Annotated in this window: 52 protein-coding genes (2 of these 52 only partly in view); 29 read left to right on the top strand and 23 right to left on the bottom strand. The window is 69.9% G+C overall.

What is annotated here, in order from left to right:
- The 3 genes in view from ACPYN5_RS07770 to ACPYN5_RS07760 are tightly spaced (at most 28 nt apart) and all read right to left on the bottom strand, a layout consistent with a single transcriptional unit that may run on beyond the window.
- Nucleotides 1-792 carry the 5' portion of a sugar ABC transporter substrate-binding protein gene (locus ACPYN5_RS07770; protein ID WP_424448406.1) on the bottom strand. Its footprint begins 498 nt before the window's first position, so 792 of the gene's 1,290 nt are visible here — the first part of the coding sequence; its start codon is at nt 790-792; the stop codon falls past the left edge of the window.
- Between the two features lie 28 nt (nt 793-820).
- Nucleotides 821-1,729, bottom strand: a complete 909-nt coding sequence (locus ACPYN5_RS07765) for a carbohydrate ABC transporter permease (protein WP_424448405.1) — start codon at nt 1,727-1,729, stop codon at nt 821-823.
- Nucleotides 1,726-2,661, bottom strand: a complete 936-nt coding sequence (locus ACPYN5_RS07760; RefSeq protein ID WP_424448404.1) for a carbohydrate ABC transporter permease — start codon at nt 2,659-2,661, stop codon at nt 1,726-1,728. Before ACPYN5_RS07760 ends, ACPYN5_RS07765 begins: the two co-directional genes overlap by 4 nt.
- 160 nt (nt 2,662-2,821) lie before the next feature.
- Between ACPYN5_RS07760 and ACPYN5_RS07755 the strand changes: the two genes are divergently transcribed.
- Nucleotides 2,822-3,595: an IclR family transcriptional regulator gene (locus ACPYN5_RS07755; protein WP_424448403.1), complete on the top strand. Its 774-nt coding sequence runs from the start codon at nt 2,822-2,824 to the stop codon at nt 3,593-3,595.
- A 23-nt stretch (nt 3,596-3,618) separates the two neighbouring features.
- Here ACPYN5_RS07755 and ACPYN5_RS07750 read toward each other — a convergent pair whose 3' ends face one another.
- On the bottom strand, nt 3,619-4,992 hold the full coding sequence (locus ACPYN5_RS07750) for an APC family permease (protein WP_424448402.1): 1,374 nt from the start codon (nt 4,990-4,992) through the stop codon (nt 3,619-3,621).
- Between the two features lie 111 nt (nt 4,993-5,103).
- Here ACPYN5_RS07750 and ACPYN5_RS07745 point away from each other — a divergent pair, with 111 nt between their 5' ends.
- Nucleotides 5,104-5,850: an EI24 domain-containing protein gene (locus tag ACPYN5_RS07745; protein ID WP_424448401.1), complete on the top strand. Its 747-nt coding sequence runs from the start codon at nt 5,104-5,106 to the stop codon at nt 5,848-5,850.
- 4 nt (nt 5,851-5,854) lie between these two features.
- Here the strand turns inward: ACPYN5_RS07745 and ACPYN5_RS07740 are convergent, their stop codons facing one another.
- The 3 genes from ACPYN5_RS07740 to ACPYN5_RS07730 are packed head-to-tail and all read right to left on the bottom strand — an operon-like array spanning nt 5,855 to nt 8,497.
- On the bottom strand, nt 5,855-6,802 hold the full coding sequence (locus ACPYN5_RS07740; protein WP_424448400.1) for a cation diffusion facilitator family transporter: 948 nt from the start codon (nt 6,800-6,802) through the stop codon (nt 5,855-5,857).
- The gene (locus ACPYN5_RS07735) at nt 6,802-7,200 is read right to left on the bottom strand and encodes an ArsR/SmtB family transcription factor (RefSeq protein WP_424448399.1); all 399 of its coding nucleotides are present in this window, start codon (nt 7,198-7,200) and stop codon (nt 6,802-6,804) included. Before ACPYN5_RS07735 ends, ACPYN5_RS07740 begins: the two co-directional genes overlap by 1 nt.
- Before the next feature lie 49 nt (nt 7,201-7,249).
- The gene (locus tag ACPYN5_RS07730; protein WP_424448398.1) at nt 7,250-8,497 is read right to left on the bottom strand and encodes a dicarboxylate/amino acid:cation symporter; all 1,248 of its coding nucleotides are present in this window, start codon (nt 8,495-8,497) and stop codon (nt 7,250-7,252) included.
- 218 nt (nt 8,498-8,715) lie between these two features.
- Here ACPYN5_RS07730 and ACPYN5_RS07725 point away from each other — a divergent pair, with 218 nt between their 5' ends.
- The 3 genes from ACPYN5_RS07725 to ACPYN5_RS07715 all read left to right on the top strand — a co-directional run bounded on the left by ACPYN5_RS07725 (nt 8,716) and on the right by ACPYN5_RS07715 (nt 11,389).
- Nucleotides 8,716-9,435, top strand: coding sequence for a FadR/GntR family transcriptional regulator (locus ACPYN5_RS07725; RefSeq protein WP_424448397.1), 720 nt, complete (start codon nt 8,716-8,718; stop codon nt 9,433-9,435).
- 92 nt (nt 9,436-9,527) lie between these two features.
- Nucleotides 9,528-10,262: a YoaK family protein gene (locus ACPYN5_RS07720; protein WP_424448396.1), complete on the top strand. Its 735-nt coding sequence runs from the start codon at nt 9,528-9,530 to the stop codon at nt 10,260-10,262.
- Entirely contained in the window at nt 10,259-11,389 is a 1,131-nt protein-coding gene (locus ACPYN5_RS07715; RefSeq protein ID WP_424448395.1) for an acetamidase/formamidase family protein, read from the top strand. The genes ACPYN5_RS07720 and ACPYN5_RS07715 overlap by 4 nt, the downstream gene beginning before the upstream one ends.
- Here ACPYN5_RS07715 and ACPYN5_RS07710 read toward each other — a convergent pair.
- The 8 genes from ACPYN5_RS07710 to ACPYN5_RS07675 form a co-directional block, all read right to left on the bottom strand.
- Entirely contained in the window at nt 11,367-11,756 is a 390-nt protein-coding gene (locus ACPYN5_RS07710) for a DUF3253 domain-containing protein (protein WP_424448394.1), read from the bottom strand. The two genes, ACPYN5_RS07715 and ACPYN5_RS07710, sit on opposite strands and share 23 nt — an antisense overlap.
- 74 nt (nt 11,757-11,830) lie before the next feature.
- Nucleotides 11,831-12,550, bottom strand: coding sequence for a Type 1 glutamine amidotransferase-like domain-containing protein (locus tag ACPYN5_RS07705; RefSeq protein ID WP_424448393.1), 720 nt, complete (start codon nt 12,548-12,550; stop codon nt 11,831-11,833).
- Nucleotides 12,547-15,333, bottom strand: a complete 2,787-nt coding sequence (locus ACPYN5_RS07700) for a glycoside hydrolase family 2 protein (RefSeq protein ID WP_424448392.1) — start codon at nt 15,331-15,333, stop codon at nt 12,547-12,549. The genes ACPYN5_RS07705 and ACPYN5_RS07700 overlap by 4 nt, the downstream gene beginning before the upstream one ends.
- 3 nt (nt 15,334-15,336) lie before the next feature.
- Nucleotides 15,337-16,173: a carbohydrate ABC transporter permease gene (locus ACPYN5_RS07695; protein WP_424448391.1), complete on the bottom strand. Its 837-nt coding sequence runs from the start codon at nt 16,171-16,173 to the stop codon at nt 15,337-15,339.
- Nucleotides 16,170-17,162 (bottom strand): carbohydrate ABC transporter permease, encoded by a 993-nt coding sequence (locus ACPYN5_RS07690; RefSeq protein ID WP_424448390.1) that lies wholly within the window; start codon nt 17,160-17,162, stop codon nt 16,170-16,172. Before ACPYN5_RS07690 ends, ACPYN5_RS07695 begins: the two co-directional genes overlap by 4 nt.
- Nucleotides 17,159-19,249 (bottom strand): DUF6259 domain-containing protein, encoded by a 2,091-nt coding sequence (locus ACPYN5_RS07685; RefSeq protein WP_424448389.1) that lies wholly within the window; start codon nt 19,247-19,249, stop codon nt 17,159-17,161. Before ACPYN5_RS07685 ends, ACPYN5_RS07690 begins: the two co-directional genes overlap by 4 nt.
- Before the next feature lie 120 nt (nt 19,250-19,369).
- On the bottom strand, nt 19,370-20,632 hold the full coding sequence (locus ACPYN5_RS07680; protein ID WP_424448388.1) for an ABC transporter substrate-binding protein: 1,263 nt from the start codon (nt 20,630-20,632) through the stop codon (nt 19,370-19,372).
- Nucleotides 20,629-21,891, bottom strand: coding sequence for an ABC transporter substrate-binding protein (locus ACPYN5_RS07675; RefSeq protein ID WP_424448387.1), 1,263 nt, complete (start codon nt 21,889-21,891; stop codon nt 20,629-20,631). The genes ACPYN5_RS07680 and ACPYN5_RS07675 overlap by 4 nt, the downstream gene beginning before the upstream one ends.
- Before the next feature lie 181 nt (nt 21,892-22,072).
- On the opposite strand from ACPYN5_RS07675, the gene ACPYN5_RS07670 reads away from it, so the two are divergent.
- On the top strand, nt 22,073-23,389 hold the full coding sequence (locus tag ACPYN5_RS07670) for a DUF3863 domain-containing protein (protein WP_424448386.1): 1,317 nt from the start codon (nt 22,073-22,075) through the stop codon (nt 23,387-23,389).
- Nucleotides 23,386-25,944 (top strand): family 78 glycoside hydrolase catalytic domain, encoded by a 2,559-nt coding sequence (locus ACPYN5_RS07665; protein WP_424448385.1) that lies wholly within the window; start codon nt 23,386-23,388, stop codon nt 25,942-25,944. Before ACPYN5_RS07670 ends, ACPYN5_RS07665 begins: the two co-directional genes overlap by 4 nt.
- A 14-nt stretch (nt 25,945-25,958) precedes the next feature.
- Here the strand turns inward: ACPYN5_RS07665 and ACPYN5_RS07660 are convergent, their stop codons facing one another.
- The gene (locus ACPYN5_RS07660) at nt 25,959-26,711 is read right to left on the bottom strand and encodes an SDR family NAD(P)-dependent oxidoreductase (RefSeq protein WP_424448384.1); all 753 of its coding nucleotides are present in this window, start codon (nt 26,709-26,711) and stop codon (nt 25,959-25,961) included.
- 62 nt (nt 26,712-26,773) lie between these two features.
- Between ACPYN5_RS07660 and ACPYN5_RS07655 the strand changes: the two genes are divergently transcribed.
- The 3 genes from ACPYN5_RS07655 to ACPYN5_RS07645 are packed head-to-tail and all read left to right on the top strand — an operon-like array spanning nt 26,774 to nt 29,657.
- Nucleotides 26,774-27,718, top strand: a complete 945-nt coding sequence (locus ACPYN5_RS07655) for an SIS domain-containing protein (protein WP_424448383.1) — start codon at nt 26,774-26,776, stop codon at nt 27,716-27,718.
- Entirely contained in the window at nt 27,715-28,683 is a 969-nt protein-coding gene (locus tag ACPYN5_RS07650; protein ID WP_424448382.1) for an NAD(P)-dependent oxidoreductase, read from the top strand. Before ACPYN5_RS07655 ends, ACPYN5_RS07650 begins: the two co-directional genes overlap by 4 nt.
- Entirely contained in the window at nt 28,680-29,657 is a 978-nt protein-coding gene (locus ACPYN5_RS07645) for a phosphotriesterase family protein (protein WP_424448381.1), read from the top strand. The genes ACPYN5_RS07650 and ACPYN5_RS07645 overlap by 4 nt, the downstream gene beginning before the upstream one ends.
- Before the next feature lie 30 nt (nt 29,658-29,687).
- On the opposite strand, the gene ACPYN5_RS07640 is transcribed toward ACPYN5_RS07645, so the two are convergent.
- The gene (locus tag ACPYN5_RS07640) at nt 29,688-32,141 is read right to left on the bottom strand and encodes a glycoside hydrolase family 2 protein (protein ID WP_424448380.1); all 2,454 of its coding nucleotides are present in this window, start codon (nt 32,139-32,141) and stop codon (nt 29,688-29,690) included.
- 149 nt (nt 32,142-32,290) lie between these two features.
- On the opposite strand from ACPYN5_RS07640, the gene ACPYN5_RS07635 reads away from it, so the two are divergent.
- From ACPYN5_RS07635 to ACPYN5_RS07595, 9 genes are all read left to right on the top strand, one after another.
- On the top strand, nt 32,291-32,896 hold the full coding sequence (locus tag ACPYN5_RS07635) for a glucose-6-phosphate isomerase family protein (RefSeq protein WP_424448379.1): 606 nt from the start codon (nt 32,291-32,293) through the stop codon (nt 32,894-32,896).
- Entirely contained in the window at nt 32,889-33,599 is a 711-nt protein-coding gene (gene deoC, locus ACPYN5_RS07630; RefSeq protein WP_424448378.1) for a deoxyribose-phosphate aldolase, read from the top strand. The genes ACPYN5_RS07635 and deoC overlap by 8 nt, the downstream gene beginning before the upstream one ends.
- Complete coding sequence (locus tag ACPYN5_RS07625; RefSeq protein ID WP_424448377.1) at nt 33,596-34,567, top strand: shikimate dehydrogenase family protein; 972 nt, start codon at nt 33,596-33,598, stop codon at nt 34,565-34,567. The genes deoC and ACPYN5_RS07625 overlap by 4 nt, the downstream gene beginning before the upstream one ends.
- Nucleotides 34,568-34,569: 2 nt before the next feature.
- Nucleotides 34,570-36,099, top strand: a complete 1,530-nt coding sequence (locus ACPYN5_RS07620; RefSeq protein WP_424448376.1) for a xylulokinase — start codon at nt 34,570-34,572, stop codon at nt 36,097-36,099.
- Nucleotides 36,096-36,821 carry an SDR family oxidoreductase gene (locus ACPYN5_RS07615; protein WP_424448375.1) on the top strand — a complete coding sequence of 242 codons (726 nt, stop codon included), beginning with the start codon at nt 36,096-36,098 and terminating at the stop codon, nt 36,819-36,821. The genes ACPYN5_RS07620 and ACPYN5_RS07615 overlap by 4 nt, the downstream gene beginning before the upstream one ends.
- Complete coding sequence (gene rbsD, locus ACPYN5_RS07610; RefSeq protein ID WP_424448374.1) at nt 36,821-37,213, top strand: D-ribose pyranase; 393 nt, start codon at nt 36,821-36,823, stop codon at nt 37,211-37,213. Before ACPYN5_RS07615 ends, rbsD begins: the two co-directional genes overlap by 1 nt.
- Nucleotides 37,210-37,875 carry a bifunctional 4-hydroxy-2-oxoglutarate aldolase/2-dehydro-3-deoxy-phosphogluconate aldolase gene (gene eda, locus ACPYN5_RS07605; RefSeq protein WP_424448373.1) on the top strand — a complete coding sequence of 222 codons (666 nt, stop codon included), beginning with the start codon at nt 37,210-37,212 and terminating at the stop codon, nt 37,873-37,875. The genes rbsD and eda overlap by 4 nt, the downstream gene beginning before the upstream one ends.
- 189 nt (nt 37,876-38,064) lie before the next feature.
- Complete coding sequence (locus tag ACPYN5_RS07600) at nt 38,065-41,280, top strand: chitobiase/beta-hexosaminidase C-terminal domain-containing protein (RefSeq protein WP_424448372.1); 3,216 nt, start codon at nt 38,065-38,067, stop codon at nt 41,278-41,280.
- A gap of 117 nt (nt 41,281-41,397) precedes the next feature.
- Nucleotides 41,398-42,402 carry an adenosine deaminase gene (locus ACPYN5_RS07595; RefSeq protein ID WP_424448371.1) on the top strand — a complete coding sequence of 335 codons (1,005 nt, stop codon included), beginning with the start codon at nt 41,398-41,400 and terminating at the stop codon, nt 42,400-42,402.
- Between the two features lie 45 nt (nt 42,403-42,447).
- Here the strand turns inward: ACPYN5_RS07595 and ACPYN5_RS07590 are convergent, their stop codons facing one another.
- The gene (locus ACPYN5_RS07590; protein WP_424448370.1) at nt 42,448-43,479 is read right to left on the bottom strand and encodes an LLM class flavin-dependent oxidoreductase; all 1,032 of its coding nucleotides are present in this window, start codon (nt 43,477-43,479) and stop codon (nt 42,448-42,450) included.
- Between the two features lie 141 nt (nt 43,480-43,620).
- Here ACPYN5_RS07590 and ACPYN5_RS07585 point away from each other — a divergent pair, with 141 nt between their 5' ends.
- Nucleotides 43,621-44,583, top strand: a complete 963-nt coding sequence (locus tag ACPYN5_RS07585) for an ATP-grasp domain-containing protein (RefSeq protein WP_424448369.1) — start codon at nt 43,621-43,623, stop codon at nt 44,581-44,583.
- An 84-nt stretch (nt 44,584-44,667) separates the two neighbouring features.
- Here the strand turns inward: ACPYN5_RS07585 and ACPYN5_RS07580 are convergent, their stop codons facing one another.
- Nucleotides 44,668-45,708 (bottom strand): LLM class flavin-dependent oxidoreductase, encoded by a 1,041-nt coding sequence (locus ACPYN5_RS07580; protein ID WP_424448368.1) that lies wholly within the window; start codon nt 45,706-45,708, stop codon nt 44,668-44,670.
- A 20-nt stretch (nt 45,709-45,728) separates the two neighbouring features.
- Entirely contained in the window at nt 45,729-46,418 is a 690-nt protein-coding gene (locus ACPYN5_RS07575; RefSeq protein ID WP_424448367.1) for an NADPH-dependent F420 reductase, read from the bottom strand.
- A 66-nt stretch (nt 46,419-46,484) separates the two neighbouring features.
- On the opposite strand from ACPYN5_RS07575, the gene ACPYN5_RS07570 reads away from it, so the two are divergent.
- Nucleotides 46,485-46,883 (top strand): winged helix-turn-helix transcriptional regulator, encoded by a 399-nt coding sequence (locus ACPYN5_RS07570; protein WP_424448366.1) that lies wholly within the window; start codon nt 46,485-46,487, stop codon nt 46,881-46,883.
- Nucleotides 46,884-47,088: 205 nt separating this feature from the next.
- Here the strand turns inward: ACPYN5_RS07570 and ACPYN5_RS07565 are convergent, their stop codons facing one another.
- Nucleotides 47,089-47,667: a TetR/AcrR family transcriptional regulator gene (locus ACPYN5_RS07565; RefSeq protein ID WP_424448365.1), complete on the bottom strand. Its 579-nt coding sequence runs from the start codon at nt 47,665-47,667 to the stop codon at nt 47,089-47,091.
- Between the two features lie 103 nt (nt 47,668-47,770).
- Between ACPYN5_RS07565 and ACPYN5_RS07560 the strand changes: the two genes are divergently transcribed.
- Both ACPYN5_RS07560 and ACPYN5_RS07555 read left to right on the top strand, forming a co-directional pair.
- Nucleotides 47,771-48,514, top strand: a complete 744-nt coding sequence (locus ACPYN5_RS07560; RefSeq protein WP_424448364.1) for an NADPH-dependent F420 reductase — start codon at nt 47,771-47,773, stop codon at nt 48,512-48,514.
- 23 nt (nt 48,515-48,537) lie between these two features.
- Nucleotides 48,538-49,515, top strand: coding sequence for an NADPH:quinone oxidoreductase family protein (locus tag ACPYN5_RS07555; protein WP_424448363.1), 978 nt, complete (start codon nt 48,538-48,540; stop codon nt 49,513-49,515).
- 91 nt (nt 49,516-49,606) lie between these two features.
- Here ACPYN5_RS07555 and ACPYN5_RS07550 read toward each other — a convergent pair whose 3' ends face one another.
- Both ACPYN5_RS07550 and ACPYN5_RS07545 read right to left on the bottom strand, forming a co-directional pair.
- Entirely contained in the window at nt 49,607-50,446 is an 840-nt protein-coding gene (locus tag ACPYN5_RS07550; protein ID WP_424448362.1) for an alpha/beta fold hydrolase, read from the bottom strand.
- 108 nt (nt 50,447-50,554) lie between these two features.
- Complete coding sequence (locus tag ACPYN5_RS07545) at nt 50,555-50,680, bottom strand: DUF1348 family protein (RefSeq protein ID WP_424448361.1); 126 nt, start codon at nt 50,678-50,680, stop codon at nt 50,555-50,557.
- Nucleotides 50,681-50,777: 97 nt separating this feature from the next.
- On the opposite strand from ACPYN5_RS07545, the gene ACPYN5_RS07540 reads away from it, so the two are divergent.
- From ACPYN5_RS07540 to ACPYN5_RS07515, 6 genes are all read left to right on the top strand, one after another.
- The gene (locus ACPYN5_RS07540) at nt 50,778-51,143 is read left to right on the top strand and encodes a cupin domain-containing protein (protein WP_424448360.1); all 366 of its coding nucleotides are present in this window, start codon (nt 50,778-50,780) and stop codon (nt 51,141-51,143) included.
- A 147-nt stretch (nt 51,144-51,290) separates the two neighbouring features.
- Complete coding sequence (locus tag ACPYN5_RS07535) at nt 51,291-52,844, top strand: cryptochrome/photolyase family protein (protein ID WP_424448359.1); 1,554 nt, start codon at nt 51,291-51,293, stop codon at nt 52,842-52,844.
- Between the two features lie 28 nt (nt 52,845-52,872).
- A complete protein-coding gene (locus ACPYN5_RS07530; protein ID WP_424448358.1) occupies nt 52,873-53,622 on the top strand; it encodes an SDR family NAD(P)-dependent oxidoreductase in 750 nt (249 codons plus the stop codon).
- Between the two features lie 50 nt (nt 53,623-53,672).
- Nucleotides 53,673-54,512 carry a UbiA family prenyltransferase gene (locus ACPYN5_RS07525; protein ID WP_424448357.1) on the top strand — a complete coding sequence of 280 codons (840 nt, stop codon included), beginning with the start codon at nt 53,673-53,675 and terminating at the stop codon, nt 54,510-54,512.
- A complete protein-coding gene (locus ACPYN5_RS07520; protein ID WP_424448356.1) occupies nt 54,509-55,933 on the top strand; it encodes a phytoene desaturase family protein in 1,425 nt (474 codons plus the stop codon). Before ACPYN5_RS07525 ends, ACPYN5_RS07520 begins: the two co-directional genes overlap by 4 nt.
- Before the next feature lie 146 nt (nt 55,934-56,079).
- Nucleotides 56,080-56,746, top strand: the 5' portion of a protein-coding gene (locus ACPYN5_RS07515) for an iron-siderophore ABC transporter substrate-binding protein (RefSeq protein ID WP_424448355.1). It continues 371 nt past the right edge of the window; 667 of the gene's 1,038 nt are visible here — the first part of the coding sequence; its start codon is at nt 56,080-56,082; its stop codon lies off the right edge, out of view.

The raw sequence follows: 56,746 nt of genomic DNA, 5'->3' as shown, positions 1-56,746 counted from the left end.
GAAGAGGGTACGTGCGGCGGCCCGGTCGACGTCGGGGGCGATGAGTCCCTCGTCGTAGAGCTTCTTGTACCACTCGACAGCCTTGATCGACGCCTCATCGCCGATGGCCGACTCGTCGCCGTCGACGATCGGCGAGCCGAAAGTCTGCATCCAGACGACGATGTCCTTGAGCTGCGCGGCCTTCGTGCTCGCCGCGTAGGGGATCACCCCGATGCCCTTGAGGGCGCGCAACCCCTCTTCGAACTCCTCGATCGTCGTGGGTGCCAGCGACGCCCCGGCGCGGTCGAACAGCTCGGCGTTGCCGATGAGGCCTACAGCACCGATCGTCCACGGCAGCCCGAGCTGCTTGCCGTCCGACAGCCCCGCCCCGAGCGCGGCGTCGGTGTACCCTTTGCCCTGCGCGAGCGCCGACAGGTCGGTGAGCTTCCCGAGCGCGGCGAGCGCCGACAGCCACGCGACATCGAGCTGCGCAGCACCGGCGAACTGACCGCCCCGCACCTGCAGTGTCAGCTGATTGAGGTAGTCGTTGTACGGGTAGGCCACCGTGTCGATCTCGATGCCCTCGGCCTGCCGGAAGCTCGACAGGGCGGATTCGATCGCCGGTTTGGCTGCTTCCTCCGACAGGCTCCACGACGAGAACGTGAAGTCGGTGGCGGCGCCGCCGCCGCCGGGTGTGGCCGCTGGCGCACCGGAGCCGCCCGGAGCGCAGCCGGCAAGGCCGAGCACGGCGGCGCCGCCGATGCCGAACACCGAGTACCGCAGCAGCGCGCGCCGCGAGATGTCCTGAACCATGAATTCTCCTTCGAATCGGGTGGGTGGGTCAGCCCTTGACCGCGCCGGCGGTGATGCCGCCGACGAGGAAGCGCTGGAGCAGGATGAACGCGACGCACACGGGCACCGACACCACGAGGGATGCCGCCATGAGCGCGGGCCACGAGGTGCTGGCCTCGGAGATGAACGTGTTCACGAGACCGGGCGGCAGCGTCTGCCGATCGGGCCCGGCGAGCGTGAGCGCGAAGATGAAGTCGTTCCAGCCACGGACGAAGGCGAACAGGCCCGCCGCGACGAGGCCGGGCGCCGCCAGCGGGAACACGACCGAGTGGAAGATGCGCCATGGGCCGGCGCCGTCGATGCGCGCAGCCTCGATGAGGTCGTCGGGCAGCGCGTCGAAAAAGCCCTTCAGCATCCACACGCACAGCGGGAGGGTGAAGGTCGTGAACGACAGGATCAGCGCGAGGTAGGTGTTCAGCAGGCCGAACTGCGCGAAGACGAGGTACAGCGTCACCAGCAGCAGGGCCTGCGGGAACATCTGGCTCGAGAGCACGAAGTACATGAGCGACTTGCGCCCCGCGAAGCGGTACTTCGAGAACGCGTATCCCATGTACATCGACACCACGACCGACAGCACGGCGGTCACGACCGACACGATCACGCTGTTGCGGAGGTATCCGAAGATCTGCTCGTTCCCGAAGACCGTCGCGTAGTGCTCGAACGTCACCTGCGTCGGGAAGAGGGTCGGCGGGAAGGCGAACACCCGGTCGCTCGGCGTGAGCGAGGTGACCAGGAGCCAGTAGACGGGGGCGAACCCGAACAGCACGATGACCGCGAGCGCGGCCCACATGCCCCAGCGGACGCGGCCGCGACGTCGACGCGCCGGCCGCGGCCGCATGGGCGTAGCCTCCGGCGATGCTGCCGGGGCGGGGGCGGGAACGGGGGTGATGGTGCTCATCGGGAGCCTTCCTTCTCGCCGCGCTCGGAGAGCCAGACGTACACGACGACGAGCACCGTCAGCAGCGCCATCCAGACGACGCCGAGCGCGCCGGCGTGGCCCAGGTCGTAACCGCGGAACGCGGCGTCGTACACCTCGGTCGCGAAGGTGCTGGTGGTGCCGGCGGGGCCGCCGCCGGTGAGCACGAAGATGGTGTCGAAGTGCTGGAAGTTCCAGATGAACTCGAGCAGCACGACGAGTGCCGCGACGCCGCGGATGTGGGGCCAGGTGACGGCGAAGAACCGGCGGACGACGCCGGCCCCGTCCATCGAGGCGGCCTCATGCAGCTCGCCGGGAACCGTCTGCAGGGCGGCCAGCAACATGACCATCACCCAGGGAAAGGTGTTCCACGTCTTCGCGATGATGAGAGCGCCGCGAGCGGCGTCGGTCTGGAAGAGCCACGCGACCGGGCTGTCGATGGCACCGAGACTCATCAGGATGCCGTTGAGCACGCCGTAGTTGGCGTCGAAGATCCACATCCAGAGGAACGACACGACCACGCCCGGGATGAGCCACGGGATGAGGAAGGCACCTCGCAGCAGCCGCTGACCCGGGAAGCTCTGGTTCAGCACGAGCGCGAGCGCGAGCCCGATGAGGAACGGGGCGAGGGTCGCGCCGACGGTGAAGATGAGGGTCTGCCAGACGAGACGGCCGAAATCGTCGGCGAGCACGGCGGCGATGTTCTCGAGGCCGACGAACTCCATGCCGGGGTAGAGCAGGTTCTCGTCGAAGAACGCTGAGACGAGCGACCGCAGCAACGGATACAGCACGATCGCGCACAGCAGCACGAACCCGGGCAGGAGCAGGAAGACCAGGAAGGTGCGCTCGCTCAGCCGCGAACCGAGTCGGCCCCGCCCGGGGCTCTCGTGAGCTGTCACGCTCGAAGAGGTCATCGTCGTCCTTCGTCTCGTCGTCCGACCGTCGTCTGCGACTGCCGGGATGGCGACCAGCGGTGTCGCCGAACTCAGAGTGCACGACGTGCGCACACTGCGCAACTGCCATGCACTATGTGCATAATGGGATGACAGACGGCGGCGGCGAGAGCGAGGAAGCATGGCTGCGGAGAAAGGCGCGAATCAAAGCGTCGAGAAGGCGATCACAGTGCTCGAGACCTTTTCGGGAGGTGAGCCCATGCGCGTGAGCGATGTTGCACGCGAGGCGGGGATCGGCCAATCGACCGCGTCACGCCTGCTCGCGACGCTCGAGGCGGGCGGGCTCGTCGAGCGCGATCCGCAGACGTCCCTGTACTTCCTCGGCGCCGAGCTGATGACGCTGGCCGGCATCGCGATCAATCAGAACCGGGTGCACCGCGTCGGCCGTCAGATCGCTCAGAGCCTCGCCGGCGAGATCGGCCTGGGTGTCAACATCGCCCTGCTGCGCGGCGCGGAACTGGTCTACCTGTGCAACTTCGAAGGACCGCTCTCGCCGAAGTCGCACACTCTGATGGGGCAGCGTGTGCCGCTGCATGCGACCAGCATCGGCAAGGCCACGCTCATCGGCACCAACCGCGACAAGCGCACACGGCTGCTGCCGGAGCTCCCCGGTTTCACCGAGGCGACCATCACGACGCACGAGGCTCTCGACCGCGAGGTCGCTCTCACGGCGAGGCGCGGCTACGCGATCGAGGTCGAGGAGTTCGTGCTCGGGCGCGCCTCCACCGCCGCACCGATCCTCGATCGCAGCGGGAAGATCGTCGCCGCCGTGTCGATCTCGGGTCCGGTCACGGCGATCGATCTCGAAGCGCGCGGCGCGGAGCTGGGCCGCGCGGTCGTCGAGACCGCCGATCGCATCAGCTCAGGCCTGGGCTACCAGGGCCCCGCGAGCTGACGAGTCGGCCGGGCGGGCGCGGTTCACTCGGCCTGTTCGCCGGCTGCGGCCGCGTTCGCCGCGCCGTCCTTGCGATCGGTGCGACGGCGACCGGCGCGCGCCACGAAGAAGAGGATCGTGCCGACCACGATGTAGCCGGCCGTGCCGAGCCAGACGGGGCCGGTCTGCTGCGTCAGCAGCACGATGCTCGCGATGATCGCGAGCACGGGAACGACCCGCGGCACCGAGAAGTGCTTGTGGTCGACCTTGTCCTTCTTCAGCACGAGCACGCTGACGTTCGCCGAGAGGAAGACGAGCAGGAGCAGCAGCACCGTCGTCTCCGCGAGCGTGCCGATGTCGCCGACCACCGTCAGCAGCATCGTCGCGCCCGCCACCACGAGGATCGACACCCACGGCGTGCGGCGCTTGGGCAGCACGCGGCCGAAGGCGCGCGGAAGGAGCTCCGACTCGGCGAGGCCGTAGCCCACCCGGCTCGCCATCACCATGAACAGGAGCGCACCGTTGGCGATCGCAACGAGCGCGATCAGGCTGAACAGCCACGGCGGGATGGCCGCCCCGCTCGCGGTGACGACGTCCAGGAGCGGCCCGGTCGACTCGGCGAGCTCGGCCGGGGGCACCACGATGACGGCGCCGATCGCGATGAGCAGGTAGACCACCGCAGCCGTCGTGATCGCACCGAAGAGTGCCCGAGGGTACGCCTTCGAGGGGTTCTTGACCTCTTCGGCCATGTTGGCGGCGGCCTCGAAGCCGAGGAACGAGAAGAAGGCCACGATGGATGCCGCGAAAGCGCCCTGCAGCGGCGGGACGTCGGGAGCGAACTCGAAGATGCGAGCGGGCTCGCCGCCGCCCCCGGCGAAGACCATCGCCGCGACGAAGATGACGATGACCAAGCCCGTGACCTCGATGACCGAGGCGACGAGGTTGGTCGCGAGCGACTCGCGGACACCCCGGAGGTTGATCAGGGTCAGCACGGCGATGAACGCGATCGCGACCGGGATCGGGGGGACGTCGAAGAGGGCGGCGAAATAGTCTCCGGCGAAGGCGTTGGCCAGCGCTGCGGCGGTCGTGATGCCCGAGGCCATCATGAGGAAGCCGACGATGAACGACAGGAACGGCTTTCCGAACGCGCGGTCGACGTAGCGCGCCGCACCGCCCGCGTGGGGGTACTTCGTGATGAGCTCGGCGTAGGTGCCGGCGGTCAGCAGCGCCACGACGAGCGCGATGAGCAGCGGCAGCCAGATGACGCCGCCGACATCCGTGGCCATCGTCCCGACGAGGGTGTAGATGCCGGCGCCGAGGGTGTCTCCGACGATGAACGCGAACAGGAGGGGTGTCCCGATGGCACGCTTCAGTCCCGGCCGATCCTCGGCGGTCGGCGCACTGGTGTCGTTGGTCATCGCAACACTCCAGCGTTTCGGGGCCGATTGCGGCAACCCCTGGCGCTGTCACACGATATGTGGTTATGCCCGCGTCACCGACCGATGGCCGCTACGGGGCAGGATGAGAGCATGCCGGATGCCCCCGCTCGCTCGTTCTTCCGCGGCGCCGCCGACCTCGTGCGCGGCTTCGGCTTCTGGTCGCGCCGCCCCGGGGTCATGGCGCTCGGTCTCATCCCCGCCGCCATCGTCGGGATCGTTCTGCTCGGCGGACTCATCGCGCTCGGCGCGTTCCTCCCGCAGATCGTCGACGGGCTCACGCCCTTCGCCGACGCGTGGCCGGATGCCTGGGCGACGGCCGTCCGCATCGCCGCCGGAACGACCCTGCTGGGAGCCGCGATCGTGCTGGTCGCGGTGTCGTTCACGGCGCTCACCCTCATGGTCGGCGAACCGTTCTACGACCGCATCTGGCGCGCCGCCGAGGCCGACATCGGCGGCCCGGTGCCCGAGAGCGAGGGCGGGTTCTGGCGCTCGGTGGGCGACGCGGTCGGGCTCATCGCGCGCGGCCTGCTCGCCGCCGTGCTCGCCGGTCTCGTCGGGCTCATCCCCGTCGTCGGCGGCGTGCTCGGGTCGGTGACCGCCATCTCGCTCACGGGCTGGCTCCTCGCGGACGAGCTGAGCTCTCGTGCGCTGTCGGCCCGCGGCATCCTGGCCCGTGACCGCCGTCGCCTGCGGCGCGCTCACCGCGCTCGCTTCCTCGGCTTCGGGGTCGCGACGCAGCTGTGCTTCCTCGTGCCGCTCGGCGCGGTCTTCGCGATGCCGGCCGCCGTCGCCGGCTCCACCCGGCTGGTGCGAACGGTGCTCGACTCCCGCGACTGAGCCGTCAGGCGTGCCGGACCGAGTCGGGCTCCTCGTCGCGGATGCGCGCGTTCTCGACCTGGAACGTCGAGTGCAACACCGACACCTCGAAGTGCTCGGCGACGCACGAGCGCACTTCCTGCAGCACCGCGGCGGCATGACCGTCGGTGAAGCAGCGATCCTCGACGACGACGTGCGCGGTGATGGTCGGCAGGCCCGAGGCGACGGTCGACGCGTGCAGGTCGTGGACGTCCGTCACGTGCTCGAGGCGCAGGATGTGGGCACGGACGTCGTCGAGATCGAGCCCGTGCGGGGTGAACTCCATCAGCACCGACGCCGTCTCCCGCATGAGCTTCACCGCGCGGGGCACGATGAGCGCCGCGATGAAGAGGCCGGCGACGGCATCCGCCTGCATGAATCCAGTCGTGGCGATGACGATCGCCGCGACGATGACCCCCACCGACCCGAGGGCGTCATTGAGCACCTCGAGGAATGCCGCGCGCATGTTGAAGTTGGCGCCCCGACTCGACGACAGCACGGCGATCGCCACAATGTTGGCCACGAGGCCGACGACACCGAAGACGAGCAGCTCGAGCGCCGGTACCTCGGGTGGCTCCAGCAGGCGCCGGATGCCTTCGATGGCCGCGTACACGCCCACCACCAGCAACAGCGCCGCCTGAGCCATCGCCGCGATGACCTCGATGCGGCGGAAGCCCCACGTCCGTCGGGCGTTCGCGGGTCGCATCATGAGGGTCGCCGCCACGAGCGCGACGAGAAGGCCCGACGCGTCGGTGAGCGCGTGAGCGGTGTCGGTGAGCAGCGCGAGGCTGCCCGTCACGACCGAGCCGACCGCCTGTGTCACGACGATCGCCGCCGCGATCCCGAACGCGATCCACAGCTTCGACCGGAAGTCCGCAGCCCCGCCCGCACCCTCGGCGGCGCGGGCCGGGCCGTGCCCGTGTCCGGCGCCCATCAGCCGGCCGCCGCAGCGTCGGCGATCGGTCGCGGTCGGCGCAGGTGCGCGCAGAGGGTCGCGCGCGTGCCGGTCGCGTGCAGCAGACCCTCGGCCGCCGTGATGAGCACGGCGGTCGCGTCGGGCTCGGCCAGCGCGTACCAGGATGCGCGTCCCTCCGGGCGGACCGTGACCAGGCCGCACTCGAGCAGGAAGGCGACGTGCTTGCTCACGGTGGACTGCGCGAGGCCGACGTGGTCGACGAGATCGCGTACGCGATGCTCGCCGTACGAGAGGTGCTGCAGCACGGCCAGGCGCGTCGGGTCGGCGAGCGCCTGGAAGAGGTGCGCGTAGATCTCGGTCGCGCGCGCGTCCAGCTCGACCGGCTCACGCTCCACCCTCGCGGCATCCATCGTCATACGGCGATGATATCGCCGTATGGGCGCATCCGCCAGGGTCGCGCGAGAGTCAGGCGGTCAGCACGGAGGTGCGCCCCTCGTAGACGTCGCGATCGAGGTCGCCGTCGGCATCCGCGACGAGCATCGCGACGAAGGTGTCGCCGTTGACGTTGAGGAAGGTGCGGAACACCCCCGCGAACCAGTCGACGGCGATGAGGAGGCCGACGGCCTCGAGCGGGAGCCCGAGCGATGTCGCGAGGAAGGTCGCCACGACCGGGAAACCGCCGGGCACCGTGATCGTGCCCATGTTGAGGAGCACCGCCAGCCCCATGCCGAGGACGATGGTGCCCGGGTCGAGGTCCAGACCGCCGGATTGGGCGAGGAACATGACGACGAGCATGTAGTTGAGCACCGCACCGTACGAGCCCATCGTCAGGCCCACCGAGAGGGTGAAGTTGGCGACGGGGCGAGCGACCCCGACCCTCTCGATCGCGGTCTTCAGCACCGTCGGATAGGTCACCGCCGAGCTCGTCGTCGTGACCGCGATCATCGTCTGCTGTGCGAGCTTGGCGGGGAGCAGGCCGATGTTGACGCGCGTGCGCGCCCACACCACCGCGACGAACAGCACGAGGAGGATCAGCACCCCGAGCAGCGTCGACCCGAGGTAGCCGAGGGCACCGAGCACGACGCCGAACCCGACGGTCCCCGCCAGATCGGCCAGCAGGCAGAACACGCCGATCGGCGCGACCACCATGACGAAGCGGATCATCGTCAGCACGACCTGCTGGATCTGATCGAAGAAGTCGAGCACGAGTCGGTTGCCGCTCGTCGTGACATACACGTTGAGCGCTGCGCCGAACAGTAGCGAGAACACGATGATCGGCACCATGGCCGCACCCGACATCGCCTCGAAGACGTTGGTCGACACGAAGCCGACGACCGTCTCCTGCCAACCGGCCGCCTCGCCCGCGGCGTCTTCGAGGGTCGGGTCGACGGCGCCCGAGAAGTCGACACCCGCACCCGGCTGCACGAGCGAGCCGATGATCCACGCGACCACGGCGGAGACGGCCGCGAAGCCCAGCATCCACGCGAAGGTGCGCGTCGCCAGCCGGCCCATCCCCGACCCGCGCAGCGACCCGGTGGCGACGATGATCGACGACATCACGAGCGGCACGATGGCCATTTGGATGAGGCGGATGAAGATGTCGCCGACGAACGCCAGGTTCGCGGCCGCGTCGCCCAGGACGAGGCCGAAGACGATGCCGAGCACCGCCGCGAGGCCGATCTGCAACGCCGGGTTCCGCAGTGCTCTCTTCACGATTCCGTCCTTCGCACACGTCGTCCCGCCGAGTCGCGGTCGGTGACACGCTAGGCGGGACCGTGCGGACGAATCCCAGGATTGGTAGGACCGTAACGAGCCTTTTACACGACCGGAACCTCGGGGGAATGAACGCTCCGCGAGCTCGGGCATCCACCGGAGCCCGTCCGGACCGTGGGAGACTGAGCGGCGCACCACCAGCCGAGGGAGTACCCGTCGTGACCGACCCCATCGGAGCGAGCCTCGGCCCCCTCCCCCGCACCCAGGCGCTCCTCGCCGACGACATCGCGCGCCACCTCGAACGCTTGATCGTGACCGGCCAGCTCGCGTCGGGTGCATCCCTGCCGCCCGAGCGGGTCCTCGCGCAGACGCTCGGCGTCTCGCGGAACGCGCTCCGCGAGGCCCTCACCCGTCTCGCCGGTCTCGGGCTCGTCGAGCGCCGGCAGGGCAGCGCCAACCGGGTCACCCGCACCGTTCCGCTCGCCGCCGCCCTCGCCGACCGGATGAACGACCTGGCGGCCGAGTTCCGTCACGCCGCGGAGTTCCGGGCCGTGACCGAGCCGCAGCTGGTGCGCCTCGCGGCCAGCCGCGTCGGCCCCGCGCAGCTCGACGCTCTCCGGGCCCTGCTCGAATCCGGCGACGAGAACGATCCGGAAGGCTCGGCGGGCCTCGACATCGCCTTCCACACCGCGATCGCGCAGGCCACCGGCAACCCGCTGCTGGCCGCCCTGGGCGAGCTGACCGCGTCGTGGACGGTGGCCGCCCGCCTGTCCTCGCACCTCGACGCCGACGGGCGGCGCCTGTCGCACGACGGGCACCTGCGCATCCTCGCCGCCCTCTCCGCCCGCGACCCGGATGCTGCCGAGTACGCGATGCGCATCCACCTCGCTGAGATCCGCGACGTGATCGAGCGCAGCGGCCTGCCCGATCCGAACTGAGCTTCACGACGCGAGTGGTAGGACCAATCGGCGCCGCATCCGCTACTGTCTTCTCGAACCGGCCCGTCGTGGGCCGCGATGAGAGGCGCACCGTGCGACGCAACCGCCCGACCCCTGCATCCGAACGGCGCCATCTGGCACCGGCCGAGCGCCGGACCGCGCTGCTCGCGCTGATGCTGCTCACGTTCGTCACGGGACTCGTCGACGCCGTCGGCTACCTCGCGCTGGACCGCGTGTTCGTGGGCAACATGACCGGCAACATCGTGATCCTCGGCATGGCGGTCGCCGGCGGCGACGACCTTCCGGTGCTCGGACCGGCGATCGCGCTGGCCGCGTTCACCGTCGCGGCCTTCGCCGCGGGACTGTTCCTGAAGTCGCGGCGCAAGCAGTGGGGCGGCGCGGTCTCCGGCCTGCTCACCGCGGGCGCGCTCGTCCTGGCAGGGCTCGGCGTCGCCTTCCTCTTCCCCGGAGCGCGGGAGACGGAGGCCGTCGTCCTCACCGCATCGACCCTCACCGCCGCGGCGATGGGCCTGCAGGCGGCCGTGGCGCGGAGCGTCGCCGTCGCCGACATGACGACTGTCGTGGTGACCTCGACCCTGACCTCCCTCGCAAGCGAGTCCCTCGTCGACGACGGCGTCCGGGGCGTGTGGAACCGCCGGCTCGGAGCCATCGTCGTCCTCTTCCTCGGCGCGCTGGTCGGGGCCCTGCTGCTGCACTTCGGTCCGGCGGCGCCGCTGCTGCTGTCGGCCGTCCTGACCGCCGCCGTCGTCGTGCTCGGCCACGCGCGGCTGTTCACCCCCGCCCGCCGCGGGGCGGTCGTCGCATGAGCGTCCTGCAGCCCGGCGTCGGCGACCTCCCCGGCGACCACTACCTCGCCGCGGGGTCGGACACCGTGATGTGGGGACGCCTGCCGTGCGCGATAGATGCCGCCGTGCTGACCGTCGCCTCGGGCGCGACCGTCACGATCGACACCGTGAGCCACGAAGGCATCCTCGAAGACCAGGGCAAGGATCCGCGTGCCTACTTCGGACGCCACGGCGTGGCGCCCGGCGACGTTCTCGAGGATGCGGTTGCCATCGCGGCCTCGCTCTCGCGCGACCCCGCCGGCGACGGGCCCCACGTGATCACCGGCCCGATCCAGGTGGAGGGCGCGGTTCCCGGCGACCTCCTGAAGATCACCGTCGAGCGACTCGTACCCCGCGTGCCCTACGGCGTCATATCGAATCGGCACGGCAAGGGGGCGCTCGTGGGCGTCCTCCCGCGCGGGCCCCACCCGGTGAGCGTCTTCACCCCCGTGGAGGAGCGGGCATCGGGAGCGGTGGCCACTCTCCCGCTCACCGACGACGGAGATCGGATCGTCGAGTTCCCGCTCCGGCCCTTCCTCGGCACCATGGGCGTGGCCGTCGCCGGCGGCGAGCGACCGCATTCCGTCCCACCGGGTGCGCACGGGGGCAACCTCGACATCAACCTGCTCGTCGAGGGCACGAGCCTCTACCTGCCGGTGCAGGTACCCGGCGCCCTGGCCTACGTCGGCGACCCGCACTTCGCGCAGGGCGACGGCGAGGTGGCGCTCACCGCTCTCGAGGCGTCGCTTCGGGCGACGCTGCGGTTCGAGGTCGTCCCCCGCGCCGAGGCTCTCCGTGAGTTCGGCGAGCTGACCGGTCCGCTCGTTCGCACCGAGGAGTTCCTCGTGCCGACCGGCCTCGACGTCGACCTCGCCGAGGCCATGCGCAAGTGCGTGCGTGCGGCGATCGACCTGCTCGCAGCCCGCTGGGGCATGGACGAGCACCTCGCCTACGCCTACCTCAGCGCGGCGACCGATTTCGACATCTCCCAGGTCGTCGACATCGTGTGCGGCATCCACGCCCGCATCCGCGAGTCCGACTTCGAGAAGGTGCCTCCGCGGGATCCCGGCGCGAGCCGGGCCGTCATCAGCGCGCGCGACGGATTCTGATCGGCCCCTTCGCCGTCGAGGGATCGACGACAGCACCTCGCTGGGTGATCTCGACCTCGCCGTCGGCCACGAGCCGGCGTGCGGCACGGCGAGCGGGCTCCATGAGGTCGCGCCATTCCTCGCCGCCGACCTTCCGCGCCGCCTCCGACGGGCAGATCGTGGCACCTGCCGCGCGGGCGCTCAGCAGTTCGAGGATCGTCTCGCCGAGCCGCGCATCGACGGGACGGATGCCGCGACGGCGGCAGGCGTCCGAGCAGTAGCGGACCTCGTCCCAGTTCGCCGCCCACTTGGCGCGCCACTGCATCTCGCGCCCGCACGAGGCGCAGGTCTTCGGCGGTGGCGTCGCGGTGGCGGCGGCTCGGGACATGCCCTCAGTATCCGCCCGCCCGAGCACGATGGGGCGGGCCATTGACACGCGAAGGGAAACGACGGAGGCGACCGCTACGCCAGCAGCCGCGTCTCGCAGCGCGACTCGGTGACCCCGTCGCCGTCTCGCTCGACGGCCCACACCGCACCCGCCGGCGCCTCGGTGAGCATCTCGACCGGCGCGCCGTCGACGTAGAGCACCGCGGCGCCCTCATCGAGGCCGAAGCCGTTCGGCAGCGTTCCGTCGGCGATCGCGCGGTGCAGCGCGGGACGCCGCTCGGGCTGGGAGTCGTAGTGCACTCCGACCGACCGGTCGACGAAGCCGAGCGCGTCGTCGATCACCGCGACCGGACCGAACGTCGTCGTGGGGCCGCCGACGTGCCAGCAGATGGCGCCGGCCGACGTGCCGGCCAGCACGGTCCCCCGGTCGGCCGCCTCGGCGAGAATCTCGGGCAGGCCGTGTACGCGCCACACCGCGAGCAGGTTCGCGACGCTGCCCCCCGCGACCCAGACCAGGTCGCTCCCGAGCACCGCGTCGCGCAGGTCGGGCTGGTTCCGCCCGAACAGCCGGATGTGCACGGCATCGACACCGAGCTGCTGCGCCGCCGCGAGCTCGCGCCCTTCGTCGACGCGCTGATCGCCCGCCGCGGTGTTGATGAACGCCACGCGCGGCCGCCGCCCCGTCACACCGGTCAGGTCGAGCGCGTAGCGCTGCAGCGGACTGAACTCGACGTCTCCCCACTCCGCGGGACTCCATCCCCCGCACGTGGCCAGGATCGTGCGCTTTCTGCTCACGAGAGCATCACCTCCGGTGCGTTCCAGGCTCGCACACGCACGTCGCCGAGCACGGCACGGCCGGCGTCGCCCGGCAGCCCGAACCCGACCCGCCGTTCCTCTCCGACATCGAGCCCGAAGGCGTTGTCGTCGAGAACAGCGCCCACCCCGTGCGGGAAGCCGTCGATGAGCACGATCGGCGCCGCGTGGTCTCCGACGTTGCGCACGACGATGGCCCCGTCGACCACCTGCGCCGACAGCGACGTCTGCGGCAGCTCCGACAGGGGCGAGGTCAGCTCCTCGTAGGGCTGGAGCAGCTCCGCCACGGGCCGATCGCCGAGCTCGTCCAGCGGTCGCGCCTCGAGCTCGCGCAACGCGGCATCCTTCCGCTGATGGTTGAAGGGGTACCACTGCGACGAGATCCGCCCGCCCGCGGCATCCTGCAGCGTCACGGCGAGCACGACCGGCTCGACCGGCCGCCCCGCGAGCGACGCCACGATCTCGACCGCATCGACGCGTCCGTCGGCCTCGACGTCGACCCGGCACTCGTGCTCGGCGATGACCCGGAGCTCCGCGTCGTACAGTCGCGCGCGCAACCGGGCATCCGCGAGCGCGCGCGGCGTGTCGTTCGAGACATGGATGCTCGCTCGGAACGTCTCGTCCGCGGCCCAGTCGAACTTCTCGTACGTCGCGTACGCCGACACCGGCGCACCGAACTGCTTCGCCCGGTAATACGACAGCTTGGGCACGCCGTAGTAGTCGATGACCGCCCAGGACGCGCCGGGAAAGGCCTCGCCGATCTTGTAGAACCAGTACGCCGAGGTCTCGTCGCCGCTGTGCGCGCGCATCCGCTCCGAGGCGAAGCGGAGCGCATCGCCCTGCCCGAGCTGCGAGTACTCCACGAACGTCCGCCAGTCGCGGATCGGCCCGTAAGCGGCATACCGTGCCTGCTTGAACAGGTCGAAGAGCGAGAACTGCGACTGATGCTGCACGATGGCACCGTGCTCGGGCGGCGGCCACTGCTCGAGCAGCGCCGGGTCGAGGAAGCGCGCCATGCTCGCGAGGTCGCACTGGCTCGACAACCCGTACTCGCCGAAGACCGCGGGCAGCAGACCGGCGTACGCCTCGACGGGCATGCCCTCGTGGTAGACCCCGTAGAAATGCTCGCTGCCGCCCCACGGATCGGTGCGATGGAACGGCCGCTCGGGGTCGTACTGCGCGACGCGACGCCCGATGACCGTGAGCAGATCGTCGGAGGTGATCGTCGCCGGGTTCTCGTTGCCGCCGCCCCACATCACCAGCGAGGGATGATTGCGCAGTCGCCGCACGATGCGCGAGGTCTGCTCGTCGATGGCGGCGAGGTCGGCACCGGTCGAGTCGAGACCGAACGTCAACGGGAACTCCTGCAGCACGAGGATGCCGCGCCGGTCGCACTCGTCGTAGAAGGCGTCGCTCTCGATCGTCCCCCCGCCCCAGGCGCGGAGCATCTGGAGGTTGCCGCGCTCGACGAGGTCGAGGATGTGCCGGTCGACCTCGAAGCCGCGGCGGGCCATCGGGTCGGTCCAGCACCAGTTGGCCCCCTTGAGGAACAGCGCCCGTCCGTTGACGACGAACCGCCAGTCGTAGGTGCCCGGGCCGTGCTTTCGCGGAAGCGGCTCCATCCGCACCGAACGGATGCCGAACGTGCTGCTGAGCACCTGCCCGGCAGCCTGCACCTCGGCGGTGTACAGCGGCTGGTCGCCGTAGCCGAACGGCCACCACAGCCGAGCGTCGGGCAGGTCGACCTCGACGTGATGACGCGTCAGGTCAGGGCCCGCCGAGACGCGCACGTGCTGGTCGACGACCACGACGCCGTCGGGATCGCGGACGACCACCGAGGCCGGGAGGGGCGCCGCGTCGGGATCCGCGTCGTGCGGCGCGCCGACGACGTCCCACTGCAGCCGGACACGGGCGGCACCCGGGGTGGCGTCGGTCACCACGACGGCGAGATCCGCGAGCTCGACCTCGGGCACGCGCTCGAGACGCACCCCGCGCCAGATGCCCATCGAGATCAGGTGCCCGTAGTGCCAGCCCCATCCGGGCGACGGCTTCATGATGCCGTGCCAGTCGCGCGGCGGCGGATCGATGCGCACGACGATCTCGTTCTGGGCGTCGACGTCGATCACCGAGGTCACCTCGACGTCGGGGCCGCCGTACATGCCGACTTGACGCGCGACCGGCCGCCCGTTGACGAAAACGGATGCCGCGTAGTCGAGGCCGTCGAACGACAGGCGGATGCGGTGGCCGCGCCAGTGCGCGGGCACCGCGAACCGACGGGCGTACCACCACTCCTGCTGCTCGATCCGAGTGCGGCGGAAGTACCACGGCCATTCTTCGGGCACGCCGTGCTCGACGAGTTCGGCGTGGGTGTTGTCGTCGACCAGGGGGTCGGCCATCTCCCCCGCGGCGACGAGCGCCCCCTGCACCGTGCCGGGCACGGTCGCCCTCACCCAGGTCGAACGGTCGGTGTCGGGCCGGTGCCAGCCGACGGGACTGCGGCGGGCCGCATCCGATCGGTCGCTCAGCCACCGCTCGATCGAGAACTCCCGTCCCGGCAGCGCGCCGGCGAGCTGCCACTCGCCGTCGAGCGACACGACGTCGGGGCCCGCCGCGACGGGGCCCGCTGCGACGGCGGGGCCGGGACCGGAGCCGACCGACTCGACGGGACGGGAGGGAACCGACGCGTGGTGCTCGATCCAGCGGTCACCGAACAGCGGCGAGCTGAGCCACCGCTCGCGTTCGATCTCGTCAAGCGACGCGGTCACCGCTTACTTCACCGCACCCGCGTACAGGCCGCTGACGAAGTAGCGCTGCGCGAAGACGAACAGCAGCAGGATCGGCAGGCTCATGATGAGGACGGCCGCCATGATGTTGCCCCAGTCGGCGAGGTACTGCGCCTTGAAGTAGAGCACGCCCGTCGTGAGCGTCCGCTTGTTCGGGTCGGTGAGCAGCAGCTGCGGCACGAGGTAGTCGTTCCACACGCCCACTCCCTGCAGGACCCAGAAGGTCGCCACCGCCGGACGCGCGAGCGGGAAGAAGATGCGCCAGAACAGCTGGAAGTAGCCCGCGCCGTCGATGACGGCCGCCTCGACGATCTCACGCGGCACCTGCCGCATGAACGCCGCCATCAGGAAGACGCCGAACGGCAGCGCGCCGGCGATGTAGAGCAGGATGACGCCGGCGTAGCTGTTGATCAGCCCGAGGTCGCGCACGACGCGGAACTGCGGGACGAGCGCGAGCTGCATCGGCAGGAAGATGCCGGCCGCGAGCAGGAGGTAGATCCCCGAGCCGACCTTCGTGGCCTGCCGGACGATCGCATACGAGGCGAGGGCCGCGACGATCGTCGCGACGGTCATGCTGACGAGGGTCAGCAGGATCGAGTTCGCGAACAGATTCGAGAAGTCCGCCTCGTTCCACGACGTGACGAAGTTGTCGAAGGTGGGTGAGATCGGCAGACCGGTCGGGTTGGTCAGCACTTCGAGGTTCGGCTTGAACGCCGTGATCACGATGATCACGAGCGGGTAGATCATCAGGATGCTGAGGACGATCAGCAGGACGTTGACGGGGACGCGCCGCAGCAGACGCGCCGTGGTGCGGCCGTTCATCGACCCTCCTCCTCCGCGGCGATGCGGTTGTTCAGGCGGTTCTGCACCGCGGCGATGGCGATCAGCACGATGATCACCAGCACGGCCATCGCCGAGGCGTAGCCGAAGTTGTTGTTGACCATGCCCTCCTGGAAGACCTGCGTCATATAGAGCTGCGTCGAGTTGCCCGGCCCGCCCCTGGTCATCAGGTAGACCGTGTCGAACGCCCGCAGTGCGCCGTTGATGGAGAGCACCAGCACCAGTCCGATCGAGGGGATCATGAGCGGCAGTGTGATGAAGCGCAGCGACTTCCAGCCGCGCGCACCGTCGACCTTGGCCGCCTCGAGGATCTCGCCCGGGATGGTCGACAGGCCCGCGAGGAAGATCACGATGTTGAAGCCGAGCCCGCTCCACAGGTCGACGAGGATGACGCTGTAGAGGGCGAGATCGTAGTTGCCGAGCCAGTCCTGGGCGAGACCTCCCATGCCGAGGCTGCGGAGGATCGTGTTGAACGTCCCCGTCGTGGGGTCGTACATGAAGCTCCACACGAACACGATCGCGACCGGCGAGATGACCATCGGCGCGAAGAAGATCGCGCGGTAGATGTTCCCCAGCCGCAGCTGCCGGTGCAGCAGCACGGCGAACAGGAATGCCAGCACCGTCTGCACGACGATCTTGAAGAAGCCGTAGATCGCGGTGTTGCCGACCGCCTCCATGAGCACGGGGTCGCCCGAGAAGATGCGCACGAAGTTGTCGAGGCCGAGGAACTCCCAGGCGCGATTGAATCCGCGGGCGTCGGTGAAGCTCGCGACCACGACCTGGCCCATCGGGTACACCGTGAAGACGAGGTACAGGATGAGGGCCGGCGAGATCGCCACCCAGAATTTGCCGGTGGAGCTCCTGCCGGTCCACAGGCGTTCCGCGAGCGTCGTGCGCTTGCGGAACGCGCTCACGTTCTGCGGGTCGTCCACAGCGAGGACGCGGGGATCTTCGACGCGCGTGCTGCTCATCTCGTTCCAATCGGGTCGGTCGGGGCAACCACGACGACGGCGTCGCGCGGGTCGATGGTGAGGGTCTGGCCCAGTGCGGCGCCGGGCGAGCCGTCGAGGCGCTCGATCTGCGCGCCGTCGGCGAGGCCGTCGAGGTGGAGGTCGACGGCCTCCCCGCCGAGATTGGCGACGACGACGACGCGCGAGGAGTCATCGGCATCACGGCGCCACACGGTGTGGCGCACGAGCGCGCCCGGTTCGGAGCCGTCCAGCCCCCGGATCGAGATGGCGTCGCCGCCGACGAGCTCGCCGTTCCAGAGCCAGTCGGCGTAGCGGCGGCGAACGTCCTCCGCCCGGCGGGCGCGCTCGACGGTCGCCGGCATGTCGGCGGGACGGCCCTTGAAGTTGAAGGGCTCGAGGCTCATCGCGTAGCCGTCGAGGATGCTCTGCGCGATCATCCCGTGCTCGTCGAAGCCGGTGAGTGCCGTGACGATGCGCGCATCGGGGCGCAGCATCCTGCCGACGGGGCGGTGCTGCACCGACGCACTGCGGAAGTACGACACGTCGTAGTCCTCGAACTGGGCGTCGTACGCGCCCTCGGCGGCGATGACGAAGGTGCCGGCGGCGTCGCCGAGGCGCGCACGGATGTCGTCGAGGTACGCCGCGTCCCACGTGAAGGCGCTCGCACCGACGGGATGGCCGTGGTCGTCGGCGAAGCAGAGCAGCGCACGCCCGTGGTAGAGCGACTCGTCGGCGAGGATGCCGTCCGCGCCCCACGAGGCCATCTCGGCCACCTCGTTCGCGATGCGCTCGCGCAGTTCGCGCACGCCGAAGCACAGGGGCACGTACCAGGGCGTGCTGATGCCGTATCGCTTGCGCGAGGAGTGGTACACCGGTCCCGGCTGGGCGTAGGGCTGACCGTTCGGGTCGCGTGAGACGAAGCGCTCGAGCTCGTTCCAGTGAGGCCCCGGCTTCTCGACCCACACGTACTTGACGTAGAGCATCGTGGCGACGTCCAGCTCGCGGGCCCGATCGAGCGCATGCTGCAGCTTCGCGGGGCCCCCCAGCTTGGCCGAGGGCCGGTGCCACGGGACGAGCCCGTCCTGACCGCCCTCGTTCCACCCCACGATCTGTATCGCGCCGATTCCGGCGGCGGCGCACTCCTCGATGATGTCGACCAGGTCGTCGAAGTCGTACCGGGCCTCGCCCTCGGTCGACATCAGCTGCACCTGCAGCCACAGGCGCGGTTCAGCGAGCCATGCGGCCCGCGAGCGACGGGTGGGCGCCTGGTTCCGACGGTAGGGCTTCAGCGAAGCGGTCCAGTCTCCCGCGTAGGGCGCGAGCGACATGACGGGCACCTCGACGCGGTCGCCCGTCGCCGCGGGGAAGTGGATCGCGTCGAGCGTCACGGCGGCGTCCGGGCCCGCCGTGCGGGCGAGACTGTCGGCGTAGCCGGGCTCGAGCGACGCGCGCCATCCGATGAAGTCGAGCGTCGGCACGGCCGGCATGACGGTGATGCCGCCGGTGTCGGTCACGAGCGCGACGAAGGGAGAGGTCGGGTTGCCGACGAGCTCGGGGCGCAGGTTGCCGCTGGCGTAGTCGGGGTACATCGTGCCCCAGTAGGGCGCGTTGCTGTCGAACACCGGCAGCAGGTCGACCCGCGTGCCGGTCGAGTAGTCGACGCCACGCAGCTCGAGCTTCGGCGCGGCCGGGCGCACGCCCCGCAGCGACGGGAAGCGTACGGCTTCGACCTCGCCCTCGACGAGGCGGAACGACAACGCCAGCCGTGCGACGCCGTCCTCGATCGCGACCGTGACCGTGATGTCGCCCGCGAGTCGCTCTCCGGCGGAGGTGACCGGGTCGTTCCAGTGCAGCGTCAGGATGCTGTTCGCCTCGTCGATCTCATGGCCGGTGAGCGTCTGCTGCGACGTCTGGACGACGACGGTCCGGTCGCCGCCGCGCGGGATCTCGAGGACGAACAGCGAACCCGCGTTCGCCTCTTCCAGCCAGGCGCCGGTCCTGCCATCATCGAAGCGCACGAGTCCGCCGGTGCGGGGGTCGAAGCGCATCGAGAGATGCGGATCCTCGAGGGTGAGGAGTCGGGTCACGGAACACTTCCTTGAGTTGCGTTGTGTAGCCATACTACACAATAAGAGAGAAATGACCCCCGGATCCGCCGTTAACGGGCCGAATCCGGGGGTCTTCGGTAGCGCTGCTACCGCTGTGGACTATCGCGAGGCGCGGATCTCCTCGAGGGCGGCGTCGAGCTCGGTGACGACGGCCGCCGCATCGGTTCGTCCGGCGATGAGGTTCTGCATGCCGACCAGGAGCGTCTCCTGCAGCTGCGGGTGGGCCGGCAGCACCATCGGGCGGAAGGTCTTGCCCTCCCAGGCCGCCTCCATCTCGCCGAAGAGCGGATCCACCGATGAGACGTCGATCCCCTCGGTCACGGGAAAAGCCTTCACTCCGGTGAGGAACTCGGTGTAGACGTCGTCCTCGAAGAAGAAGTCGATGAAGCGCTCGGCGGCGTCGGTCTTGTCGTTGCCGGGGTTGATGCCCCAGGCGACGAGGTAGCTCCCCCACATGTCGGCGACGTCGGCGTCGAGCGTCGGGAAGTTCATGTACCCGGGTTCGACGCCCGCGGCACGGGCATCCGCGAGGATCCACGTCGCCGGGAACATCGCCGCCGTGCCCGTCAGGAACGCCGTCTTCGCCGCCGCCTGATTCGTGCCGACCGGGTCGGGCATGTAGTACGGCACCAGGTCCTCGACGACCTCGAGAGCGCTTTCGTACCCCGGGGTCTCGGCGAAGGTCGTCTCACCGCCCAGCAACTCGTCGATGATGTCGGGCGAGTCCGGGAAGACGTGCTGGGCCATCGCGTAGTACGCGATGAACTGCGGCCACCAGCTGTCCTGGGCCGACATCGCGAACGGCACGATGCCAGCGGACGAGAGCTTCGCGGCTGCATCCTTCAGCTCGGAGTAGGTCTGCGGGATCTCGGTGATGCCCGCCTGTTCGAAGAGCGCCGTGTTGTAGATGATGCCGTTGCCCGATTGCGAGATGGGCACGTAGTACGCGCCGTCTCCGCCGGAGTCGCGACTGGCCTCGAGCGCCGCCGCCTCGTCGAGCCTCCCGAGGAAGTCGGTCGACGACAGGTCGGCCGCGAAACCGTCCTGGATGAAGTCGGTGAGGTTCTTCGGGTCGAAGCCGTACACGTCCGGCCCCGCGCCTCCCGAGAGGCGGGTCTTCAGCACGTTGTCGTAGTCGTTGGTGTTGACGAACTCGGCGTTGACGGTGATGTCGGGATTGGCGTCCTCGAAGGCCGCGATGACGTTTTCGTACGCCTTCTGGTTGTCGCCGCCGTCACCCCACATGAGGAAGCTGAGCTCGGTCCCGCCGCCGCCCGCGCTGCCGCATCCGGCGAGCGCCGCCGCCGCGAGCGCGGCCACAGCGGCCGCGCTCGCGGGACGGACACGGGAACCGTGCCTCATCGGTTGTTCGCCACGTACTGGGCGAGGGCGGTGTCGAGGTCGGCGAGCACCTGCTGGGTGTCGCGCTCACCGCTGATGATGTTCTGCAGGCCCACGAGCAGGGCGTCCTGGATGCTCGGGTCGGTCGGCGAGAACGCGGCGACGAACTGCTTGCCCTCCCACGACGCCTGCATGTCGGGGAACAGCGGGTCGACGTCCGCGCCGATCTCGATGCCGGTGGTGGTCGGGAACAGCTTCACCTTGCCGAGGAACTCCGTGTAGACGTCGTCCTGCATGAAGTAGTCGAGGAACTTCTGGCCCGCGTCGAGCTTGGCGTCGCCGTTGTTCGGGTTGAGGCCGAAGCGCACCTGGTACGTGCCCCAGATCGAGTCCGATCCGTCATCGGTGGTCGGGAAGTTCATGTACTCGACATCGAGGTCGGCGTCGCGTGCGTCGGAGAGGATCCACGTCGCGGGGAACATCGCCGCCTGTCCGCTGAGGAACGCCGACTGTGCGGCCGTCTGGCTCGTTCCGACCGGGTTGGGCATGTAGTACGGCGTCAGCTCACGGACGATGTCGAGCGACTCCGCCCACGCCTCGCTGTCGGAGAACGTCGTCTCGCCGGCGGCCATCTCGGCACCGAGCTCCTCGTTCGCGCCGTGCTCGGCCAGCGGGTAGTAGACGATGAACTGCGGCCACCAGTTGTCCTGCGCGCTCATGGCGAAGGGCGTGATGCCCGCGGCCTTGAGCTTCTCCGAGGCGGCCAGGAGCTCGGTGTAGGTCGTGGGCTCCTCGGTGATACCGGCCTGGTCGAACAATGCCTTGTTGTAGATGAGGCCGTTGCCCGACAGCGAGATCGGCAGGTTGTAGGTGCCGCCTGCGCGCTGCGAGTCCTCGGCTGCCTCGGGGTTCAGCTTCGACAGGTAGCTCTCGCCACCCTCGGACAGATCTGCTGCGAAGCCGTCGGCGACGAAGGTGTCGATGTTGCCGAGGTCGAAGCCGTAGACGTCCGGACCGGCACCACCGGAGAGGCGGGTCTTGAGGATGTTGTCGTAGTCGTTCGTGTTGAGGAACTCGGCGTTCACCGAGATGTCGGGATTGGCTTCCTCGAACGAGGCGATGACGTCCTCGTATGCGGTCTGCGTGTCGCCGCCGTCACCCCACATGAGGAAGCTGATCTCGGTCTTCCCACCGGCTGCGTCACCCGCGCACCCGGTCAGGGTGCCGATGGTCGCGAGCGCGACTCCGACGAATGCTGTCCCCTTGAGCCACTTCTTCATGGCTTCTCCCTGTCTTCATCGATGGTCTGCGCCAGCTGGCGGCGCGACGTCCGGGTATTGGTAGCGATACTACACATCTACGCCCGTTTCGTCTCGGGTTTATCGAAACGAGACGTTCCGAGCGTCGATTTCGCTAGTGCCACTACTTTCTCGCAGCGGATCCTGGCTAGGGTGATGCCTCATGGAATCCTCCCAGCAGCCGGACGCGATCGGCCGCCGCATCAACGTCAACACCGTCGTCCGACGCCACCAGATCGAGGCCACCCGTACCCGCTCGCTGTGGGAGGACGAGTCGGAGCTCCACTCCGCCGCCCTCGTCGAGCGCTTCTCCGACGCGGTGCGGGCCGCGATCCCGGATGCCCGCCTGACCTGGGCGATGTCGTGGGGGGCGCTCACCGACGAGTCGCCACGCTACCGAGACGTACGCGCGGCCGTGCGACGCGTCGCAGAGGCGCACGACGACGACATCGCCTTCGTTCCCGGAGGCTTCTTCGCGAACCTGTACGGATCGCGCGAGGACGTCTCGCGCGACATCGCCGATGCCGCCGACATCATCGCCCAGGAGTTCGGACGCGCACCGCGGTCGCTCGTGGCCGGGTTCCTCTCGGCCCGGAACATCGCCGACGCCCGCGAGCGCGGGATGCGGACGGTGCAGGGCAACATCTGGAGCCAGTTCGACATCGACCTGCAGGACGGAGACGGCTCGATCGCCTACCCGTACTACCCGTCGCCCTCGCACTTCCTCGTGCCGGGACGCGGCGACGACCGCATCGACGCGGTCCAGCTCGACGGCTGGACGGTCGATCTCGTCGCGGCGCGCACCGCCGGGATGTCGTCCGACTACAACTCTCGGCTCGGCCTCGGCCCCATCGAGACCCTCCACCGGCTCCCCCGCGCCGAGGCGTTGCGCGAGCTGAATGCCACGAGCGAGGCGCACCTGAACGATCGCAACGTCGAGCGCAACGGACTCGGCTGGCTGACGGTCAACTACGAGATCAGCGAGGTCGCCCGCGGCCTCGAGACCGACCCCACCATGCTCGACGCCTGGGCGGGCTGGCTCGGCGGACTGCGCGAGCGCTGGCCCGACCTCCGGATGCCGACGATCGCCGACTTCGGCGAGGAGTGGCGCGCTCGGCATCCCGACAACGACGGGCTGGCGTACCTCCTGCAGCAGCACGGCAGCGGCGTCCAGGCCTCTCGGCTGGGCGAGACGGTCACCTGGTTCATGACCGCCGGCTTCCGCCTCGGCGTCGTGTCGGACGACGACGGCGTCCGCGTGTTCGACTACACCGCCTACGACGGCACCGCCGTCGAGCCGTCGGACCTCGGTGACCGCCGGTGGAGCCTGCTGGGCGAGATCAATCAGAAGCGCACCCGCCCGCAGGACGAGCCCGTGCCGCTGCGGCGGTTCCTCGAGGCCCACCCCGCGGTCGCCTCCGCGTTGGACGCGCACTACGGCGACAGCGTCGAGCTGGCCGCATTGAGGGCGGACGCGTGACCCGGCTGCAGCACCTGACGGTCGACCACGAGACCGACCGCGTCGGCACCGGCGCCCGGCCCGTCTTCGGGTGGGAGGTCGTCGCCGACGAACCGGGCACCCGGCAGACGTCCTGGCGACTCCAGGTCCGCGATCTCGAGGACGTCGTGGTGTGGGACTCCGGTGTCGTCGCCGACGACCGCTCGATCGACATCCCTTACGGCGGCCCATCGCTGGCCCCGCTCGCCCGTCATCGGTGGCGCGTCGAGGTCGGCACCACGTCCGGCGCGGCGACCGGCGCGGCGACCGGCGCGGCGACCGGCGCCGGCACGTTCGTCACGGGCGTCGTCGACGCGGACTGGCGCAGTGCCCTCTGGATCGGTGCGGCCGAGCCGTCGGCTGCGGCCCCGATCGTGCGCGGCTCGTTCGCCCTCGACGCCGCACCCACCGAGGCCTACCTGGTCGTCGCCGCGGGCGGCCTGGCTCACGTCGAACTCGACGGTGTCGCGGTCGACGACTCGGTGCTCGGCCCCGGGTTCACCGACTACGACGTCGTCACCCAGTACACCGTCGTCGACGTCACCGATCGCCTGACGCCGGGGCGGCACGTGCTGACCGCCGAACTCGGACGCGGTTTCTACGGTATGCGCGGACGCAACACCTGGAACTGGGAGACGGCTCCGTGGCACGACGATCCCTGCGTCCGGCTGCTCCTCGTCACCCGCGGGCCCGCCGGCGAACAGGTCGTCGCGACCGGCCCCGACTGGCGTGCGACCGACGGTCCCACCCGCAGCGACGATCTCTACGCCGGCGAGGACTTCGACGCGCGTCTGCGCATCCCCGAGGCGGGGAGCCCTGTATTCGACGACGCCGCGTGGCCGCGTGCGCGGCTCGCCGCCGGACCCGCCGGGACCCCCGAGCCGCAGCGGCAGCCGCCCATCGTCGTGGCCGGGCATCTCGAGCCGGAGTCGATCGTCGAGCTCGCAGCCGGGCGCTGGGTCGTCGGGTTCGAGCGGGTCGTGGCGGGCTGGGTCGAGATCGAGGCCGAGGGTGCGCCCGGCGAGGTGATCGAGCTGCGGTTCGGCGAGACGCTCGAGCCCGACGGCACCCCGAACCACGAGGACGAGAAGGGCTACTTCGACGGGCGCTTCCAGACCGACCGCATCATCCTCGACGACACCAGCGTTACGGGCCCGCTGCGCTGGCACCCGCGGTACACGTGGCACGGTTTCCGCTACGTCGAGGTGCGCGCGGCCCGGCTTCCCCGGCTGCGGGCGGCGATCGTGCACACCCGGGCGCCGCAGATCGGGCGCTTCTCGTGCTCCGAGCCGCTGCTGAACACGATCCACCGACTCACCGTCCGGACGATCCTCAGCAACCTGCACGGCATCCCAACCGACACACCGAAATACGAGAAGAACGGCTGGACCGGCGACGGCATGGTCGGCGCGCGGATGATGCTGCAGAACCTCGACACGCACGAGCTGCTCGCGAAGTGGTCGGCCGACATCGCGCACTCGCGCCACGGCGCCGGCGCCCCGCAGGTCATCGCCCCGCACGGCGGCTGGCGAATGGACTGGTCGCCGGCGCCGACGTGGCACTCGGCACTCCTGCTCGTGCCGTGGGAGGTGCACGTGCAGCGCGGCGACCGCGCGGTGCTCGCGGAGATCTGGCCCGACGCCCGCGACTACCTCCGGTTCGAGCTCGAGCGGTCGCCGGGCGGCATCGCCGAGACGACCCTGGGTGACTGGGTGGCTCCCGATACGGATGCCGGCGGCGGCAACCCGCCCGAGGACGCCCGCGTCGCTGCGACCGCGTACCTGGTCGCGATGTGCGACACGGCGGCGGCGATCGCGGCGGAGCTGGGTGAACCGGCCGACGACTGGCTGGCAGCGGCGCGGCGCAGTCGCGACGCGTTCGTCGAGGCGTTCTGGGACGCCGCGTGCGCCGAGGTCCGCGGCGACGGTGACGACGGGTACCGGCAGGCCCACGCCGTGCTCGCCCTCGCATTCGACATCCTGCCCGAGGACGCGCGACAGGCCGCGGCCGATCGGCTGGCGGCGGACGTACGCGCCCGCGGCGACCACCTGTGGACGGGCGCGCTGGCGACGAAGCACATCCTGCCGGTGCTGACGCGATTCGGGCACGCGGATGCCGCCGTCGCGGTCGCGACGCAGACGACCTTCCCGAGCTGGGGTCACTGGGTCGAGCTCGGGGCAACGTCCCTGTGGGAGCACTGGAAGCCCGAGTCGCGCTCGCGCGGGCACTACTTCCTGGGCACGATCGACGACTGGCTCTTCGGCGACGTCGCCGGGTTGCGTCCGCTCGCGCCGGGCTGGCGCCGCGCGCGCATCGCCCCCGGTGTGACGGCGACGTCACTGTCATCGGCGGAGGGCAGCGTGCGCACACCGTATGGCGAACTGTCCGTCCGCTGGCGGCGCGGCGGCGACGGGCTGCTGCGCGACGAGGTCGAGCTGACCTGCGAGATCCCTGTCGGAGTCACGGCCGAGGTCGTGCTGCCCGGCGTGCGGCGCGAGGTCGGCTCAGGCGTGCACACGCTCCGCGCGCACGCCTGAGCCGGCGGTCCGGTTCACCAGGCCGAGTAGCCCCCGTCGGCCAGGACGATCGACCCGGTGAGGTACGACGCGGCATCGGATGCGAGGAAGGCCACGAGCGAGGCCACCTCCTCCGGCGATCCGAGCCGCTGCATCGGCGTGCGGCGGATCCAGTCGTCCCACCACTCGCCCGGAACACCGTCCTTCGTCAGGTCGGTGCCGATGTAGCCGGGAGCGACGGCGTTGACCCGGATGCCGGCATCGACGTACTCCACGGCGAGCGACTTCACCGCGAGGTGCACCGCGCCCTTCGACGCGTTGTAGGCGGCCTGCCGCTGCGGCGCGTTCGCGAGCTCGCCCGACATCGAGCCGATCGCGACGATCGATCCACCCCGGCCCATGTGCCGGGCGGCCTCGCGAGCGCACCAGAACGTCCCGGTCGCGTTGACGGCGAGCACCGCGTCCCACGCTTCGCGCGTGATCTCCGACGACGGCTGATGGTTGGCGATCCCGGCCGACGTGACGAGGACATCGAGCCGCCCGTGGCGAGCGGCGACGTCGGCGAAGACCCCGGCGACGCCCGCCGCATCCGTGACGTCGAGGTGGACGTACTCCACGCCCTCGCCGAACGACTCCGCCGCGTCGCGGCCCACGTCGTCCAGCAGATCGGCGATGACCACCGTCGCGCCGAACTCGCGCAGCGCGGTCACGCAGGCGAGTCCGATGCCCCGGGATCCGCCGGTGACGACGGCCACTCTGCCGTCCAGTTCGAGCCGTTCGCGGTACATCTCTGTGCCCTTCCGAGGTGGTGGGGTAAGGTTTGTAGCGATACTACATGGAGGGGGGATCCGTGACCACGGACACCGCACCCGGCGCATCCGGCACCACTGCAGCACCCACGGAGGACTCGAGCGACACGCTCCTCGAACGCATCACGCGGCAGCTGCCCAGCCTGCGGCGATCGGAGCAGCGCGTCGCGGCGATCGTGCTCGACAACCCCGTCGGGGCGGTCCAGTTCACGATGGCGGGACTCGCCGAGGCCGCCGAGGTCAGCGAGCCGACCGTCATGCGATTCTGCGCCTCGGTGGGCTGCGAGGGGTTCCAGGACTTCCGCATCCAGCTCGCCCAGACCCTCGCGCTCGGCCTCCCCGTCACGCACTCGTCGATCACGCCCGAGGATTCGAGCGCCGACCTGTCGGAGAAGATCTTCGACCACACGATCTCGAGCCTCGACCGGGCTCGCCGCACGCTCGACGCCGCCGCGGTCGAGGAGGCCATCGCGCTCATCCTGGGCGCATCCGACATCCTGTTCGTGGGCTTCGGCGCGAGCGGCATCATCGCGCAGGACGCGCAGCAGAAGTTCCCGCTGTTCGGCGTGCCGTGCCAGGCTCCCGAAGACTTCCACCAGCAGTTCATCGCGGCGACGATGAGCGGGCCGAAGTCGGTCACCGTCGCGATCTCGAACACGGGTCACACCGAGCAGACGATGATCGTCGCCGAGGCCGCACGCAGGGCCGGCGCCTCGGTCATCTCGATCACCGGCCGCACGAGCCCGCTCTCCGACATCGCCACGGTGCCGCTCATCGCGCGCACATTCGAGGACACCGACGTCTACACGCCGTCGACGAGCCGCCTGGCGGGCCTGGTCGTCATCGACATCCTCGCGACCGGCGTCGCGCTGCGCCGCAGCCCCGAGCACACCGACGCGATCCGCCGGATGAAGAGCGAGCTCGCCTCGATGCGTCACGGCGCGGCGCCCGAGGAAGCCGCCTCCGACGGCGAGCAGGCACCGTGACCGAGGGCCGCGCACCGCGCGTGCTCGTCACGTCCCGCTCGTTCGGGGGCGGCGGCACCGACTTCGCGGCCGAACTGGATGCCGCGGGCTACGAGGTGGTCCGGTCCGGCCCCGCTCACGATCTCGACGAACTCGCCGAGCTCCTCCCCACCGTCGACGGCTGGATCGCCGGCACCGGACCGGTCTCGGCGGCACACCTCGACCTCGCACCGGCGCTGCGGGTCGTCGCACGCTACGGCGTCGGCATAGACAAGGTCGATGTCGCCGCGGCAGCCGAGCGCGGTGTCGTGGTGACCAATACCCCCGGCGCCAACTCCGCCGCGGTCGCCGAGCACACCGTGGCGCTCGTCCTGGCCGCGCTGCGCGGCATCCCCGCCGCCGATCGTCGCGTCCGCGCCGGCGACTGGTCGGGCTGGCAGGCGCGCGAGCTGTCAGCGTTGACCGTCGGTGTCCTCGGCCTCGGCCGCATCGGCCGCCTCGTCATCCAGCGGCTCGGCGGATTCGGGCCGCGGCTGCTCGGGGCCGACCCGTGGGTCGCGGCCGACGACCCGATCTACGAGACCGTCGAGCCGGTATCGGCGGACGACCTCGCGCAGGAGTGCGACGTCGTCACGTTGCACGCCCCCGGTGGTCAGACCGTCGTCGACGAGGCCTGGCTGGCAGCGTCCGACCGACCCGTCGTGCTGGTCAACACCGCTCGCGCCGATCTCATCGACGAGGATGCGGTAGCTGCAGCGCTGCGCTCCGGCCGCGTCTGGGCCTACGCCGCCGACACCCTCGCGACCGAGAACCACGGTGAGGGCGCCTCGCCCCTGCTCGCCCCCGACCTCGCCGACAGCGTGATCGTCACGCCCCACCTCGCTGCGCAGACGCGCGAGGGCGTCGACGGCATGGGCGGGATGGCCACCGCCGACCTCCGCGCCGTGCTCGAGGGCCGGGAGCCGCGGCATCCGGTCGTGCCATGAGCGCGGCGCCGGGGCGTGTGCGCACCGTCACGGGCGATGTCGACGCCGCTGACCTCGGCTCCGTGAACTACCACGAGCACCTGTTCCAGCGCTCTCCTCTGCTGCCCGGCGACGACCTCGACGACGAAGATGCCTCGTCGCGCGAGGCGGCGGAGCTGCGGGACTCGGGATTCGCCGCGCTGGTCGACGCGACACCGCTCGGCCTCGGGCGACGTCCGGCCGCGATCCGACGGATCTCGCGCGGGACGGGCGTGATCGTCGTCATGACCACGGGCGCCCACCGTCGCGAGCACTATGCCGAAGACCACCCGTTGCTGACGGCATCCGAGGACGAGCTCGCGACCGCGTTCCTCCGCGACCTGACCCTCGGCGCCGTCGAGGGACTCGACCCGGACTCCGCCGACCCGTATCCCGCGCCCGATCCCGACCCGGATGCCGCGCCGCGAGCCGGGGTCCTCAAGGTCGGCCTCGGCTACTGGCGCATCGACGACGCGGCCCGGCGGGCGATAGCGGCGGTCGGTGCGGCGCACCGCGAGACCGGGGCGCCGGTGATGGTGCACCTCGAGCACGGCACGGCCGCTCACGAGGCTCTCGACGCCCTGGCCGCCGTCGGCGTCGCCGCCGACCGTGTCGCGCTCGCCCACGTCGACCGCAACCCCGACCCGGGGCTGCACGCCGAGCTCGCCGCGCGCGGCTCGTTCCTCGGCTACGACGGCGCGGCGCGAGCGCGCGACTGGCCCGACTCGGTGCTGATCGACTGCCTGACCGAGACCGCACGCCGCGGTGGAGCCGACCGGGTGCTGCTCGGCGGCGACGTCGCCCGAGCGACGCGCTACCGTGCCTACGGCGGCATCCCGGGCCTCCGCTACCTCGGCGAGCGCTTCGTGCCGCGCCTGCGCGACGCCGCCGGAGACGACGTCGTCGAGCGCGTCCTGCGACGGAACCCCGCCGCCTGGCTCGCCTGGCGCGTCTGACGCCGGCGGGCCGGCAGCGGGGTCCGTCCGTCAGGCCTCGACGCGGGCGGGGGTGAGATCGCCGGCCGAGCGGATGACGCCGGGCGCCGTGAACGCCTGCGGGTCGATGCCCGGCCGGGCGTCGATCGTGAACGTCCCGCACTCACCCGGCAGGAGCGTCACGAGCCCCCGGTCCACTCGCGCCGCCGCGTCGACACGGTCGACCTGCAGCACGAGATCCTTGACGAGCGAGCGGGCTGTGATGCGAATCCGGTAGCCCGCGTCCGTCGCCGCCGCGTCCGCTTCGTAGCCCGCCGCATCGAGCTCGAGGCGCGGGTCCTCCGCGAAGTACCACAGTGCTCGCTCACCGGTCGACAGCTCGGCGGTGACGACCTCGCGCGAGCTGTCCGAGGCGTCCGCCACCGACGCGGGAACCGCGATCGTCACGGCCTGGCGCGGCTCGACCTCGACGGTCGACGGTTCATCGGCGAGTACGGCGCCGACGAACCGGAGCCGCCGCAGCGAGACATCGGCCTGCCAGCGGGCATCCGTGTCGTTGTGCAGAACGAGCGCGAGCCCGCCCGCACGCGGCTGGAGCGTGGCGAACCGATCGGCGTAGACATCGCGCAGCGCGTGCCACAGCGGTTTCCGGTGGCCGTGGCCGTCGACCGCGGCCCACGAGATCACGGGCCAGCAGTCGTTGAGCTGCCAGACGATCGCGCCCTGGTTGAGCGGATGCAGCGAGCGGAAGTGCTCGATGCCGAAACGCACCGCGCGCGCCTGATTGAGCTGCGTCGCCCAGTGCCAGTCCTCGATCGAGCGGGGCGCGCCGATGTGGTCGCCGAGGCCGCGCTCGAGCTTGCCGTTGCCGTCCTGGGCCTTCTGGTGCACGAGCATGAGCGGCCCGTACGGGTCGGCCGGCTCGTCGTGGACCACCGAAAACAGCGTCGACCACGCGGGCGGCCCCTGGAAGCCGAACTCCGACACGAAGCGCGGACGGTAGGTGCGGTAGACGTCGTAGTCGACCTGGTTCCAGACGTCCCAGATATGGGTGGTGCCGTGAGCGGGGTCGTTGGGGTGGATGTACGTGCTGAATCCGTAAGGGCTGCCCGGCGAGTACGGCGTCGTCGGGGCGAGCTCCGCCACGATGTCCGGGAAGAGCCGCTGGTAGTACCCGTCGCCCCACGTCGCGCCGCGCAGCCGCGAGCGCCAGTTCCAGTCGACCCAGCCCCAGATGTTCTCGTTGCCGCCGTTCCAGATGACCAGGCTCGCGTGCCCGGTGAGCCGCGACACGTTGTCGCGCGCCTCGGCGGCGAACTCGTCCCACAGCTCGGCATCCTCGCTGTACGCGGCGCAGGCGAGCAGGAAGTCCTGCCAGACCAGGATGCCGCGCTCGTCGGCCAGGTCGTAGAAGTCCTCCGACTCGTAGATGCCGCCGCCCCACACGCGGAGCAGGTTCATGTTCGCCGCGGCGGCGTCGTCGAAGCGGGCCGCGAGCCGTTCGCGGGTCACGCGCGGGAAGAAGGTGTCTTCGGGAATCCAGTTGGCGCCCTTGATGTAGACGGCGCGGCCGTTGACGGCGAGCGCGAAAGGGCTGCCGTCTTCGTCCGCCTCGACGTCCAGCGTGACCGAGCGGAAGCCGATGCGACGGCGCACCTCGGCGGCGCCCACGGCCACCCGCAGCTCGTAGAGGGGCTGCTCACCGTAGCCGCGGGGCCACCACAGGTCGGCATCCGCAGCGCGCATCGACAGCACCGCTCGCTCGTCGCCGGGCCTCACCGAGCCGGTGACACGCTCACCGGCGACCTCGGCCGAGAGCTCTCGGGCATCCGCGCCGTCGGCATCCGGGTCGAGCTCCTGCCATTCGAGCTCGACATGCACGTCGACGCGCCGTGGGTCGCCGTCGACGCCGACGACGGGGCGCGCCGCGGCGATGCGGACCTCGCTCCATCCCTCGATCCCGATGTCGCGCCAGATGCCGGCGGTGACGAGCGCGGGGCCCCAGTCCCAGCCGAAGTTGCACGCGGACTTGCGGATGGCGTTGAACGGGTGGACGTACGAATGGGGTCGCTCGCCCAGCACGGACTCGCGCTCGCGCGCATACGCGATCGGCGAGGCGAACTCGATACGCAGCGTGTTCTCCCCCTCGCGCAGAAGAGCGCCGAGCCGCCACCGATAGGTGCGGTGCTGGTTGGCGGTGCGAGCGATCTCCTCCCCGTTGAGGATGACGCGCGCGACGGTGTCGAGCCCGTTTGCGACGAGGTCGTGATGCGTCTCGCCGTCGGCGGCCCACGAGAAGGTCGTCTCGTACGCCCAGTCCGAATGCCCGATCCAGGCCAGAGCCGACTCGTTGTCGTCCACGTACGGATCGGGGATGAGTCCCGCCGCCAGAAGGTCGGTGTGCACGACGCCGGGAACCGTGGCGGCGATGCTCGAGCGGGTGGCCTCAGCGAACGACTCGGGCACGTCGCCGGCGACGTGCGTGAGCTGCCAGCCGGAATGCAAGGCGAGATGATTCACCCTTCTAGAAGTAGCACAACTACCGGATGAACCGGCCGGATCGGGTCCTTGTCGCCGTTCATTGCATGCTCACCCTGGATTCGCGTAGTATCACTACCGATCCGAGACCCGGATCGCAACGAATGGATAAAAGCATGTGCGCTGCTGCACGACCGGCTGAACCCGCCGCCCTCACCGTCGAGGCCCTGTCCGGCTCTCTGACGGGACCCGCTGAACGCTACGAGAAGCACCTCGCCGACCTGCGCGGCCTGTACCGTGACGCGCCCGCCTTCGAGGCGGCGCTCGCCTCCGACGACGGCGCGCCGGTCTACTGGGTCGACGGCAGCACACCCGAGACGGGGCGGGGTGCCCTGACGATCGGCCTCAGCGTCCTGCGCCCCGGCCGGGTCGGCGAGGAGTTCGCCATGACCCGCGGGCACCTGCACGCGCAGGCCGAATTCGCCGAGCTGTACTTCGGCGTCTCCGGCTCAGGGGTCATGCTCCTCGACAGCGTCGACGGGGAATCCCGCGCCGTCCCGATCGGACCGGGCATCGCCGTTCACGTGCCCGGCGGATGGGTGCACCGCAGCGTGAACGTCGGTGACGATCTGCTGGTGACCCTCTTCGCCTACGCCACCGAGGCAGGCCAGGACTACGGCATCATCGAACGCGCGGGCGGCATGAGCCAGCTCGTGGTCGCCGACGACGCCGGCGGCTGGACCACCCGACCGAACCCGGACCATGGAGGCTACCGTGTCTGACGTCACGACCGCGGTCGGTGCCGAGGCCGTGCTGAGCGACCTCGCCGCCCACATCGACATCAGCTGCGTCCAGGCGCCACATTCCCGCGCCGACATCGAGGAGCTCGCCCGCCGTGCCGCCGCGGGACACTTCGTCAGCGCGCACGTCCTGCCCGGCTGGCTTCCCGTCATGCGCGAGCTCCTCACCGGCACCGGCGTGCTCGCCGGCTCGCCCGTCGGATTCCCCAGCGGTGGCGCCACGACGGCCACGAAGGTGGCCGAGGCCCGCGAGCTCCTCGACCTCGGCGCCCAGGAGCTCGACGTCGTGGTCGCGATCGGGCGGCTCCGCTCGGGTGAGACCGGGTACGTCACCGATGAGCTCGCCGCGGTCGCCGAGGTCGTCGCAGACGCGGTCCCGTTGCGCGCGATCCTCGAGGTCGGACACCTCGACGAGACGGCGCTGCGCAGCGGTGTGGATGCCGCCGTCGCCGCCGGCATCCCGTGGATCAAGACGGGCACCGGCTGGTCGGGTCGCCCGACGACGATCGAGCACATCCGGATCATCGCCGAGCAGGTCGACGGTCGCGCCGCGATCAAAGCCGCCGGCGGCATCCGTGACATCGAGACCATCCGCACCATGGCAGCCCTCGGGGTCACCCGGTTCGGCATGAACGCCGATTCCGCCGTCGCGGCGGTCGCGGCCTCCCGGAGAGACGACGCATGAGCATCATCCAGACCATGAACGCGACCGGCCTCCGCCCCGCGCAGACCCCGACGCTCTACTTCATCGGCGTCACGACCGGGCGGTCGTCGATCCAGCAGGTGTTCCCGCGCTGGGCCGATGAGCTCGGACTCGACGGCGCCGTGCTGCAGGGCATCGACCTGCCGTTGCACGCCCCGCGCGAGGACTACCGCCGGGTCGTGGAGTTCATCGCGAACGATCCGCTCAGCCTCGGCGCCCTCGTCACCACGCACAAGATCGACCTCTTCGCGGCCTGCTCCGACATGTTCGACGAAATCGACCCGTTCGCCCGCCTCATGGGCGAGACGAGCTGCATCTCCAAGCGCGACGGACGGCTCATCTGCCACGCGAAGGACCCCATCTCGAGCGGCCTCGCCCTCGACGCGTTCCTGCCACGCGGGTACTGGGAGGGCTCCGGCGCCGACGCTCTCTGCATGGGCGCCGGCGGATCGACGATCGCGATCAGCTGGTACCTCTCGCGTCGAGAGTCCGGCGCCGACCGTCCCGAGCGCATCGTCGTCACCAACCGCTCGGCGCAGCGACTCGACCACATCCGCGATATCCACGCCGAGCTCGACACCGACACCGCCTTCGAGTACGTGTTGACCCCCACGCCGGAGGACAACGACCGCGTGCTGGCCGGCCTCGCGCCGCGCTCGCTCGTCGTCAACGCGACCGGACTCGGGAAGGACGCACCCGGCTCGCCGCTCACCGACGCGGGAGTGTTCCCGGAGCGCGGCGTTGCCTGGGACCTCAACTACCGTGGCGACCTCGTCTTCCTCGATCAGGCCCGCGCGCAGGAGCAGTCGCGCGCTCTGCAGGTCGAGGACGGCTGGATCTACTTCGTGCACGGGTGGACGCAGGTGATCGCCGAGGTGTTCGACGTCGACATCCCGACCTCCGGCCCGGCCTTCGACCGGCTCGGCGAGCTCGCCGGCTCGACGCGCTGACGATGACCGCCGTCGGCACCTCCAGCGATCTCGGCACCTCTCACGACCTCGTCCTCGCCTACGACCTCGGCACCGGCGGCTGCAAGGCGTCGCTGTGGACCCCGGCCGCGACGGTGGTGGCCGAGACGGTCGTGTCGTACCCGACGGGTCACCCCGCACCGGGCCGCAACGAGCAGCGACCCGCCGACTGGTGGGATGCCGTCGCGGCGGCGACCCGCGCGCTGCTCGAACGGGAGCCCTCGGCCCGCGGCCGCATCGCCGGCATCTCGCTGTCGGGGCAGAGCCTCGGCGCCGTGCAGCTCGACGAGCACCGCGAGCTCGTCGCCCCCACGACGCCGATCTGGTCCGACACCCGGGGCCGCACCGACGAGGTCTTCGCCCGCGTCGCCGAGTCGGAGTGGTATCGCCGCACCGGCAACGGCTTCGGCGCTGCGCTCTATCCGCTGACGAAGGCCGCGGCCTTCCGAGCCGAGGAGCCGGATGCCTGGGCGCGAACGCGCCACCTCGTCGGGTCGAAGGACTGGATCAACCTGCGGCTCACCGGAGAGCTCGCGACCGACCACTCCATGGCATCGGGAAGCGGCGCCTACGACCTGACGGCGGGCGACTACGACGATGAGCTCCTCGCCGCGGCCGGCCTCGACCGCGGCCTGTTCCCGCCCATCGTGGCGTCGGCCGCCGTCGTCGGATCGCTCACCGACGACGCGGCGGCGACGCTGGGCCTGCCCTCGGGCATCCCGGTCTTCGCGGGCGCCGTCGACAACGCCGCCATGGCGCTCGGCTCGCGCGGGACGGCCGAGGGCCGCATCTACGCGGCGCTCGGCTCGTCGAGCTGGATCACCGTCACGTCGTCCGAGCCCGTCATCGATGACCACGCGCGTCCGTACGTGTTCGCTCACGCGATCCCCGGGATGTTCATCAGCGCGCTGTCGACGTTCAGCAGCGGCACGAGCCTCGAATGGCTGCGCGCGACGCTCGCTCCGGGCGCAGAGACCGGCGCGTTCATCGACCTCGCGGCCGCCAGCGCACCCGGCTCGCGGGGGGTGACCTTCGTGCCCACGCTCGCCGGGGGCACCCCGCTCGAGGGCGGCAGCGCCGCGCGCGGCGGGTTCACCGGGCTGCACCTCGGCGCCAGGCCGGCGGACCTCGTTCGCGCGTGCCTCGAGGGCATCGCGTTCTCCCTCGACCGCAGCCTGACGCTCATGCGGCGGCTGAGCGGCTCGAGCGAACCCCTGCTCATCACGGGCGGCGGCAGTCGGTCGTCGCTGTGGAACGGCATCTACGCCGACATCCTCCGCTCCCCCCTGCAGCAATCGCCGGTCGACCAGCAGGCCGCGACGCTCGGGGCGGCTGCCATCGCCTTCGTGGGTCTCGGAGTCTGGGACGACTTCGCGCAGGCGGATGCCGCACACGCCGCCCTCGCTGAGATCTCGCCCACCGCCCCGGAGTCCTACGCCGAGGCCCGTGCCCGGTTCGACGCGGCCGTCGCCGCTCTCGCCTCCCTCACCCCGACACAGGAGAACCCCTCATGACCGACCTTCCCCTCGTCGTCATCACCGGCGCGAGCTCCGGCATCGGCGCCGCCACTGCGCGCGCGTTCGCCGCCGCCGGCCACCCGCTCCTGCTCATCGCCCGCCGCCTCGAGCCCATGGCCGAGCTCGGACTGGAGAACGCCGAGCTCGCCGCCGTCGACGTCACTGACACCGCGGCCGTCGCCGAGGCGCTCGCACGCGCCGAGGAGCGCTTCGGTCCCGCCGATCTGCTGGTGAACAACGCCGGCCTGATGGCCCTGTCGTCGGTGGCGGAGCAGGACCCCGCGCTCGTCCAGGAGCAGTTCGACGTCAACTGCGTCGCGCTGATGAAGAACAGCCAGCTCGTCCTTCCCGGGATGCAGGCGCGCCGTCACGGCACGATCGTCAACATCGGTTCGATCGCCGGCAAGCAGCTCTACACCGACCACACCGTCTACAACGGCACGAAGTACGCCGTGCACGCCATGACCGAAGGGCTGCGCCGCGAGAACGCCGCCCACGGCGTGCGCGTGCTCCTCGTCGCCCCGGGCATGGTCGACACCGGCCTGCTCGGCAACACCGGCGACGGCGCCGTCCTGGACGGGTACCTCGACTACAAGAGCAGCATCGGCGGTGGCCTGCGTCCCGCCGACATCGCGCAGGCGATCCTCACCGCGTACCAGCTGCCCCAGCACATCAGCTTCCGCGAGATCGTGGTCGCCCCGACGTCGCAGGACGCCTGATGAAGCGTCGCGGCATCCTCAACGCCGAGCTCGCGGGGCGGCTCGCCGGGCTCGGCCACACCGACCGGTTCCTCGTGACCGACTCGGGATTCCCGGTTCCGTCCGGCGTGCCGGTCATCGACCTCCGGGTCGTCTACGGCCTGCCCGGCTTCGTCCCCGTCCTCGACGCGATCCTCGCCGAGGTCGTCGTCGAGGCCGCGATCGTCGCCGACGAGCTCGCGGGGGCGAACCCGAGCATCGCCCGCGCCATCGAGGGCTATCTGCCCGAAGCTACCGCGGTGCCGCACGCCGAGCTGAAGCGGGCCGACGACATCCGCTTCGCGGTGCGCACCGCCGAAGACACCCCGTACGCCAACGTGCTGTTGACCGCGGGCGTCGGGTTCCCGGTATGACCGGGGCCGAACCGCTGACCGGCGCCGGACCGCTGCGCGGCGAACCGATCGTGCCGGTGGTGGTGCTGAACGATGCGGCCGACGCGCACCCCCTCGCCGACGCACTCGTCGCCGGCGGCATCCGCTGCGCCGAGATCACGCTGCGGACCCCCGCGGGCATCGAGGCCATCCGGGCGCTGCGCGATCGTGACGACATCCTCGTCGGCGCGGGCACCGTCGTCGACCCCGACCAAGTCGACGCGGTCGTCGAGGCGGGAGCCGCGTTCGCCGTCTCGCCGGGCTTCGACGCGGACGTCGTCGACCGCTGCGCCGAGCGCGGCCTGCCGATCGTTCCCGGCGTCGCCACGGCGAGCGACATCCAGGCGGCGCTGCGCCGCGGCCTCCGTCACCTGAAGCTCTTCCCCGCCGGTCTCGTGGGCGGCCTCGCGGCGGTGCGAGCCTTCGCCGGCCCGTTCCCGGACGTGCGGTTCCTCCCCTCGGGGGGCGTCTCGGCGGCGAACGCCGGCGACTACCTCGCCGACCCCGCGGTCTTCGCCGTCAGCGGTTCGTGGATGGTGCCGGCCGACGCGTTGCAAACGGGCGATTGGGCGACGGTCGAACGGTTGTCTCGGGCCGCTTCCGGCGCCGCGGCGGCCACGGCCGCGCGAGCCGACGAGGAGTAGAGCTCCTAAGATCAGTCGGTTTGTGTAGCGCGACTACGGACTAGGACCGCGATACGTGCCTTGTGGATGGCTATCTGCCTGATATACCGTGCTCGACAACACATGTGCGTAGTCACACTACCTCGTCCCGCCATCAGCGGGCCCGAACTTCGGCGACTGCGCTCTATCGATGGAGATAGGAGATCCCCCGTGAAACGACGAATCGGCGCTGCAGCCGCAGCGACCGCCACCGTTATCGCCGGTTCCGTGATGGCAGCCGCCCTCGGACCCGTCGCCCCCGCCACCGCCGACGACACCGCGCCGGCGGAGCAGCGGACTGTGACCGTCGACCTCGACCAGGTGGTGCAGGAGGACTACCTGGGCATCGGCGTCAACGTCATCCCCTGGAGCCTTCTCGACGGGACCACCCGCCTCGGCTACGACGAGGCCGACTGGGAGGTCGACGTCGAGCGCATCCTGACCCTGCAGCCCAAGGTCGCTCGCGTCTGGTTCCAGATCGACTGGATGGAGCTCGAAAAGGGGCAGTACGACTTCGACAGCCCCGAGATGCGGGCCTTCTACCGCTACCTCGACGCGTTCGAGCAGGCGGGCACCGAGGTTCTGCTCAACTTCGGGTGGAAGGTCGGCGAGCGCGTTCACGACTGGTTCCTCTACCCGGGCGTCAAGAAGCCGTACGAGAGCGCCCCCGGCGACCTCGACGCCTACGGACGCTCGGCTTCGGCCCTGCTCGACGAGCTCATCAACGCGCGCGGCTACGACAACATCGACTTCCTGACCTTCTACAACGAGCCCAACGGCAGCTGGGACTTCGAGGGCCCGGCCGACCAGAAGGCCTACTACGCCGAGATGGCGCGTAAGGTCCACGACCAGCTGATCACCGACGGCCTGCGCGACCAAGTGCAGATCTGGGGGCCGGAAGAGGTCAACGCACCCGACTGGACCGAGTACATGGCCGAGAACGCGGGCGACGTGTTCGACCAGTACTCGTTCCACCTGTACGGCGAGTCCTACGAGTTCCTCGGCGAAGCGATCGACCAGCGACGCTCGACGATCGGCGACGCTCCCCTCAACCTCTCCGAGATGGGGTGGACGAACCCGGGCACGAGCGTCTGGGAGACCGGATACGCCAACTACATCATCGGCAGCGCCAACAACGGCGTGCACTCGAATCTCGTGTGGCAGCTCAACGGCGTGATGACGCATGACCCGGCCGGCGACACCAACGGCTCGTACAACCTGTGGGACTCGCTGGTCCTGGGACTCGAACCCACCGCCGCGTTCTACGAGGCGGGTCTGCTCATGCGCTACATCCCCGAGCACAGCACCGTGCTGGGCACCGAGACCTCGCACGACGACGTCCGGGCGACGGCCTTCCGCGATCGCGACGGTGAGCTCACCGTGCTCGTCGAGACGCAGTCGGGATCGTCGAAGGACGTGCGCGTCGAGTTCACCGGAGGCGCCGTCACCGAGCCGTTCACGCGCCTGGCGTACTCCGACTCGATCGTCGAGACCGAGAAGAACGCGCTGCTGCCCGCCTCGTCGGGGACGCTGACGCCCGACGGCAACGCCTTCACCGACGACGCGATCGGCGGCGAGAACACCTTCGCGATCTACACGACCTCCCCGGCGGCGACCCAGGTGGCCGTCGACCCCGTCGAGTCGACGGTCGCCGGGGGTGCGCAGCTCGACCTCGGCGCGCGCGTCATCGACGGCGCCGGCGACCTGACCTGGTCGGTCGTGGGCGAGGGCAACGGCTCGATCGATGACGACGGCGTCTTCACGGCACCGGATGTCGACACCGAGCGCACCGTCGCGATCCGTGCGACCCTCTCCGACGGCGTCTACGGCGTCGCGCAGGTTCTCGTCACGCCGGCTCCAAAGCCCGGTGTGACGGATGCTCCGGTGTTCAGCCTCGAGCCGGGCCTCTACGAGTCGGTCGAGGCCGTGCGCATCACGACCGGAACCCCCGGCGCCGAGATCCGGTACACGACGGACGGCAGCGTTCCGACGGCCGACTCGACGCTCTACACGGGTCAGATCGTGCTGGAACCCCTCAAGACCACGTATCTGCGGGCGATCGCGGTCGGCGACGGGCTCGAGGACTCGGGCGTCACCTCACGCCTGTACAAGGTGCTCGACGTGCAGAACGCGCCCGACGGATACGTGTTCTGCCAGTACCAGGACGGCGGCGACTGCACGTTCGAAGGCGAGGCCAGCGTGGCCTTCGGCTCGGACGGCCTGTTCCGCTACGGCACCTTCAGCGGCGGCGTCGCGTGTACCGCCGCCAGCTTCGGCGGCGACCCCAACCCGGGCGGTGACAACCGGTGCTTCGTCAACCCCGACGTTCCCGAGGAGGAGCCGATCGTCACGATCTACAACGCCGGCTTCGAGCGCCCGGCCACGGGCGGCACCTCGAACGGGCCGATGGTCAACGGATGGACGTTCAGCGCGCGTGCCGGCATCCAGCACAACAACAGCGTCTTCCAGCCCGCCTTCCCCGCCCCGCAGGGTGAGCGCACGGCGTACCTGAAGAGCGACTCGGGGCTCGCGAGCCGCATCGACCAGACGGTACGGTTCCCGGCCGGCACCTTCGCGATCACCTTCGCGGCGGCCAACCGCGTGGGCTTCGGTGGGCAGCAGGAGTTCGACGTCTTCGTCGACGAGCAGAAGCTCGGCCATTTCGTGCCGACGCTCGACGGGAAGTACACCGCGTACGAGTCCGAGCCGTTCACCGTCGAGGAGGGCGAGCACACGATCTCGTTCGTCGCCACGACGACCGAGGGCGACAACACCGGCTTCGTCGACGACGTGCAGATCATCGCGTCAACGGTGCAGCCCGAGCCCGACACCGTCAAGCCCGAGGTGACGCTCGTCGCTCCGGTCACCGCCGGTCCGCACCGCTCGCTCGAACTCCGGGTCGACGCAACGGACGACCGGGGCCTCGCGCGGATCGTCGCGAACGTCTATCGCGACGGCACGCTCGTCAGGAGCACGCAGACCGCCGTCGACGGAGCGGCGGCCGGGACGCACACGGCCTCGGTCGCGCTGCCGGATGGGCCCTACACCGTGCGTTACAACGCCCACGACCTGGCCGGCAACGTCGCGCAGACGAAGACGTTCGACGTCACGATCGACGCGACCGCTCCGACGGTGACGGTCAAGGACGGCGCATCGTTCACGGCGCGCGACGGCGACGACTACTCGCTCGTGAGCTTCAAGCTGCACGACGCGGGCAAGATCGACAAGGCGGTGCTCAACGGCGTGACGAAGGACCTGACGGACAACGCCTGGTCGGACGTCAATTTCGTGAAGCCCGGCGTCTTCGGCGCCGTGTCCGGTGCCAACACCCTCGTCGTCCATGACGTCGCGGGCAACACCACGACGGTGGAGTTCACCCTGCGGTAGTCCGCGGACGTGGACGACGGGCGGGTCCGGGTGCGAGCCCGGGCCCGCCCGTCGTTCGCTGGATTACGGCGCGCCCGCGCGGGCGGGATACGGTTCGATCGACGGAAGGACGAGCCGATGCATCCCGACCTGCGCAGCCTGCCCAAGGCCGAACTGCACCTGCACATCGAGGGCACGCTCGAGCCGGAGCTGGCTTTCGAGCTCGCCGGGCGCAACGGCGTCACCCTCCCCTTCGCCGATGTCGACGAACTGCGACGGCGCTACGACTTCGCCGATCTGCAGTCCTTCCTCGACCTGTACTACGCGTGCATGACGGTTCTGCGCACCGAACGGGACTTCACCGACCTCGCGCTGGCGTACTTCGCGCGTGCCCAGGCCGACGGAGTCCGTCACGTCGAGATGTTCTGCGATCCACAGGTGCACGCGGGCAATGGCGTGCCGGTGACGACCGTCATCGACGGACTGCTGGAGGCCTTCGCGATCGCCGACGAGCGCTGGGGCATCACGGGCGGGTTGATCCCCTGCGTCGTCCGCGATCAGCCCGTCGCCTCGGCCGACGCCCTGCTCGACGAGCTGGCTCCCCACGCCCACCGCCTCATCGGCATCGGGCTCGACTCGGCCGAGGTCGGCTACCCGCCCTCGCTGTTCGAGCGCGTGTTCGCCCGGGCCGGCGCGCTCGGGCTGCGACGGGTTGCACACGCCGGTGAGGAGGGGCCCGCGGAGTACATCTGGCAGGCGCTCCGGGTGCTCGGGGCGGAACGCATCGACCACGGCATCCGCGCCGTCGACGACCCCGACCTGTTGCGCCATCTGGCCGAGCACCGCATCGCGCTCACCCTGTGCCCGCTGTCGAACGTGCGGCTGCAGGCCGTGACGGGGCTCGACGCGCACCCGCTGCGCGCGCTCATCGACGCGGGCGTGGTCGTGACGATCAACTCCGATGACCCGGCGTACTTCGGCGGTTACGTGGCCGACAACTACGCCGCGATCGCCGAGCTCGGGCTCGGCACCGCCGACCTGGCCCAGCTGGCCCGCAACTCGATCGACGCATCCTTCGCATCCGACGAGCGCGCGGCCGGGCTTCACGCGCTCGTCGACGAATGGACCGCGACGCACGGGTGATCATCGGCGGCCGGTCCGCTGAGACCTGATCGGCCGTCCGAGCGGTCAGCCGCGCGCGTCGTTCACGAGCGGGATGACCTGCTCGGCGAAGCGCTCGAGCTCGTCGAGCGCCGGCGAGAACTGCAGCAGCAGCGTGTCGACCCCGACATCCTGGAACTGCCGGATGCGGTCGGCGACCTGCTGCGGCGTGCCGATGAGCTCGGGGCGCAGGCCGCGGTTCGACACCGAGTACTCGCGCAGGCTGATCTCGACGTCGAGCTGCGACTTGGTCACGAAGTCCTGGTACGACTCGTACGCGGCTCCCGAGCGGACGTCGGTGATGCGGGCGAGCTCGGCCTGCGCCTCCTCCTCGGTATCGCGGACGATCGCGAACGCCGCCATCCCGAAGTGCCGGAACGCGGGCTTGCCGGCGCGCTCGCGCCGCGCCCGCATGTCGGCGATCTTCGCGCTCAGCTCCTCCACCGTGCCGCCGTGGGTGACGTACGCGTCGGCGAATCCCGCGATCGCGGCGCGACCCGCCTCGCTCTCGCCGCCCGCGTAAATGAGCGGCTGGGTGGCGGGTTTCGGCTCGAGATGGGTGCCCTCGAGCGAGAAGTGGCGCCCCTCGTGACTGAACGGAGTCTCCGACCACAGTCCACGGAGCACATCGACGTACTCGGTCGTCAGCGCATAACGGTCGTCGTGGTCGGCGAATGGGATGCCGTACTGACGCGCCTCCTCGGCCCACCACGCCGACACGACGTTGAGGGTGAAGCGGCCCTGCGCGATCTCCTGGATCGTCGCCGCCTGCTTCGCGGCGAGCGCGACAGAGTGGTAGCTCGGCCGCAGCGCGGCCATGATCTCGAGGCGCGACGTGACCGCTGCCGTCGCCGTGGCGATGGCCCAGGCGTCGAGCGCCGGGCCGGCGTGCCCCTTGATGTCGTTGAGGTTCAGCTCCGGCACCAGTGTCACGTCGAAGCCGCCGTCCTCCGCGGCCCGGGCGATGCGGGCGATGTGCTCGAAGGTCGCGGGAGTCTGTTCGTCGGCGACGTTGCGCAGCCAGCCGCCGTAGGTCGGCGTCCAGTATCCGAATCTCATGCGTGCTGCCTCTCCGACGGAGCGTCCGTCGATCCCGTCGATCCTCACACGCGTCGAGCCGATGGGGCGTCCGAGTGACTGGATCGCGTCATGGTCCGTCACGCGGCCCCCGCGCATCATCCGTCGGTTTAGCCTGGCGGGATGTCGAGTTCGCCCCAGGTGTACGTCATCCACGAGAACCCGGAATGGTGGGCGCCCTTCGCCGCCGCCTTCGACGCCGCGGGCGTTCCGGCCGAGCAGTGGCTGCTCACGGGCGGCTCGATCGACCTGTCGGCCGAGCCGCCGCAGGGCGTCTTCTGGTCGAGGCTGTCGGCCTCGGCCCACACCCGCGACCACGCCGAGTCGAAGGAGTACGGCCGTGCCGTGCTCCGCTGGCTCGAGTCATGGGGCCGAACCGTGATCGGCGGCAGTCACGTGCTCGAGTTCGAGGTCAGCAAGGTCGCGCAGCATGCGGCTCTGCGCGCGAGCGGCATCGACGTGCCCCGCACCGTGGCCGTCTTCGGCACCGCGGACCTGAAGAGCCGGGCCCGCGAGTTCCCGGTGCCGTTCATCAGCAAGCACAACCAGGGAGGCAAGGGCCTCGGGGTTCGCCGGTGGGATTCTCACGACGAGTTCGACGCCTGGGTCGACAGCCCCGAGTTCGAGGCATCCCCCGACGGCATCACCCTCATCCAGGAGTTCCTGTTCGCGCGCGAGCCGTTCGTCACCCGCGCCGAGTACGTCGGCGGCGAGTTCGTCTACGCGGTCCGCGTCGACACGAGCGCGGGCAGCTTCGAGCTCTGCCCCGCCGATGCGTGCGTCGTCGAACCGGGCGCGGCGGGCGGCGGCGAACCGGCGTTCCCGCCGTTCGCCCTGCGCGACGAGGTCACCGCCGAGCACCCGGTCGTAGCTCAGCACCGCGCGTTCCTGCAGGCCGCCGGCATCCGCATCGCCGGGATCGAGTTCGTCGAGACGATCGACGGGCGCCTCGTGACCTACGACCTCAACACCAACACGAACTACAACCCCGATGTCGAGGCCGCGGCCCCCGCATCCGGTCCCGGCGAGATCGCCCGCTTCCTCGGCGGGCTGCTGCGCGCCGAGGCTGGCGTGCTCGCCGGCTGAGTCGCGCGAGACGGTCAGACCGACGCGCCGTCAGCGGATCCTGGCCGCCGGTCGTCGAAGGCCGCAGCCCACCGCGGCCATGGGTCATCGTCCTTCGATGGCGAGAAGGCGCTCGACGCGGGGCTTCACCTCGGTGGCCAAGAGGGTGAGCGATTCGAGGAAGTGCTCGTGCGGCAAGCCGCCGATGTCCATCTGCAGGAAGTGACGCATGTGCCCCATGAAGCCGTGCAGGTGCACGATGCGCTCCGCGACGTCGTCAGGATCGCCCACGTAATACGCGCCCGGCGCGTGCGCCTGGGCGAGGTAGGCGTTGTCGTCGGGAGCCGGCCAGCCGCGCAGCTTGCTCATCTGGATGTTCAGGTTCCGCCACCCGGGGTAGAACCGCTCCAACGCTTCGTCCTTGGTCGGCGCGATCAGCCCGAGCGCGGCGACGGAGACCCTGATGTCGGGGCCGGTGTGTCCGGCCTGCTGAGCGGTACGCCGGTAGAGATCCGACAATGCGGAGAAGCGGTGCGGTGCACCACCGATGATGCCGTAACTGATCGGCAACCCGAGGCGGCCGGCGCGGACACTCGAGGGCGCGCTTCCACCGGTGCCGACCCAGAGCGGCAGAGAACCGTTCACGGGCCGGGGCACGACGGTCAGGTCTTCCAATGCCGCTCTCGTGGTTCCGGACCACGTGACCTGCTCGTGCTCGTTCACTCGCATCAGCAGCTCGAGTTTCTCCTCGAACAACTGCTCGTAGTCCCGCAGGTTGTACCCGAACAGGGGGTAGGACTCGACAGACGATCCGCGGCCCGCTGTGATCTCCACCCGGCCCCCGGAGACGGCGTCTGCCGTGGCGAACTGCTGGAAGATCCGAACGGGATCGTCCGTGCTGATCACGCTCACACCGGATCCGAGCCGGATCTGCTTGGTCGCTCCGGCAGCTGCGGCGATCATCGCCCCCGGGGAGGACGCCGGCATCTCCCGCGTGTGGTGCTCGCCGACGGCGAAGTAGTCCAGTCCCGCGCTGTCCGCGTGCACGATGGCGTCGAAGAGGTTCTTGATCGCCTCGGCCGTCGAGCGGAGGCTGCCATCGGGGTTGAGTTGGGTGTCGCCGAAGCTATACGCGCCGAGTTGCATACGAGTGTCTCAATCTGGAATCAGTGGGCGGGGTGGAGGTGGAGCGCGAGCTCGCGCTCGAGCTCGCGGAGGAGTTCATCCCGGGGGAAAGAGCCGTTGAAGATGGCGGTGCCCGGTTCGAACGCCCGGCCGGCGGCCAACGGCCCGGCGTACACGGAGTCGAAGCCGAACCTGTCGAGGACTCCGCGCACGTCGGCTGCGGCGGCCTCGTCATCGCTGGCCACCGCCAGAGCTCGGCGACCGGGCATTCCGCTGGGCACCACGTCATCTTCAAGCTCGTGGTAGCCGATGTGGTTGAGTGTCTTCACCACCCGGGCCTCGGAGAAGTGCCGGCGGACGACCTCGCTGGTGGATGCGACACTCGTCTCGAAATCATCGATCTGTCCGTCGACGGGCGGCCAGTAGTTCATCGCGTCGATCACAACCTTGCCCGCGAGCGCGCCCGCGTCGACGGAGCGGTACTTGCTCAGCGGCACAGCGACAACGACGAGATCGGCGTCCCTCGTCGCATCCCCAACGGTCATCGCGCGGGCCCCGGGGATCACGATCTCAGCGAGCAACGCGATATCCTCCGCGGCTCCCGAGCCTGCGACGCGGACCTCGTAACCGGCGGCCAGAGCCGTCCTCGCCACGGCCGAACCCACGCGCCCTACGCCGAGCACGGCGATCGTGCGGATTTCCGACTCCTGCTGTCGCTCCGATGTACTCACGTACCCAGTCTGTGATGCGACTGAGGGGGTCGCGAGCCGCAGGTTAGGGGGTTACCATAAGTAACCGTGACCTCCGGTTCGACCGCCCTCCATTCCAGCCCCATCCACCAAGCCCATCAGATCGACGATGAAGCATGCCGCGTCTTCCAAGCCGCGGCCGAGTTCGCGGGCAGGAAGTGGAACGCCGCCATCCTGCTCGCACTCGCTCGCGGAGCAACGCGCTTCTCCCACGTCGCGGATGCTGTGGATGGAATCTCGTCGCGACTTTTCAGCGCCCGACTCCGTGAACTCGAATTTCGCGCCCTGATCGTTCGCGAGGTGATCCCATCGGTGCCGGTGCAGATCAGCTATCACCTCACCGAGTCGGGTGAGGAACTGATCCAAATCCTCCAGCCGCTCGTCCGATGGGCGCAGCAGCAGGAGACCCAGGGCGGTTTCAGCTCGGGGACAAGCCTTCAGGTGTGAGAGACGCGCCGCACGTCTTCTCAACACAGCGCACCACTCGGAACCGAGTCCCACGAGAAGCTACAACTCCTCGCCACCTGGAATGCCCCCACCGCACTCAGCCCATTTTCGGCAGGCGGACTGGTGAACGCCCGAGAGCCGGTCGCAACGGTTCGCCGAGAGTCCTCAATGGCGTCATCGTTCTGAGGCGATGCAGTTCGGAAGATCAGGCCGTGGCCCAGCCCGCTCTCAGAATGTGCGGCATCAGAGATAGCGATGCGCCGTCGGCCATCGCAGCACCTCGGGCCCAGCTGACGGCCAGGGCCATGAGGAAGAGGTCCCGCCCGCGCACGTCGCGGCGCGCGAGTCCTTCGTTCTGCGCGCGAGCCAGGAACTGATCGGTGACGACGACATACCCCTCGCAGGTCGAGGTCAGGGGGGATGGGATCTTCCCCAGCGCGGCGCGGAGTGGTTCGGGGAGCCCGTCGAAGGCACTTGCCCACTCGATCAGGGCCTCGAGCCACTGTGCCAGCGCGTCACCCGCATCGCTGGTGGTGCGAGTGATGGCGTCCCGGCGTACGCCGATCTCCTCATCCCGTGCCAGAAGGAGTGCAGCGAGGAGTGCTTCCTTCGAAGGGAAGTGGCGGTAAAGAGTCCCCGGGCCGACCCCTGCTTCCTTGGCGATGGCGTCGAGCGAACCGGAGATGCCGCGCTCGGCGAAGTGATCGCGGGCGATGTCCAGGATGTGCTGTCGATTGCGCGTGGCATCGGAACGGGTGGCGCGCGTTCGGGGTGTTTGCGTCATCTCAGCAGACTCCTATGGTGATGCGGAGGCACTCTCCGGGTAAGGTGAAACGGAGAGCCTCTCCTTACGCTCCTCCACTCTTCCACGACTTGAAGGGCTACCCATGAAGATCGGCATCATCGGTGCGGGCAACATCGGACGCATCCTCGCGGAGCGACTCGCGCGCGCGGGCCACGACGTCTCGATCGCGAACTCCCGCGCCCCCGAAACGGTCGACGCGGCCGCGCTGAGCACGGGAGCGAGGGCGGTATGGGCCGCTGATACGACGAAGGAGGCCGATGTGGTGATCGTCTCCGTGAACTACGGTCAGCTGCCCGGCGTGGCGGCTGTCGTGTCCGGCGCCCCGGAGAACGCCGTGATCATCGACACGTCGAACTACTTCCCGCTGCGCGACGGTGAGGTCGAGGGCTTCGAGGACGGTCAGATCGAGAGCGATTGGGTTCAGAAGCTGTACGGTCGTCCAATCGTGAAGGCCTGGAACAACATCACCACGGCATCGTTCCGCGACAAGGCGTACTCGACGGATCCGGCCACCCGAATCGGCCTCCCTGTCGCCGCAGATGACGACGCGCAGCGCGCCGTCGGGATGCGCCTGGTCGAAGAGACGGGGTTCGACGCGTATGACGCGGGTGGGATCGCCGAATCGTGGCGCCAGCAGCCAGGAAGCCCGGTCTATACGAACGACCTCACGGCAGATGAGCTCCCGGCTGCTCTCGCACGCGCTCGGCAGGACCGCTCCCCGGTGCGGCGCGACCTGATGATGAAGATCTATTTGGAACGTATCGATGCGGACGGCAAAGAGCCTGACCCGGAGCGTCAGCTCGCCCTGACCCGCGCCATCTTCTGAACAACGCGAACGGAGAATGAACGATGAAGCGATGGCAGGCAGCTGAGTTCGGGGAGGTGGCGGACGTGCTCCGCCTCGAGGACGTGGAGCTCCCCGTCCCCGGCCCGGGCGAAGCGCGCGTGAAAGTACTCGCCGCGAGCCTCGCGCTCCCGGACCTGATGATGGTGCACGGGGACTACCCGTTCGTACCCGAGCCGCCGGTAGCGCCGGGTCAGGAAGTCGTGGGCATCGTCGACGCGGCCGGCGACGGATTCCCGCACCCCGTCGGAGCGAAGATCGTCGGCAACGCGCGGGCGGACATCGCCATCGGCGGGTTCGCCGAGTACACGCTCGTCCCGGGCTGGAGTGCGATGCCGGTCATCGACGGGTTGACAGACGAGCAGGCTGCGGGGTTCCCGGGGTCGTTCCATGTCGCGCACATCGGTCTCGAGCACCGCGCCCGTCTGCAGGAAGGTGAGATGTTGCTGGTCCTCGGTGGCGCCGGTCGCACCGGATCCGCGGCGATTCAGATCGGGAAGGCGATGGGCGCGACGGTGATCGCCACCGCGCGCTCGGATGCGAAAGCTCGATTCAGCCGCGAGCAGGGTGCTGATCATGTCGTGGACCTCGGAGCGGCTGATGCGATCGGTGAGATCGAACGCATCACGGGCGGTCGGGGGGTGGACGTGGTGTACGACACCGTCGGAGGGACGGCTGCCGCGAGAGCGGCGAAGACGCTCGCCCGAGGTGCGCGATTCCTCATCGTCGGTTTTGCGAGCGGGGAGCCCGCTCACGTCGACGTACAGGAGTTGCTGATGCGGGACTACTCGGTGATCGGCGTGCTTTCGACATTCCGGCACGACGAGGAGAAGAACGCGACCGTCGATGCTCTCACGGCGATGCTCGCCGACAAGTTGATCGAGCCGCCCGTCACCGCCGTCTACCCGTTCGAGGAGGTGCCGGCAGCACTCGCTGAGCGAGCGGCAGGCGGAATCGGGCAGACGGTGATCACGCTCTCATAGTGCGCAGACGTGGGCCGAGCAGGCAGGCTGGCCTCGTCACGGTGGCAAAGCCCAGACCGCGACATCGGAACATCAATGGATCGGGTGGTGGTCAGACCTGCTCGATGAAGGCGAGGATGTCGGGGTTGATGGTGTCGGCATTGGTGGTGAGCATGCCGTGTGAGAGCCCCTCGTAGACCTTGAGAGTCGCGTTCTCGAGGAGCTCAGCCTGCTTGACTGCGGCCTCCTCGTACGGAACGACCTGGTCGTCATCGCCCTGGAGCACGAGGACGGGGACGGTGATGGCCCTGAGATCCTCGGTCTGGTCGGTCTCGGAGAACGCCTTGATGCCCTCGTAGTGAGCGAGAGCACTGCCGGTCATGCCCTGGCGGACCCAGTTGTCGACGACGGGCTGCGAGAGCTCGACTCCGTCGCGGTTGAAGCCGTAGAACGGGCCGGATGCCACGGCGGCGAAGAACTCGGCGCGGTTGGCGGCGAGGGCTTCGCGGAAGCCGTCGAACACGGTGATGGGCACGCCGTCGGGGTGCTGGTCGGTCTGGACCATGAGCGGCGGAACCGCGGCGACGAGCACGGCCTTCGCGACGCGACCCTGGGGCTGGCCGTACTTGGCGACGTAGCGGGCGACCTGACCGCCGCCGGTGGAGTGTCCGACGTGGATGACGTTGGTGAGATCCAGGTGACGGACGATGACGTCGACGTCGCTGGCGTAGTGGTCCATGTCGTGGCCGGTGCCGACGTCGGAGGAGCGTCCGTGACCGCGGCGGTCGCTGGCGATGACGCGGAAACCCTTCGACAGGAAGTAGAGGATCTGTGCATCCCAGTCGTCGGACGACAGCGGCCATCCGTGGTGGAACATGATGGGCTGGGCGTCACGGGGACCGAAGTCTGTGAAGTAGAGGCTGGTGTTGTCCTCAGCGGTGATGTAGGTCATGGCATTTCTCCTTCGATAGCGACGGCGTCCAGCGCACGGTCTGCTGCTTCCTGAGGTGAGAGTCCGGCGGTCTTGAGGACCCCCGTGAGCGCTCGCGTAGGCGCGAAACTACTGACCCTCAGCGTTGCGGTACTCGTAGGCGAAGCGCACCGCGATCACGTCGCCAGTGTAGGCCCACAGCTCTGTCGACGCGCTTCGCGGATACGGTGACGGGATGGTCAGGATTCTCGTCACAGGTGTTGCTCTCACGTCATAGAGATCGAGCCGCTTCTCCGCCGCGGGGGGCGACGATCGAACTCGATGCGCGGCGGGCCTCTGCGAGGATCGATCGATGCGCGAATCTGTGGACATCACGACCGCCGAGCATTACGTCTGGGGCGACGTGTCCGACGGATGGCGGTTGCTCGACCGACCGGGGCTGTCGGTGATCGAAGAACGAGTGCCGGCAGGCGCTGGTGAACAGTGGCATGTCCACGACACCGCGACGCAGTTCTTCTACGTGCTCGATGGCGCACCCCGGATGCAGACGGCCGAAGGCACTGTGGAGCTGGGACCCAGACGCGGTGTCGAGATCCCGCCCGGCCTCGCTCATCGATTTCTCAACCCCGGGCCCGAAGAGACTCGGTTCCTCGTGATCAGCGCGCCGAACACACGAGGCGACCGGCGACTCATCGAAGTCGAGGACCAAGCCCTGTAGCCGGAACTCAGCGGCGTGAGGCGTGACCGTCACCGAGACCCGCCGGAGCCCGGCGCCTTCATTACCGCGCCGCTCCGCACAGCTAGCGCAGCCCTGCCCTCCGCACAAGCGATAGGGAACGTCGGATGCCGTTCCTACGCTGACACCGTGCTCCGAAACCTCGTGATCGTCCTGGGCGACCAGCTCGATCCCGACGCGAGCGCATTCGACGAGTTCGACCCCGCGCAGGATGCCGTCTGGATGGCCGAGGTAGCCGAGGAGTCGACCCACGTCTGGAGCTCGAAGCCCCGCACCGCCGTGTTCCTCGCGGCGATGCGCCACTTCGCCGCCGATCAGCGCGCCGCAGGACACACCCTCCACTACACCGAGCTCGATGCGCGCGGAAACAAGGGCACATTCGCCGACCAGCTCACCGCCGACCTGACGAGGCTCGCCCCCGAGGCACTCGTCGTGACCGAGCCCGGCGAGTGGCGCGTGCGCGAAGCGCTGCGGCAGACGGCGGATGCCGCCGGCATCCCCCTCGACATCCGCATAGACCGGCACTTCTTCTGCACCGTCGCCGAGTTCGCGGAGCACGCCAAGGGGCGGGCGACGCTGCGGATGGAGTACTTCTACCGCGAGATGCGTGGGCGCCACGGCATCCTCATGACCGACCACGGTCAGCCCGTCGGGGGCCAGTGGAACTACGACGCCGACAACCGCAAGGCGTTTCCGAAGCAGGGCCCCGGACTCGTACCGCCGCGCGCGACGTTCCCGCCCGACGAGATCACGCGCGAGGTGATCTCGCTCGTCGGAAGGGAGTTCCGCGACCACCCCGGTTCGCTCGACACCTTCGCGTGGCCGGTCACGCGCGCGCAGGCTCTCGAGGCGCTCGACCTCTTCATCGACGAGCGGCTGCCGGGGTTCGGCGAAGCCCAGGACGCGATGTGGCCGGGCGACCCCTGGCTCTGGCACGCGCACCTGTCGTCGTCGATGAACCTGAAGCTGCTGCATCCGCGCGAAGTCGTGGCCGCTGCCGAGGCGGCGTACCGGTCCGAGCGGGCGCCGCTGCCGGCCGTCGAAGGGTTCATCCGCCAGATCCTCGGCTGGCGCGAGTACGTCCGCGGCGTCTACTGGACGCAGATGCCGGGCTACCTGCAACGCAACGCCTTCGAAGCGTTCGAGCCCCTGCCCGATTGGTACTGGACGGGCGAGACCCCGATGGCGTGCCTCGCGGACGCCATCGGCACCACTCTCGAGAACGGGTACGCCCATCACATCCAGCGCCTCATGGTCACCGGCCTCTACGCGATGCTGCTCGGCGTCGACCCGCGCGAGGTGCACGCGTGGTACCTCGCGGTCTACGTCGACGCGGTCGAGTGGGCCGAGCTGCCGAACACCCTGGGGATGAGCCAGTACGCCGACGGCGGCCTCATGGGCAGCAAGCCGTACGCGGCGACGGGCAAGTACATCGACCGCATGAGCCCGTACTGCAAGACGTGCCCGTTCGACCCCGCGAAGCGGATCGGCGAGGATGCCTGCCCCTTCACGACCCTCTACTGGGACTACCTCATCCGACACGAGGAGCCCCTCGCCGAAAATCACCGGATGGCGCTGCAGGTGAAGAACCTCGGCCGCCTCGGCGACGACGAGATCACGGCGATCCGTGACCGAGCGGATGCGATCCGCCGCGGCGACGTCGCCGCGCCCACCCACGCCTGATCCGCACGTCCGACCCGACGGAGACCCCATGACCGCGAACGACCTCCCGAACGACATCGCCCTCGTCACCGGTGCCCGCGGCGGGGTCGGCAGGGCGCTCGTCGCCCGGCTGCGCGCCCGCGGTCTGCGCGTGGCGGCCGGAGGACGGGATGCCGCCACCCTCGCCGACGTCGACGCCGACGCCCGCATCGAGGCCGACGTCACGACGCCCGAAGGCGCGGCGAGCGCGTTCGAGGCGTGCCGGTCCGAGCTCGGCGGCGCCCCCGCCCTGCTCGCGCACGCGGTCGGCAGCACCCTCATCACGCCGCTGCACCGCACGAAGACCGACGACGCGCGCGACGTGCTCCGGGTGAACCTCGAGAGCAGCATCTGGATGCTGCAGGCCTGGCTCGACGCCACCGGAAAGGCGCCGGGCGCCGCCGTGTTCGCCAGCTCGGTGGTCGCGCGCATCGGTGTCGCCAACCACGAGGTCATCGCCGCGGCGAAAGGCGGGGTCGAAGCGCTGGTCCGCAGCGCGGCCGCGACCTACGCCGCCCGCGGCATCCGGGTGAACGCCGTCGCCCCCGGCATGACCGACACCCCGCTCACCGCCGGCATGCTCGCGGCGCCGATGCTGCGCGAGAGCGCCGAGAAGCAGTATCCGCTGGGCGGTGTGCAGACAGCCGACGAGGTCGCCGCCGTCATGGACTGGCTGCTCTCGCCCGAGGCATCGCGCATCACCGGGCAGATCATCCCGGTCGACGGCGGGTTCACCAGCATCCGACCGATGGTGAGATAGTGACGACAGCCGATCCGAGGAGCACCGCCATCACACGCCAGACATCGACCGTGGCGCGCCTCGTCCACATCTCGCGACCGATCCTGTGGATCAACACGATCGGCACCGGCGCGCTCGGCATGTGGCTGACCGGGCAGTTGATCGACGTCGCCGCGATCCCGCTGCTGCTGTGGCTGACGCTGCCGTTCAACCTGCTGATCTACGGCGTCAACGACATCTTCGATCAGGAGACCGACGCGCTGAACCCGCGCAAGGGGTCGATCGAGGGCGCGCGCATCGAGCCGCGCGAGGTGAGGCTCATCGCGTGGGCCGTCGCCTTCACCAACATCCCGTTCCTCGTCTACTTCGTCGTCGCGCTGCCGCTCGCCGCCGTCGGGCTGATCCTGCTGTACGCGGGCGTCTTCGTCTTCTACTCCGCGCCGCCGCTGCGCTTCAAAGCGCGTCCGTTCCTCGACTCGCTGAGCAACGCCGCTTACGGTCTGCCGCTGCTGATCATGCCGGTGGCCCTGGATGCTGCGCCGGTATGGCCCGCCGTGATCGGCCTGCTCGCCTGGAGCGTCGCCAAGCACGCCTACGACGCCGTGCAGGACATCGACGAGGACCGCGAGGCCGGCATCACCACCACCGCCGTCCTGCTCGGCCCGCGCGGCACCGCGCTGTGGAGCGGCGCATGGTGGACCGCGTCGACCGTGCTGTTCGCGCTCGTCAGCCCGATCGTCGCGGCCGTGAACCTGGCCCTCGCCGGAACCCTGGTCGTCTGGATGCTGCTGCGCCCGACCCCCGCGACCGGCCGCAAGCTCTACCCGCTGTCGGTCGCCTTCCCGTACATCGCGGGATCGGTCGCGAGCGGGCTGCTGCTGGCCGCCATGTTCCTCGGGATCTACCCTTGAGCCGCATCGTCGTCGTCGGAGCAGGCCTCGGCGGGCTCGCGGCATCCGCTCTGCTCGCCCACGCCGGCCACCGGGTGACGCTGCTCGAGGCGGCCGACACCGTGGGCGGCAAGAGCCGGCGCATCGAGCTCGACGGCGAGCGCATCGACACCGGTCCGTCGCTCGTGACGTTCCCGGCGGTCTGGGACGAGCTGCGCCGCCGGCTGGGCGCGGATGCCGGCTCGGGCGCGGATGCCGGCGGGCTCGACCTCGTGCGCCTCGACGAGGTCGGCCGCTACTACTACGACGGCGAAGAGGTCTCGCTGCCGGTTGCCGAGGGCCATCCCTGGTATCCGGCCTGGCGACGCTTCAGCGATGAGCACGCGCCACTCGCGGCCGACGTGGGCGCGCTGCTCGTGGCCGACCCGCTCGATCGCGCATCGCTGCCCGCGCTGCAGCGGCTGCTCGCCGTGTATGGGCGGCGCCTGAGCACGCGCGCCTACCTCGATAGCCTGACCTGGATGCCGGAGGGCCTGCGCGAGATCATCGAGATCCACACCCTCAACGCCGGGGTCTCCCCCGCCCGCACCCCGGCGCTCTACGCGAGCATGCCGGCGATCATGGCCGCCGACGGTGTCTGGATCCCCCGCGGGGGCGTGTTCGAGATCGTCCTCGCGCTGCAGCGACTGGCGGATGCCGCGGGCGTCGAGATCCGCACCGGCGAACGCGTCACGCGCATCGAGCGCGGACGGGTCACGACCGAGCGTGGTTCCCACGAGGCCGATGTCGTCGTCAGCGGGCTCGACGCGGCCCGACTCGACGGACTGCTCGAGCGAGGCGCTGTCCGGCGCCGGCTCGCACCCGGGACACCGTCGCTGTCGTGCTCGGCCGTCGCGATCTACGGCGTGCTCGAGAAGCCGCTGCCCGAGCGGATCGCCGCACACAGCGTCATCCTGCCCACCAAGCCCGCCGCCCTGCACCGCAGCCTCGCCGCCGGCGACGAGCCGGCCGACACGATGGCATTCGTCAACCACTACCGTGCGGGCGAGATCTACCCGAACGATCGCAGCACGCTCGCCGTGCTGCTCACGAGCCCCGCGGATGGTCGCGGTTACGCCCTCGACCACCCGTTCGTGACCCGCGAGATCGAGCGCATCTCCCGCGTGATGGGCCTGGACGGGCTGCTCACCGACGGCATGACCGAGGCGACCGTGCTCGACCCGCGGTACTTCGGCTCGTTCGGCGAACCCCACGGCGCGCTGTACGGCGCGTCGCACCCGCTGTGGATGAGCGGCCCCCTGCACCAGCCGGCGCAGCACGACCCGTTGCGGCCGTGGCTGTGGCGCGTCGGTGCGTCCGTGCATCCGGGCGGCGGGATCCCGGCCGTGCTCGGCGGGGCGATGATCGTCGCGTCGAAGCTGCTGAAGCGGCATCCGGCCTGAACGACCGCGGGAGCGCAGCGCGAGCGCATCCGGTTCGCAGCCACTCCTGGCACTTCGATTAGAGTAGGCAAGCCTTACCTGGTCCGATGTGCGCGCGTACCGGAGCATTTCCCAGGCGGCTGCACCCACCGAAACCGGAGATCTCCATGTTCACTCGTCGTACCGCGGCCGCAGCCGCGACGACCATCGTCGCCGCCCTCGCCCTCGCCTCCTGCAGCAGCTCGGCGTCGCCGAGCACCTCGTCCGCTCCCGAGGGCGACGCCGGCGCCGGCTATCCGATCGTCATCGAGCACGCCCTCGGGACGACCACCATCGCCGAGAAGCCCGAGCGCGTCGCGACCGTGCAGTGGGCGAACCACGAGGTTCCCCTGGCTCTGGGGATCGTTCCCGTCGGCATGGCCGCGGCGAACTTCGGCGACGATGACGGCGACGGCATGCTGCCGTGGGTCGAAGACAAGCTCGAAGAGCTGGGCGGCGAGACCCCGGTGCTCTTCGACGAGACCGACGGGATCGACTTCGAGGCCGTCGCCGGCACCGACCCCGACGTCATCCTGGCCGCATACTCCGGCCTGACGCAGGAGGACTACGACACCCTGAGCGAGATCGCCCCCGTCGTCGCCTACCCCGAGTCGGCCTGGGCCACCTCGTGGCGCGACGTGATCGAGTACAACGCTCTCGGCATGGGCATGCAGGAGGAAGGCGAGGAGCTCGTCTCGACCCTCGAGGACGAGATCGAGGCCGCGTCGTCGAAGCACCCCGAGCTCGCCGGGAAGTCGGCGATGTTCATGACCCACGTCGACCCGTCCGACCTCA

Origin of the sequence: Microbacterium arborescens (genome assembly GCF_049707515.1) — a bacterium.
In the GTDB taxonomy this organism is placed as follows: Bacteria; Actinomycetota; Actinomycetes; order Actinomycetales; family Microbacteriaceae; genus Microbacterium; species Microbacterium arborescens_B.
Note: the sequence above shows the minus strand (reverse complement) of the source record. Positions and strands in the feature narration are given on the sequence as shown.

Coding starts and splice junctions, on each gene's coding strand:
- ACPYN5_RS07620 (WP_424448376.1), top strand. CDS start 34,570: ATGACCGCCGTCGGCACCTCCAGCGATCTCGGCACCTCTCACGACCTC.
- ACPYN5_RS07530 (WP_424448358.1), top strand. CDS start 52,873: ATGACCGCGAACGACCTCCCGAACGACATCGCCCTCGTCACCGGTGCC.
- ACPYN5_RS07615 (WP_424448375.1), top strand. CDS start 36,096: ATGACCGACCTTCCCCTCGTCGTCATCACCGGCGCGAGCTCCGGCATC.
- ACPYN5_RS07670 (WP_424448386.1), top strand. CDS start 22,073: ATGGAATCCTCCCAGCAGCCGGACGCGATCGGCCGCCGCATCAACGTC.
- ACPYN5_RS07715 (WP_424448395.1), top strand. CDS start 10,259: ATGAGCGTCCTGCAGCCCGGCGTCGGCGACCTCCCCGGCGACCACTAC.
- ACPYN5_RS07750 (WP_424448402.1), bottom strand. CDS start 4,992: ATGACCAACGACACCAGTGCGCCGACCGCCGAGGATCGGCCGGGACTG.
- ACPYN5_RS07580 (WP_424448368.1), bottom strand. CDS start 45,708: ATGCAACTCGGCGCGTATAGCTTCGGCGACACCCAACTCAACCCCGAT.
- ACPYN5_RS07690 (WP_424448390.1), bottom strand. CDS start 17,162: ATGAGCAGCACGCGCGTCGAAGATCCCCGCGTCCTCGCTGTGGACGAC.
- ACPYN5_RS07735 (WP_424448399.1), bottom strand. CDS start 7,200: ATGACGATGGATGCCGCGAGGGTGGAGCGTGAGCCGGTCGAGCTGGAC.
- ACPYN5_RS07680 (WP_424448388.1), bottom strand. CDS start 20,632: ATGAGGCACGGTTCCCGTGTCCGTCCCGCGAGCGCGGCCGCTGTGGCC.
- eda (WP_424448373.1), top strand. CDS start 37,210: ATGACCGGGGCCGAACCGCTGACCGGCGCCGGACCGCTGCGCGGCGAA.
- ACPYN5_RS07765 (WP_424448405.1), bottom strand. CDS start 1,729: ATGAGCACCATCACCCCCGTTCCCGCCCCCGCCCCGGCAGCATCGCCG.
- ACPYN5_RS07595 (WP_424448371.1), top strand. CDS start 41,398: ATGCATCCCGACCTGCGCAGCCTGCCCAAGGCCGAACTGCACCTGCAC.
- ACPYN5_RS07710 (WP_424448394.1), bottom strand. CDS start 11,756: ATGTCCCGAGCCGCCGCCACCGCGACGCCACCGCCGAAGACCTGCGCC.
- ACPYN5_RS07675 (WP_424448387.1), bottom strand. CDS start 21,891: ATGAAGAAGTGGCTCAAGGGGACAGCATTCGTCGGAGTCGCGCTCGCG.
- ACPYN5_RS07645 (WP_424448381.1), top strand. CDS start 28,680: ATGAGCGCGGCGCCGGGGCGTGTGCGCACCGTCACGGGCGATGTCGAC.
- ACPYN5_RS07755 (WP_424448403.1), top strand. CDS start 2,822: ATGGCTGCGGAGAAAGGCGCGAATCAAAGCGTCGAGAAGGCGATCACA.
- ACPYN5_RS07555 (WP_424448363.1), top strand. CDS start 48,538: ATGAAGCGATGGCAGGCAGCTGAGTTCGGGGAGGTGGCGGACGTGCTC.
- ACPYN5_RS07745 (WP_424448401.1), top strand. CDS start 5,104: ATGCCGGATGCCCCCGCTCGCTCGTTCTTCCGCGGCGCCGCCGACCTC.
- ACPYN5_RS07625 (WP_424448377.1), top strand. CDS start 33,596: ATGAGCATCATCCAGACCATGAACGCGACCGGCCTCCGCCCCGCGCAG.
- rbsD (WP_424448374.1), top strand. CDS start 36,821: ATGAAGCGTCGCGGCATCCTCAACGCCGAGCTCGCGGGGCGGCTCGCC.
- ACPYN5_RS07695 (WP_424448391.1), bottom strand. CDS start 16,173: ATGAACGGCCGCACCACGGCGCGTCTGCTGCGGCGCGTCCCCGTCAAC.
- ACPYN5_RS07660 (WP_424448384.1), bottom strand. CDS start 26,711: ATGTACCGCGAACGGCTCGAACTGGACGGCAGAGTGGCCGTCGTCACC.
- ACPYN5_RS07560 (WP_424448364.1), top strand. CDS start 47,771: ATGAAGATCGGCATCATCGGTGCGGGCAACATCGGACGCATCCTCGCG.
- ACPYN5_RS07550 (WP_424448362.1), bottom strand. CDS start 50,446: ATGACCTACATCACCGCTGAGGACAACACCAGCCTCTACTTCACAGAC.
- ACPYN5_RS07590 (WP_424448370.1), bottom strand. CDS start 43,479: ATGAGATTCGGATACTGGACGCCGACCTACGGCGGCTGGCTGCGCAAC.
- ACPYN5_RS07565 (WP_424448365.1), bottom strand. CDS start 47,667: ATGACGCAAACACCCCGAACGCGCGCCACCCGTTCCGATGCCACGCGC.
- ACPYN5_RS07740 (WP_424448400.1), bottom strand. CDS start 6,802: ATGGGCGCCGGACACGGGCACGGCCCGGCCCGCGCCGCCGAGGGTGCG.
- ACPYN5_RS07540 (WP_424448360.1), top strand. CDS start 50,778: ATGCGCGAATCTGTGGACATCACGACCGCCGAGCATTACGTCTGGGGC.
- ACPYN5_RS07760 (WP_424448404.1), bottom strand. CDS start 2,661: ATGACCTCTTCGAGCGTGACAGCTCACGAGAGCCCCGGGCGGGGCCGA.
- ACPYN5_RS07585 (WP_424448369.1), top strand. CDS start 43,621: ATGTCGAGTTCGCCCCAGGTGTACGTCATCCACGAGAACCCGGAATGG.
- ACPYN5_RS07635 (WP_424448379.1), top strand. CDS start 32,291: ATGTGCGCTGCTGCACGACCGGCTGAACCCGCCGCCCTCACCGTCGAG.